Origin of the sequence: Sphingomonas hengshuiensis (assembly GCF_000935025.1) — a bacterium.
Lineage (GTDB): Bacteria > Pseudomonadota > Alphaproteobacteria > Sphingomonadales > Sphingomonadaceae > Sphingomonas > Sphingomonas hengshuiensis.
The window spans coordinates 3,631,564-3,687,868 of the sequence record NZ_CP010836.1; the positions used below are offsets into that span (position 1 = coordinate 3,631,564).

At 68.0% G+C, this 56,305-nt stretch carries 52 protein-coding genes and 1 tRNA gene (2 of these 53 running past the window's edge); 24 read left to right on the forward strand and 29 right to left on the reverse strand.

All coding sequences use genetic code 11. The annotated features are described in order from the left end of the window. Positions 1–770, reverse strand: the 5' portion of a protein-coding gene (locus TS85_RS16295; RefSeq protein WP_173426239.1) for a methyltransferase family protein. The gene continues 520 nt to the left of window position 1, outside the view; only the first 770 of its 1,290 coding nucleotides appear in the window; it begins with the start codon at positions 768–770; its stop codon lies beyond the left edge, outside the window. A 122-nt stretch (positions 771–892) separates the two neighbouring features. Here TS85_RS16295 and TS85_RS16300 point away from each other — a divergent pair, with 122 nt between their 5' ends. From TS85_RS16300 to TS85_RS16315, 4 genes are read left to right on the forward strand one after another with little or no spacing between them, the layout of a single operon-like run. Next, complete coding sequence (locus TS85_RS16300) at positions 893–2,782, forward strand: M61 family metallopeptidase (protein WP_044333677.1); 1,890 nt, start codon at positions 893–895, stop codon at positions 2,780–2,782. A 33-nt stretch (positions 2,783–2,815) separates the two neighbouring features. Continuing rightward, a complete protein-coding gene (gene ppa, locus TS85_RS16305) occupies positions 2,816–3,355 on the forward strand; it encodes an inorganic diphosphatase (RefSeq protein ID WP_044333679.1) in 540 nt (179 codons plus the stop codon). Further along, a complete protein-coding gene (locus TS85_RS25520) occupies positions 3,280–4,038 on the forward strand; it encodes a hypothetical protein (protein ID WP_155006454.1) in 759 nt (252 codons plus the stop codon). Before ppa ends, TS85_RS25520 begins: the two co-directional genes overlap by 76 nt. Beyond that, entirely contained in the window at positions 4,035–4,691 is a 657-nt protein-coding gene (locus TS85_RS16315; protein ID WP_173426240.1) for a DUF1345 domain-containing protein, read from the forward strand. The genes TS85_RS25520 and TS85_RS16315 overlap by 4 nt, the downstream gene beginning before the upstream one ends. 1 nt (position 4,692) lies before the next feature. Here the strand turns inward: TS85_RS16315 and TS85_RS16320 are convergent, their stop codons facing one another. From TS85_RS16320 to ispG, 4 genes are read right to left on the reverse strand one after another with little or no spacing between them, the layout of a single operon-like run. After that, positions 4,693–5,013, reverse strand: coding sequence for a DMT family transporter (locus tag TS85_RS16320; RefSeq protein WP_044333682.1), 321 nt, complete (start codon positions 5,011–5,013; stop codon positions 4,693–4,695). A 1-nt stretch (position 5,014) separates the two neighbouring features. Further along, complete coding sequence (locus tag TS85_RS16325; RefSeq protein ID WP_044333684.1) at positions 5,015–5,494, reverse strand: GNAT family N-acetyltransferase; 480 nt, start codon at positions 5,492–5,494, stop codon at positions 5,015–5,017. Beyond that, positions 5,491–6,411: a DMT family transporter gene (locus TS85_RS16330; RefSeq protein WP_044333686.1), complete on the reverse strand. Its 921-nt coding sequence runs from the start codon at positions 6,409–6,411 to the stop codon at positions 5,491–5,493. The genes TS85_RS16325 and TS85_RS16330 overlap by 4 nt, the downstream gene beginning before the upstream one ends. After that, a complete protein-coding gene (gene ispG / locus TS85_RS16335) occupies positions 6,408–7,556 on the reverse strand; it encodes a flavodoxin-dependent (E)-4-hydroxy-3-methylbut-2-enyl-diphosphate synthase (protein ID WP_044333688.1) in 1,149 nt (382 codons plus the stop codon). Before ispG ends, TS85_RS16330 begins: the two co-directional genes overlap by 4 nt. Before the next feature lie 373 nt (positions 7,557–7,929). On the opposite strand from ispG, the gene TS85_RS16340 reads away from it, so the two are divergent. Both TS85_RS16340 and TS85_RS16345 read left to right on the forward strand, forming a co-directional pair. Continuing rightward, a complete protein-coding gene (locus TS85_RS16340; RefSeq protein ID WP_052507969.1) occupies positions 7,930–9,177 on the forward strand; it encodes an acyltransferase family protein in 1,248 nt (415 codons plus the stop codon). Then, positions 9,174–10,010 carry a S1/P1 nuclease gene (locus tag TS85_RS16345; RefSeq protein ID WP_227698804.1) on the forward strand — a complete coding sequence of 279 codons (837 nt, stop codon included), beginning with the start codon at positions 9,174–9,176 and terminating at the stop codon, positions 10,008–10,010. Before TS85_RS16340 ends, TS85_RS16345 begins: the two co-directional genes overlap by 4 nt. A 3-nt stretch (positions 10,011–10,013) precedes the next feature. Here the strand turns inward: TS85_RS16345 and TS85_RS16350 are convergent, their stop codons facing one another. From TS85_RS16350 to TS85_RS16400, 11 genes are all read right to left on the reverse strand, one after another. After that, a complete protein-coding gene (locus TS85_RS16350; RefSeq protein WP_044333691.1) occupies positions 10,014–10,283 on the reverse strand; it encodes a hypothetical protein in 270 nt (89 codons plus the stop codon). A 131-nt stretch (positions 10,284–10,414) separates the two neighbouring features. Next, positions 10,415–10,687, reverse strand: coding sequence for a hypothetical protein (locus tag TS85_RS16355; protein WP_044333692.1), 273 nt, complete (start codon positions 10,685–10,687; stop codon positions 10,415–10,417). Next, a complete protein-coding gene (locus TS85_RS16360; protein ID WP_044333693.1) occupies positions 10,684–10,896 on the reverse strand; it encodes a hypothetical protein in 213 nt (70 codons plus the stop codon). The genes TS85_RS16355 and TS85_RS16360 overlap by 4 nt, the downstream gene beginning before the upstream one ends. Before the next feature lie 9 nt (positions 10,897–10,905). Then, a complete protein-coding gene (locus TS85_RS16365; RefSeq protein WP_044333694.1) occupies positions 10,906–11,811 on the reverse strand; it encodes an SPFH domain-containing protein in 906 nt (301 codons plus the stop codon). A gap of 139 nt (positions 11,812–11,950) precedes the next feature. Beyond that, positions 11,951–12,466, reverse strand: a complete 516-nt coding sequence (gene pal / locus TS85_RS16370; protein ID WP_044336446.1) for a peptidoglycan-associated lipoprotein Pal — start codon at positions 12,464–12,466, stop codon at positions 11,951–11,953. Between the two features lie 81 nt (positions 12,467–12,547). Continuing rightward, a complete protein-coding gene (tolB, locus tag TS85_RS16375) occupies positions 12,548–13,948 on the reverse strand; it encodes a Tol-Pal system beta propeller repeat protein TolB (RefSeq protein WP_044333695.1) in 1,401 nt (466 codons plus the stop codon). A gap of 14 nt (positions 13,949–13,962) precedes the next feature. Then, complete coding sequence (locus TS85_RS16380) at positions 13,963–14,856, reverse strand: hypothetical protein (protein ID WP_044333696.1); 894 nt, start codon at positions 14,854–14,856, stop codon at positions 13,963–13,965. A gap of 4 nt (positions 14,857–14,860) precedes the next feature. Then, positions 14,861–15,298: a protein TolR gene (tolR, locus tag TS85_RS16385; RefSeq protein WP_044333697.1), complete on the reverse strand. Its 438-nt coding sequence runs from the start codon at positions 15,296–15,298 to the stop codon at positions 14,861–14,863. Between the two features lie 47 nt (positions 15,299–15,345). After that, the gene (gene tolQ, locus TS85_RS16390; RefSeq protein WP_044333698.1) at positions 15,346–16,035 is read right to left on the reverse strand and encodes a protein TolQ; all 690 of its coding nucleotides are present in this window, start codon (positions 16,033–16,035) and stop codon (positions 15,346–15,348) included. A gap of 7 nt (positions 16,036–16,042) precedes the next feature. After that, positions 16,043–16,492: a YbgC/FadM family acyl-CoA thioesterase gene (locus tag TS85_RS16395; RefSeq protein WP_044333699.1), complete on the reverse strand. Its 450-nt coding sequence runs from the start codon at positions 16,490–16,492 to the stop codon at positions 16,043–16,045. Positions 16,493–16,658: 166 nt separating this feature from the next. After that, positions 16,659–16,745: transfer RNA gene (locus TS85_RS16400), tRNA-Tyr, on the reverse strand. A gap of 122 nt (positions 16,746–16,867) precedes the next feature. On the opposite strand from TS85_RS16400, the gene TS85_RS16405 reads away from it, so the two are divergent. Genes TS85_RS16405 through TS85_RS16415 form a run of 3 tightly spaced genes read left to right on the forward strand, consistent with a single transcriptional unit; the run spans position 16,868 to position 19,940 of the window. Next, the gene (locus TS85_RS16405) at positions 16,868–18,487 is read left to right on the forward strand and encodes a M20/M25/M40 family metallo-hydrolase (protein ID WP_044333700.1); all 1,620 of its coding nucleotides are present in this window, start codon (positions 16,868–16,870) and stop codon (positions 18,485–18,487) included. Continuing rightward, positions 18,487–19,233: a 23S rRNA (guanosine(2251)-2'-O)-methyltransferase RlmB gene (rlmB, locus tag TS85_RS16410; RefSeq protein ID WP_044333701.1), complete on the forward strand. Its 747-nt coding sequence runs from the start codon at positions 18,487–18,489 to the stop codon at positions 19,231–19,233. Before TS85_RS16405 ends, rlmB begins: the two co-directional genes overlap by 1 nt. Further along, a complete protein-coding gene (locus tag TS85_RS16415) occupies positions 19,230–19,940 on the forward strand; it encodes a hypothetical protein (RefSeq protein WP_227698518.1) in 711 nt (236 codons plus the stop codon). The genes rlmB and TS85_RS16415 overlap by 4 nt, the downstream gene beginning before the upstream one ends. Before the next feature lie 16 nt (positions 19,941–19,956). Here TS85_RS16415 and TS85_RS16420 read toward each other — a convergent pair whose 3' ends face one another. Next, complete coding sequence (locus TS85_RS16420) at positions 19,957–20,274, reverse strand: 2Fe-2S iron-sulfur cluster-binding protein (protein WP_044333703.1); 318 nt, start codon at positions 20,272–20,274, stop codon at positions 19,957–19,959. A gap of 64 nt (positions 20,275–20,338) precedes the next feature. Here TS85_RS16420 and TS85_RS16425 point away from each other — a divergent pair, with 64 nt between their 5' ends. The 8 genes from TS85_RS16425 (at position 20,339) to TS85_RS16460 (ending at position 27,651) form a co-directional block, all read left to right on the forward strand. After that, the gene (locus tag TS85_RS16425) at positions 20,339–20,962 is read left to right on the forward strand and encodes a DNA-3-methyladenine glycosylase family protein (protein WP_044333705.1); all 624 of its coding nucleotides are present in this window, start codon (positions 20,339–20,341) and stop codon (positions 20,960–20,962) included. A gap of 233 nt (positions 20,963–21,195) precedes the next feature. After that, positions 21,196–22,542 carry an oxygen-independent coproporphyrinogen III oxidase gene (gene hemN / locus TS85_RS16430; protein WP_044336448.1) on the forward strand — a complete coding sequence of 449 codons (1,347 nt, stop codon included), beginning with the start codon at positions 21,196–21,198 and terminating at the stop codon, positions 22,540–22,542. 83 nt (positions 22,543–22,625) lie between these two features. Then, positions 22,626–23,429, forward strand: coding sequence for a universal stress protein (locus TS85_RS16435; protein WP_044333706.1), 804 nt, complete (start codon positions 22,626–22,628; stop codon positions 23,427–23,429). Between the two features lies 1 nt (position 23,430). Continuing rightward, positions 23,431–24,126: an NAD(P)H-dependent oxidoreductase gene (locus TS85_RS16440; RefSeq protein ID WP_044333708.1), complete on the forward strand. Its 696-nt coding sequence runs from the start codon at positions 23,431–23,433 to the stop codon at positions 24,124–24,126. A gap of 57 nt (positions 24,127–24,183) precedes the next feature. Then, positions 24,184–25,707, forward strand: a complete 1,524-nt coding sequence (locus tag TS85_RS16445; protein WP_044333709.1) for a PAS domain S-box protein — start codon at positions 24,184–24,186, stop codon at positions 25,705–25,707. Further along, the gene (gene fixJ / locus TS85_RS16450; RefSeq protein WP_044333710.1) at positions 25,676–26,314 is read left to right on the forward strand and encodes a response regulator FixJ; all 639 of its coding nucleotides are present in this window, start codon (positions 25,676–25,678) and stop codon (positions 26,312–26,314) included. The genes TS85_RS16445 and fixJ overlap by 32 nt, the downstream gene beginning before the upstream one ends. A gap of 221 nt (positions 26,315–26,535) precedes the next feature. Continuing rightward, complete coding sequence (locus TS85_RS16455; protein ID WP_044333712.1) at positions 26,536–26,919, forward strand: response regulator; 384 nt, start codon at positions 26,536–26,538, stop codon at positions 26,917–26,919. A 3-nt stretch (positions 26,920–26,922) separates the two neighbouring features. Beyond that, a complete protein-coding gene (locus tag TS85_RS16460) occupies positions 26,923–27,651 on the forward strand; it encodes a Crp/Fnr family transcriptional regulator (protein ID WP_077228662.1) in 729 nt (242 codons plus the stop codon). Between the two features lie 6 nt (positions 27,652–27,657). Here the strand turns inward: TS85_RS16460 and TS85_RS16465 are convergent, their stop codons facing one another. From TS85_RS16465 to TS85_RS16485, 5 genes are all read right to left on the reverse strand, one after another. Then, positions 27,658–28,902 carry a cytochrome P450 gene (locus tag TS85_RS16465; protein WP_052507970.1) on the reverse strand — a complete coding sequence of 415 codons (1,245 nt, stop codon included), beginning with the start codon at positions 28,900–28,902 and terminating at the stop codon, positions 27,658–27,660. After that, positions 28,899–30,506, reverse strand: a complete 1,608-nt coding sequence (locus TS85_RS16470; RefSeq protein ID WP_155006455.1) for a Dyp-type peroxidase — start codon at positions 30,504–30,506, stop codon at positions 28,899–28,901. Before TS85_RS16470 ends, TS85_RS16465 begins: the two co-directional genes overlap by 4 nt. Continuing rightward, positions 30,488–32,035, reverse strand: a complete 1,548-nt coding sequence (locus TS85_RS16475; protein WP_044333716.1) for a hypothetical protein — start codon at positions 32,033–32,035, stop codon at positions 30,488–30,490. The genes TS85_RS16470 and TS85_RS16475 overlap by 19 nt, the downstream gene beginning before the upstream one ends. A 306-nt stretch (positions 32,036–32,341) precedes the next feature. Beyond that, on the reverse strand, positions 32,342–35,353 hold the full coding sequence (locus TS85_RS16480; RefSeq protein WP_044333718.1) for a TonB-dependent receptor domain-containing protein: 3,012 nt from the start codon (positions 35,351–35,353) through the stop codon (positions 32,342–32,344). 610 nt (positions 35,354–35,963) lie between these two features. Then, entirely contained in the window at positions 35,964–38,969 is a 3,006-nt protein-coding gene (locus tag TS85_RS16485; protein ID WP_077228663.1) for a TonB-dependent receptor domain-containing protein, read from the reverse strand. 257 nt (positions 38,970–39,226) lie between these two features. On the opposite strand from TS85_RS16485, the gene TS85_RS16490 reads away from it, so the two are divergent. Then, complete coding sequence (locus TS85_RS16490; protein WP_227698519.1) at positions 39,227–40,777, forward strand: MFS transporter; 1,551 nt, start codon at positions 39,227–39,229, stop codon at positions 40,775–40,777. Further along, the gene (locus tag TS85_RS16495; RefSeq protein ID WP_044333720.1) at positions 40,774–41,778 is read left to right on the forward strand and encodes a serine hydrolase domain-containing protein; all 1,005 of its coding nucleotides are present in this window, start codon (positions 40,774–40,776) and stop codon (positions 41,776–41,778) included. The genes TS85_RS16490 and TS85_RS16495 overlap by 4 nt, the downstream gene beginning before the upstream one ends. A 143-nt stretch (positions 41,779–41,921) precedes the next feature. On the opposite strand, the gene dacB is transcribed toward TS85_RS16495, so the two are convergent. Further along, on the reverse strand, positions 41,922–43,352 hold the full coding sequence (gene dacB / locus TS85_RS16500) for a D-alanyl-D-alanine carboxypeptidase/D-alanyl-D-alanine endopeptidase (protein WP_044333721.1): 1,431 nt from the start codon (positions 43,350–43,352) through the stop codon (positions 41,922–41,924). A gap of 139 nt (positions 43,353–43,491) precedes the next feature. Here dacB and TS85_RS16505 point away from each other — a divergent pair, with 139 nt between their 5' ends. Together TS85_RS16505 and TS85_RS16510 are read left to right on the forward strand one after the other, a co-directional pair. Continuing rightward, positions 43,492–45,510, forward strand: coding sequence for a S9 family peptidase (locus TS85_RS16505; protein WP_044333722.1), 2,019 nt, complete (start codon positions 43,492–43,494; stop codon positions 45,508–45,510). Next, on the forward strand, positions 45,507–46,781 hold the full coding sequence (locus tag TS85_RS16510) for an amidohydrolase family protein (RefSeq protein WP_052507972.1): 1,275 nt from the start codon (positions 45,507–45,509) through the stop codon (positions 46,779–46,781). Before TS85_RS16505 ends, TS85_RS16510 begins: the two co-directional genes overlap by 4 nt. Positions 46,782–46,856: 75 nt before the next feature. Here TS85_RS16510 and TS85_RS16515 read toward each other — a convergent pair whose 3' ends face one another. The 5 genes from TS85_RS16515 to TS85_RS16535 form a co-directional block, all read right to left on the reverse strand. Continuing rightward, entirely contained in the window at positions 46,857–48,101 is a 1,245-nt protein-coding gene (locus TS85_RS16515; RefSeq protein ID WP_044333723.1) for a dicarboxylate/amino acid:cation symporter, read from the reverse strand. Positions 48,102–48,237: 136 nt separating this feature from the next. Continuing rightward, positions 48,238–49,797 (reverse strand): N-acyl-D-amino-acid deacylase family protein, encoded by a 1,560-nt coding sequence (locus TS85_RS16520; RefSeq protein ID WP_044333725.1) that lies wholly within the window; start codon positions 49,795–49,797, stop codon positions 48,238–48,240. Then, entirely contained in the window at positions 49,794–50,783 is a 990-nt protein-coding gene (gene dgcA, locus TS85_RS16525; RefSeq protein ID WP_044333727.1) for an N-acetyl-D-Glu racemase DgcA, read from the reverse strand. Before dgcA ends, TS85_RS16520 begins: the two co-directional genes overlap by 4 nt. Then, the gene (gene dgcN, locus TS85_RS16530; RefSeq protein WP_044333729.1) at positions 50,741–51,775 is read right to left on the reverse strand and encodes an N-acetyltransferase DgcN; all 1,035 of its coding nucleotides are present in this window, start codon (positions 51,773–51,775) and stop codon (positions 50,741–50,743) included. Before dgcN ends, dgcA begins: the two co-directional genes overlap by 43 nt. Before the next feature lie 81 nt (positions 51,776–51,856). Beyond that, a complete protein-coding gene (locus TS85_RS16535; RefSeq protein ID WP_044333730.1) occupies positions 51,857–52,741 on the reverse strand; it encodes a LysR family transcriptional regulator in 885 nt (294 codons plus the stop codon). A 54-nt stretch (positions 52,742–52,795) separates the two neighbouring features. On the opposite strand from TS85_RS16535, the gene TS85_RS16540 reads away from it, so the two are divergent. From TS85_RS16540 to TS85_RS16550, 3 genes are all read left to right on the forward strand, one after another. Then, positions 52,796–53,965 (forward strand): serine hydrolase domain-containing protein, encoded by a 1,170-nt coding sequence (locus TS85_RS16540; RefSeq protein ID WP_044333731.1) that lies wholly within the window; start codon positions 52,796–52,798, stop codon positions 53,963–53,965. A gap of 71 nt (positions 53,966–54,036) precedes the next feature. Then, positions 54,037–54,771, forward strand: coding sequence for a S8 family peptidase (locus tag TS85_RS16545; protein WP_044333732.1), 735 nt, complete (start codon positions 54,037–54,039; stop codon positions 54,769–54,771). Between the two features lie 66 nt (positions 54,772–54,837). Next, positions 54,838–55,722: a ThuA domain-containing protein gene (locus tag TS85_RS16550; RefSeq protein ID WP_077228664.1), complete on the forward strand. Its 885-nt coding sequence runs from the start codon at positions 54,838–54,840 to the stop codon at positions 55,720–55,722. Between the two features lie 153 nt (positions 55,723–55,875). On the opposite strand, the gene TS85_RS16555 is transcribed toward TS85_RS16550, so the two are convergent. Continuing rightward, positions 55,876–56,305, reverse strand: partial view of an Lrp/AsnC family transcriptional regulator gene (locus TS85_RS16555; RefSeq protein ID WP_044333733.1) — the 3' portion only. It continues 38 nt past the right edge of the window; 430 of the gene's 468 nt are visible here — the last part of the coding sequence; its start codon lies beyond the right edge, outside the window; the stop codon is at positions 55,876–55,878.

A 56,305-nucleotide genomic window follows, 5' to 3' on the forward strand; every position in this document is an offset into this window, starting at 1 on the left:
GTGCGGATATGCGAATCGAGCGGGCGGAAGGTGAGGATATAGCCCGCGGTCGCGAAGGCGACGTCGATGACGAACATGAAGGTGATGCAATAGCCCGCCAGCGCCACCGGATCGCGCAGCGCGCTCCGCGGATCGGTGCGGACGAAATCGCCAAAGCCCGGCGGCACGATCGACAGCATGAAGGCGAGGAAGAATGCCTTCACCGCCCAGCTGCGCAGATGGTTGTAGATCGCCTCGCGGTCGATGCCGTCGATGCCCATCAGCCACGCGCCCAGCGACCAGGCGCCGTCGCGCGGCTCGACCAGTCGGCGGTCCAGCCACAGGACATAGGGGATCGACAACAGGAACAGCGCCGGCGCGACGATTTCGAAACACCACATCGCGAACGGATAATTGGCGTAGCGCGTATCCCACCAGAAGCGCCCCAGCGCATAGATTGCGGCGATCCCGCCCCAGGTGAGCCACAGCCCGGTCAGCTTGGTCACCGACACGTCGAGCGTCTCGCGCCATGGGCGCGCGCTGCTCCAGTCGATCCCGGTCGAGGGGTTGCGATGCACCTTGTCGACCAGCAGCGACCACAGCACCATCGGCAGCGCACAGGCGGCGACGTTGACCAGCGCGGCATAGGGCCCGTCGAGCCCCAGCCGATGCGCGACGACCAGCCACGCGACCATCCCGGCCAGCCCCGCAAGCCCGACGCCGGTGCTCACCGCCGAGCGCGGGCGCGGATCGGCTGCCGACGCCGTGGCGAGTGCGGAATCGTGATACATCCGCCACAGCCTTAGCCGGCAATGGTTAGCGCGCAGTGAAGGATCGCCGAACCCCTTTACCAACGCTCTTTCCGAAGCTTATGAACGCACATCCCCCTGTTTTGAACGAGGCCCTCCCCGCCATGGTTCGTGCGCTTTCGCTTGCCGCCCTGTTGCTAGCATCCACCACCCCCGCGCTTGCGCAAAATTCGGCGCCGCATCCGGTGCCGTTCGTCAACACGATCCCCGATGCGCGCGACATGGCCTATCCGGGCACGATTCAGCTCGATATCGACGCCACCGACACCCAGCGCGGCATTTTCCGCGTCAAGGAGACGATCCCCGTCGCGAAGAGCGGGCATATGGTGCTGCTCTATCCGAAATGGCTGCCCGGCAAGCACGGGCCGCGCGGCGAGATCGAGAAGCTGACCGGCCTCCAGATCAGTGCCAATGGCAAGCGCGTGGCCTGGACGCGCGATCCGGTGGACGTGTTCGCCTTTCACATCGAAGTGCCGGCGGGCGCGAAGAAGCTCGACCTCGAGTTCGAATTCGCCTCCGCGACCCAGCCCGACCAGGGGCGGATCGTGATGACGCCCAACCTGATGAGCCTCCAGTTCAATTCGATGAGCCTCTATCCGGCGGGCTATTACACGCGGCGCATCCCGGTGCAGGCGCGGGTGCAATATCCGGCGGGCTGGTCGGCGGCGTCGGCGGTTCCGGCCAAGGTTGCGGGTGCCACCTACAGCTATGACAAGACCGATTACGAAGTGCTGGTCGATTCGCCGGTGCTCGCCGGGCGCTATCACCGCGCGTTCGAGTTGAGCCCGCGCGTCACGCTCGACGTGTTCGCAGACTCGCCCGACGAACTGGAGGCCAAGCCCGAACAGATCGAGGCGCACAAGCGCCTGGTCGATCAGGCCGTGAAGGTGATGGGGTCGCAGCCCTATGACCATTACCGTTTCCTGCTGTCGATCAGCGAGGATCTGGGCGGGATCGGGCTCGAGCATCATCGCAGCACCGAGATCGGCGCGCGGCCCGGCTATTTCCTGAAATATGACGACGCGCCCAACAGCCGCAACGTCGTGCCGCACGAATATGCGCATAGCTGGGACGGCAAATATCGCCGCGGCGCCGATCTCTGGACGCCCGATTTCCGGATGCCGATGCGCAACAGCCTGCTCTGGGTCTATGAGGGCCAGACCCAATTCTGGGGCTATGTGTTCGGCGCGCGTTCGGGGCTCGTGCCCAAGGACGTCACGCTGGAGGCCTATGCCAACATCATGGCGAGCCTCGACAACCGCCCTGGCCGCGAATGGCGCCCGATGGGCGACACCACCAACGATCCGGTCATCACCGCGCGCGCACCCAAGGGATGGGTGAGCCAGCAGCGCGCCGAGGATTATTACAACGAAGGCCTGCTCGTCTGGATGGAAGTCGATTCGATCCTGCGCGAGAAGTCGGGCGGGGCCAAGTCGATCGACGATTTCGCGCGGGCCTTTTTCGGCGGGCGCGATGGCGATTACGGGCAGGTGACCTACACGTTCGACGATGTCGTCCGCACGCTGAACGGCGTCCTGCCCTATGACTGGCGGACTTTGCTCGACCAGCGCGTCAACGGCGTGTCGCAGCGCGCGCCGCTGGGCGGGTTCGAGCGCAACGGCTACAAGCTGGTCTATAGCGACGTGCCGAACAAGGCGACGCCGAAGACCGCGATCGACCTCAACTATTCGCTCGGCCTGGGGCTGGGCGCCAAGGGGATTACGGCAGTGACCTGGGGCAGCCCGGCGTTCGAGGCGGGGATGACGCTGGCCGACGATATCGTCGCCGTGAACGGTCGCGGCTATACCGGCGACCGGCTGAAAGACGCGGTCAAGGCCGCCAAGGGCACCAAGGAACCGATTCGGCTTCTACTCAAGAATGGTGATCGATATCGCGAAGTGGTCATCGACTATCATGATGGCCTTCGCTATCCGCACCTCGTGAAGACCACCGAGGGAGAGGCGGGCCTCGACACGCTGCTCAAGCCCCGCTGAGACGGGGCCGAGCGCCAACAACAGGGTAATAGAATGCGCATCGACATGATTCCCGTCGGCGACGACGCACCGAACAGCCTGAACGTGATTATCGAAGTGCCGACCGGGGGCGAGCCGGTAAAGTATGAATTCGACAAGGCGTCGGGCGCGCTGTTCGTCGATCGCATCCTGCACACGCCGATGCGCTACCCGGCCAATTACGGCTTCGTGCCGCACACGCTGTCGCCCGACGGCGATCCGCTCGATGCGCTGGTTATCGCACGCTCGCCGTTCATCCCGGGCTGCGTCGTGCGTGCCCGTCCGATCGCGGTGCTCAAGCTCGAAGACGAAGCCGGCGGCGACGAGAAGCTGGTCTGCGTCCCGGTCGACACGACCTTCCCTTATTATTCCGATGTCGGCGAGGGTTCGGACCTGCCCTCGATCGTGCTCCAGCAGATCGAGCATTTCTTCACCCACTATAAGGACCTGGAGTCCGAAAAGTGGGTGCGGATCGGCGAGTGGGGCGACGCCCAGGAAGCCAAGCGCATCGTAGTCGAGGCGATCGAGGCCGCCAAGAAGGCGAAGGCCGCCTGAACCGCTTCCCGGCCTGGCGTGCGGTTGCGCTCGCCGGGCTGGCGACCGTAGCCGGGTCGTTCGCATTCGGGCGGATACCCGGACTCGTCGCCTGCGGGCCGAGCGGCGGCGCGGAGGCGATCCTTGCGCTCGAACTGGCCCGCAGCGCCGCTGACGTCGCCGCGCTGTTCGGCAGCGAACCCTGTACCAGCCGGCTGGCCACGGCGCAGCGCGAGGCGCTGTGGCTGGACCTGTTCGGGTTCATTCCCGCCTATGCCGCGTTCCTGACGCTGGGCGCCTTCGCACTGCGGCGCGCGGGGCGGCGGCTGGCGCTGGCGGCGGGGACTGCGTTCGCGCTGGCGGCGCTGTTCGATATCGCCGAGGGCGTCGTGATGCTCGACATCCTCGCCGATTTGCCCGGTACGCCGGGGCAGTTCGACGCGCTGTTCTGGACCGTGCGCCCGAAATTCGCGCTGCTGAGCCTGGGCGCGATCCTGCTCGCCGCGCTGGCGTGGCGCGGGGCGCCGCTGGGCAAGATCGCGGCGGGGCCGATGCTGGCGGGGGGCCTGGTGTCGCTGGCGATGCTCGTCACCGCGCCGCACGATCCGATGATGATGAAGGGGCACAGCGCCGCGTGGATCGCGCTGCTCGCGCTGGCGGCGATCGGCGCGGTGCGGCCTGTGCTGGCGACGCGGACGGGATGAGCACGCGCCCGCCCTCCGGCTGGCATGTCGGCCAGCATGTCGCCCCGCTGCGGTTCGTCAGCTTCCTGTCGGTGACGCTGGTGGCGGGGCTGTTGCTGATCCCCGCCCTTGGCTGGCGGCACGGGGTGATGAGCGCGTTCGACCTGGGCGCGGGCGTGTTCCTGCTCGCCTGCCTGCCGCTGCTGTCCCACGAATCGGACCGGATGCGGCAATCCGCCGCGATCAACGACGCGAATCGCTTCGTGCTGCTGCTGGTGACGGTCGCGGTGTCGTTCGTGATCCTCGTGGCCGTCGCCAGCGAATTGATGGAGGGGAAGACGCCGGCGCTGCCGACGCTGCTGCTGGTGATCGGCACGCTGGCGCTGACATGGGTGTTCAGCAACGGCATCTATGCGCTGCACTATGCCCACCTCTTCTACACTGAGGATTCGGAGACCGGCGGCGATTCGGGTGGGCTGGACTTTCCGGACACGCCCGAGCCCGATTACTGGGACTTCATCTACTTCGCCTTCTGCCTGGGGATGACGTTCCAGACGAGCGACGTGACCATCAAGAATCGCCGATTCCGCAAGGTGGTGACGCTGCACTGCCTGGCGGCGTTCGTGTTCAACCTGGGGGTGATCGCCTTCACGATCAACGTGCTGGGCGGCTGAGTTACGATCCCCCGAACAGCTTGAGCCCGGCGATGCACCCGACCAGCCCGAGGATCAGCAGGAGGCGCACCGGAGTCGCCGGCTCGCCGAACCAGAACATCCCGACGATCACCGTGCCCAGCGCGCCGATCCCGCCCCATACCGCATAGGCCGTACCCATCGGGATGCTGCGCGACGCGATTTCGAGCAGCGCCATCGACAGCCCGACCGACACGAGAAACCCCAAGGTCCAGCCGAGATTGCGGAAGCCGTCGACGAAGCGCAGGCAGGTGGTGAACCCGACTTCGAAGCATCCGCCGAGGATCAGCAGCGCCCAGGCCATATCAGGCCCTCCCCGCCAGCCGGGCGAGGGCGTCGCCGCTCACGCGCTGGACGGTCCATTCGTCGAGCGGCGCGGCACCCATTGCGCGGTAGAAATCGATCGCAGGGGTGTTCCAGTCGAGCACCGCCCATTCGAACCGGCCATAGCCGCGATCGACTGCGATCCCGGCGAGGTGGCGGAGCAGCGCAGTCCCCACCCCGGCCCCGCGCGCTGCCGGGGTGACGTAGAGGTCTTCCAGATACAGGCCGGGCAACCCGGTCCAGGTCGAGAAATTGCGGAAGAACAGCGCGAAACCGACGGGCGCGCCGTCCAGCTCGGCGATCACCGCCTCGGCCACCGCATCAGGTCCGAACAAGGCGGCGTCGAGCATCGGCTCGGTCGCCTTCACGGCATCGGGCTCGCGCTCGAATTCGGCGAGGTCGCGGACGAAGCGCAGGATCTGGGGCACGTCGGCGGGGGTGGCGGGGCGGATATGGGTCATGTCAGTACGGCCTCGGCTTCGGGCGCGGCGCCGCTGCCCGGTTGCTTGCGGATCGCGAGCAGGCAGCCCGCGACGATCAGCAGCGCGCCGGCGACTGCAGGAAGCGTCAGCGGCTCGGCGAACACCCACCAGCCCATCAGCGACGCCCAGATGAACGCGGTATATTCCACCGTCAGCAGCACCTGCGCCTCGGCCCGGGCATAGGCCCAGGAGAGCAGCCACAGCGAGGCGAACGCCAGCAGCGCCGCGCCGACCAGCGCTGGCCAATGGCCCGGCGGCGGCAGGGTCAGCAGGAAGGGCGCGGGCAGGCAGAAGATCAGCAGGATGAACAGATATTGGAAGGCGGCGATCTCCATCGGCCCGGCGATCTGCGCCTGATGCCGCGCCATCACGAGGTTGACGGCATAGAACACCGCCGACAGCAGCACCGCGCCCATGCCGAGCACCGCCTGCCCGTCATGGCTGCCCCCCAGCCGCCCCGCGACGATCACCCCCACCCCCGCCAGCCCGAGCAGCGAGCCGAGGATCGAGCGCGTCGCGACTCGCTCGCCCAGGAACAGCGCGGCGAGGGCCAGCGCGATCAGCGGGGCGATGAAAGACACGGCGATCGCCTCGCCCAGTGGCACCCGCGCAATGCCCCAGAAGAACGCCATCGCCATCACCGCGACCACCGCACTGCGCGCGAAATGGACGCGCAGCGTGGCGCGCGACGGCAATGCCGGGCGGCTGAGCAGATAGAGCGGGAAGACGATCACGACCCCCGCCAGCAGCCGCCAGAACAGCGCGAGATAGGCGCCCATCGCGAGCACCAGCCCCTTCATCACCGCATCCATCACGGCGTAAAGCGCGATGCCGAGGCAGGCGACCGCGAAGGCGGCGGCGACCGAATGGGGCGGGTGGCCCGACGGTGCGCTCACTCCGCCGCGTTTGCGGTGGCGGCCTCCGCCGCTTGCGCGGTGGCAGCTTCCCCCGCCTCGATCTGCGCGGCCTTGGCCTCGACCAGGCGGACGATGTGATCGACCATCCCCTCGTCCTGGATATGGTGATCGGTCACGCCCGACAGATAGACCATGTGCTTGCCCGCGCCGCCGCCAGTGATCCCGATATCGGTCTCGCGCGCCTCGCCGGGGCCGTTGACGACGCAGCCGAGCACCGACAGCGACATCGGCGTGCGGATATGCTGGAGCCGTTCCTCGAGCGCCTGGACGGTGCGGATCACGTCGAAGCCCTGGCGCGCGCAACTGGGGCACGACACCACCCGCACGCCGCGGTTGCGGATGCCGAGCGCCTTCAGGATTTCGAACCCGACGCGGACCTCGTCCTCGGGCTCTGCCGAGAGCGAGACGCGGATCGTGTCGCCGATCCCGTACCAGAGCAGCGATCCGATCCCGATCGCGCTCTTCACTGTGCCGCCGACGAACCCACCCGCCTCGGTAATGCCCAGATGCAGCGGGCAATCGACGAGATCGGCAAGCTGCTGATAGGCGGCGACCGCGAGGAAGAAGTCCGACGCCTTCACTGCGACCTTGAACGCGTGGAAGTCATGGTCCTGGAGCAGCTTGATATGGTCCATCGCCGATTCGACGAGCGCGTCGGGACAGGGCTCGCCATATTTTTCGAGCAGGTCGCGCTCGAGGCTGCCGCCATTGACGCCGATGCGGATCGCGCAGCCGTTCGAGCGCGCGGCGTCGACCACTTCCTTCACCCGCGCAGCCGAGCCGATATTGCCCGGATTGATCCGCAGGCACGCGGCGCCCGCGTCCGCCGCCTCCAGCGCGCGCTTATAGTGGAAATGGATGTCGGCGACGATCGGCACGCGCGATGCGCGGACGATCTGCTTGAGCGCCGCGGTCGATTCGACATCGGGGCACGATACCCGGATGATGTCGACGCCGGCATCCTCGCAGCGGCGAATCTGGTCGATCGTCGCCTTGGCGTCGGAGGTCGGCGTGTTGGTCATCGTCTGCACCGTGACCGGCGCATCGCCGCCGACGGGGACGTTGCCCACCATGATCTGACGGCTCTGCCGCCGGACGATATCGCGCCAGGGTCGAATGGACATGGCCGTTCCTATAGGGATTTCGCAGCCCCGCCGCTACCCGCGGCGCGACCGAAGTTTACGAAGTTTAGGGTTCTCACGCCCATGCGCTCTCGGGCCTGCGGGTGGGGACGGACGGGGAAAGGGTGAGCGCGCCGCATCAATCCGGTGGAGCAGATGAAATCCAACATTACCAGCCTTTACGTGATGCTAAGGGTGTGCCGTCTATAGCGCGGTCTCCATCGCTTCACGGGACCGCCGATCTTGCAGCACGACCCAGGACTGGCTGCATCCCTGGCCCTGCGAACCGGACTGCGTCTGCTTGTTTTCCCGTCATGCTGAACTTGGTTCAGTGTCCAACCCTCAACGCACTACGCCGTCGCCTGGGGAGCGATGGATGCTGAACCAAGTTCAGCATGACGGATTGAAAAAGGGGGACGCGACTCTTGCCCCTCCGGCACGGCGCGCGCGGCATTATGGGCTCGACTGGCTGCGCATCGCCGCGTTCGCGCTGCTGATCCTCTATCACATCGCGATGGTGTTCGCGCCGTGGGACTGGGTGATCAAGACCAACCACAGCTATGCCGCGCTGATCCCGCCTATGGCGGTGCTGACGCCGTGGCGGCTGCCGTTGCTGTTCGCGGTTTCCGGCTATGCGTCGCGCGCGCTGCTCGACCGATCTGGGAGCGCGGGCGCCTTTGCCCGGTCGCGGGCGGCGCGGCTGCTGGTGCCGCTGGCGTTCGGGATGGCGGTGCTGGTGCCGCTGGAGATGTGGGTGCGGGTGATGGAGGGCGGATACCGCCTGCCCTATCTCCATTTCTGGGCATACGATTACTGGCGGCGGGGCGTGTTTTACGGCGTGATCTTCCCGAGCTGGGAGCATCTGTGGTTCGTTGCCTATCTCGCCGCCTACAGCTTCGTACTGAGCGCGGCGCTGGCGTGGCGGGGCGCGGGCGTGCTGCGCGGGCTGGACCGGGGCGCCGACTGGCTGGCGGTCGGTTACCGCATCCTGTGGGCGCCGGCGCTGGTGCTGGCGGTGCTGCGGCTGGCGCTGTTGTTCGTCGTGCCCGAGCGGCAGGGGCTGGTCAGCGACTGGGGCGGGCATTCGCAATATGTGCCGCAATTCCTGTTCGGCTTCGCGCTGGCGGGGGCGCCGCAGCTGTGGCCGGCACTGGCGCGGGCATGGAAGCCGGCGCTCGCAGTGGCGGCGATCGCAGCGGTGCCGGTGCTCGCCGTCGAGATCGCCTATCCCGGCGCGGCGGTGCCGTCGCACGCGGTGATGGCGCTGGACCGTGCCGCACGTTCGGCAATGGCATGGAGCATGATCGTCGCGCTGTTCCAGCTCGCCGATCGCTGGTGGAACCGCGACCATCGCTGGCGCAGGCCGCTGGCCGAGGCGGTCTTCCCCTTCTACCTCGTCCACCATCCCGCGATCGTGCTGATCGCCTGGTACACGCTGCCGCTCGGCCTGCCGCCGCTGGGCGAGTTCGCGCTGCTGCTGACGGGCACGGCGCTGGCCTGTGTCGCGGCCTATGCCGTCGGGGGACGGATCGGGTGGGTGCGCCCGCTGATCGGGTTGCGTCCGCGTCTGGCGGCGGGCGTGCGATCTGCTAGGGAGACACAGGCAACCCCCGGAGTGCCCTGATGCGTATCCTGCTGATTCTCGCCGCGTTGTTCGGCCTTGCCTCCCCTGCCCAGGCCTATTGGGAATATGGGCATGAGACGATCGCGCAGATCGCCTATCGCAACGTCACTCCCGATGTGCGCCGCGCGATCGACGGGCTGCTCGCCAAATCGGCGCTGCTGGAGACGCCGACCTGCCCCGCGCGCACCATCGAGCAGGCCAGCGTCTGGGCCGATTGCGTCAAGACGCTGGGGCCGCGCTTCAGCTATGCGTATAACTGGCACTATCAGAATGTGAACGTGTGCAAGCCGTTCGACCTGAAGCCCGCCTGCCCCGACGGCAATTGCGTGTCGGCACAGATCGAGCGCGACGTGAAGCTGCTCAAGGACAAGAGCGTGCCGATCCGCGAGCGCGTCATGGCGCTGTCGTTCCTGATCCACTTCGTCGGCGACCTGCACCAGCCGCTCCATGCCGGGGATCGCGGCGACCTGGGCGGCAATCGGGTGAAGGCGGCATACGGCATCTATGCGCCCGAGCGGCTGAACCTGCACAGCATCTGGGACGGGCTGATCGCCGAGCGCGCCATTTCCACCCCGCCCTCGCTGGTCCGGGTCTACACCGCCGCCGAGCGTGAGGCGGTGGTCGGCGGCAGCGTCGAGGACTGGAGCCGCGACAGCTGGCAGGTCGCGCATGACGTGGTCTATGCCAGCGCGCTGGGCGACCCATGCGGCCCGGTGCCCGCGCGCGCGGTGCTGAGCGAGGCGACGATCGAGACGCTGGTCGCGCCCGCGCGGCAGGAGCTGGTCAAGGGCGGGCTGCGGCTGGCGCGGCTGCTCAACGAATCGCTGGGATGACGATCACTCCCCGCCCCAGCGCCAGCGCCACTCGCCATCGGTGCGCGTGAAGATCAGCCAGAGCAGCGCGGCGACCAGCGGCACAAGCAGGACCAGATAGACTTCGCCGCGATGCGAGGCGAGGTTGGCGACCAGCGCTGCCGCCACGACGAAGACCAACGTGACGACCCAGCCCTGCCATGTCGCGGGGCGAGCGCCGAAGCCGAAGCGCCGGGGGCGAAACCAGTAGCCGGGGCGGATACCGCGTGGCGCGTTGGGGGCCGCGCGGGTCATGCCAGCACCATCGCGGCGATGCCGGCGGCAAGCGCCGCGAACGATGCCGCGATCAGGAACGGCAGATGCTTGCGGGGTGCGAAGAGGGCGATCAACATGGGTCTTCTCCTTGGTTGAAAGACGGGCCGTCCCTACCGCCGGGCAGGGACCGACATACGGAAAGCGGTAACGATAAAGGCGATGCTGGGCAGCACGATCGTCGCGCCGAATGCCACCCATCGCGTCCCACTGGGCGAGTCGCCGCCCGCGAGCAAGATGGCGGTGGGCGCCACCGACACGAACAGGCAATAGCCGATCAGCGACCACCACCCCGCTGGCGAGCAGGGATTGAGGCGGTAGCTTGTCGCGGTCCGCGTGCTGACGAACCAGGCGCGGCCGCCGCCGGGCAGGCGATAGTCGGTCATTCTTCTCCCTCCGGCGATTTTGGCGGGCGCCCCCTGCGCGCCCGTACCGGGTCCTCCAGCTTCACCCCGCGCCGCCCGAGCGCCTCGCGCAGCAGGCATTCCACCTGCGCGTTGACGCTGCGCAGGTCGGTGGCCGCGCTGCGTTCGATCGCGGCATAGAGCGCGGGATCGAGGCGCAGCGGGAACGCCTTTTTGGGGGGTACGCTCACTCGACGGGCCTATTGGTACAGCGACCCGGCGTTGACGATCGGCTGGGTATCGCGTTCGCCGCACAGCACGACCATCAGGTTGGAGACCATCGCCGCGCGGCGTTCGTCGTCGAGCTCGACGACGTTCTTCGCCGAAAGCTGGGCCAGCGCCATTTCGACCATGCCCACGGCGCCCTCGACCAGCGTGGTGCGTGCCGCGACCACTGCCTGTGCCTGTTGCCGCCGCAGCATCGCGCCGGCGATCTCCTGCGCATAGGCGAGGTGCGTGAAGCCGCATTCGTCGACGGTGATCCCCGCAACCGTCAGCCGCGCGATCAGTTCGGCGCGCAGCTCGCTGCCGACCTGTTCGTGGTTGCCGCGCAGCGTGACTTCCTGATGCTCGAAATCGTCATAGGGATAGCGCGAGCCGATGGTGCGCACCGCCGCCTCGATCTGGACGTTCACGAACGCTTTGTAGTCATCGACGTCGAACAGCGCCTGCGCGGTGTCGGTGACGCGCCACACGACCTGCGCCGCCATCTCGATCGGGTTGCCGCGCAGATCATTGACCTTGATCCGCTCCGAAATCATGTTGTTGGCGCGGACCGAGAGCTTTTTCTTGCTCATCCACGGCCAGGTCCAGCGCAGCCCGGTGGTGCGATCGGTGCCGCGATAATCGCCGAACAGCGTGATGACGACGGCCTGGTTGGGCTGGAGCAGGTAGAAGCCGATCCCGACGAACAGCGCGAGCAGCGTCGCACCCAGCAGCGTCGAGACGACGAGGGCGTCGGGCATGCGATCGATCTGGGTTATTGCCGCCACGGCCAGCACGAGCGCCGCGAACAGCACCGCCAGCATCGCATAGCCGCTCCTGCCGTGCGACACGCGCTCGCTGCTCTGCCGCAGCGCGTGCGCTGCCCCCCGAACATCGGTCATCTGAAAAGCCCTCCGGTTAATTGTGATATTATCTTTATATCGCAATCGAGCGAGTCGCAAGCCGAAACGAAAACGCCGCCGGGGTCTCCCCCGGCGGCGTTTGCTATGGTCGTTCCGGCCTGGCGACCGGGCGAGGCGATCAGTTGAGGACGATCGTCACTGCACGGCGGTTCTGCGCCCAGGCGCCTTCGTCCGAGCCCATCGCGATCGGGCGTTCCTTCCCATAGCTGATCGTCGTGATCCGCGCCGGCGAGACGCCGCGCGCGGCGAGATAGTTCTTCGCGGCGTTGGCGCGGCGATCGCCCAGGCCGAGATTATATTCGCGGGTGCCGCGCTCGTCGCAATGCCCCTCGATCGTGATGCGGGTTTCGGGGTGCGAGGCCAGCCAGGTCGCCTGGGTGTCGAGGATGCGGCGCGCCTCGGGATCGATATCATATTCGTCGAGCGCGAAATGGACGGTGTCGCTCGCGACTTCGCGCTTGAACTGCTCGTTGAGCGCGTTCGAGCCATATTGGTCGTTGTCGCCGCCATAATTGGGCTGGGTCGTGGTCGTCTCGCCCGGCGTCGGCGGCAATTCGGGCGGACGCTTCTTGGCACAGCCCGCGGTCGCCACGAGGGCTACCGCGAGAACCAGGCTGGTCGTGATCTTGGCCATCATGTTTCTCCTCTTGAAGGGGTCGCCCGCTCCGTTGCAGGCATTACGCTTACGTACCGACTTTGGTTCAACCATGGCCGATCAGGGGCGGATCGGGCCCCAATGCGGGTCCGATCCGTCGAGCGGCGTAGGAATCTTGCGCGAGGTCGAGCCGGTGAGGTCGACTGCCCAGAGATCGGGGCGCCCCGAACCCTGTGCCGAGCGGAAGAACATCAGCACGCGGCCATTGGGCGACCAGGTCGGGCCTTCGTCGCCCCAGCTATCGGTCAACAGCCGCTCGCCGCCGCCCGAGGGGTTCATCACCCCGATGCGGAAGCCGCCGCCGATGCGGGTGAAGGCGATCAGGTCGCCACGCGGGCTCCACACCGGCGTGGCATAGCGCCCGCCGCCGAAGCTGATCCGGCGCTGATTGCTGCCGTCAGCGTTCATCACATAAAGCTGCTGGGTGCCGCCGCGATCGCTTTCGAAGACGATCCGGCTGCCATCGGGCGAATAGCTGCCGCCGGTGTCGATGCCGGGCGCGTTGGTCAGCCGCTGCGGCTCGCCGCCGCTGGTGGCGACGCGGTACAGGTCGGTATTGCCGCTGACCGCCATCGAGAACAGCACCGAACGGCCATCGGGCGAGAAGCGCGGCGCGAAGTTCAGATTGACGTTCGACACCAGCAGCTTGTTGCTGCGCGCCGCCATGTCATAGACATAGATTGACGGGCGGCGATCCTGATAGCTCATATACACGATCGCGTTCTGCCGTGGCGACATGCGCGGGGTCAGCACAATGTTCTGGCCGTTGGTCAGGAAACGGTGGTTGGCGCCGTCCTGGTCCATGATCGCGAGCTGCTTGCGGCGCTTGCCCTTGGGGCCCTGCTCGGCGACGTAGACGACCAGGCTGTCGAAATAGGGGCCCTCGCCGGTGAGCCGGGTATAGATCGCATCGGCGCATTTATGCGCGGCGCGGCGCCAGTCGGCGGGGGTGACGACGAAGCCCTGGCGCACCAGCTCGCTGCGCGCCGCCATGTCGTAGAGATAGCAGCCGATCGTCAGCGAGCCATTGCCATTGGCGCGGACATAGCCCTGGACCAAAGCCTGGCCGACCACCCCGCCCCATGCGGCATAATCGGGGCTGGTGACCTCGGAATAGGCGATGGCACGCGTCGCGCCCGGCCCCATCGTCTTGAACAGCCCGGTGTTGCGCAGATCGTCGTCGATGATCTGCGACAGCTTCTGCCCGAGCTGGTCGGTGGGGCCCGCCGCGGTCTGCACCACCGATGCCGTGGGCATGGCCGGGATGATGATCGGCAACGGCGCGGACATGCCGCCCTCGACATCGACGACCAGCTCCGAATCCTGGGGCGGGCCCGCGGGCGTCTGCTGCCCCTGCGCCGGTGGCGGCAGGCGGAGCGTCGCGGCGGGGACGTCCTGCGCCTGTGCGGCACTTGCCGTAGCGAGCGCGAGCATCGCCGCGCCGATCATCCAATTGCGCATCGTCTGATACTCCCTCAACCCTTGATCCGGTATCGTAGCGTAAAGCTCTGCCACCCGCCCGGCACGGCATAAAGTTCGGGCGGCAACCCCTCGAGCGGCGCGCAGCCCGCGAAGATCGCGCGGACGGCATCGTCGACGCGAGTCACATAGCGTTCGTTGCTGCCATCGACGCCGTCATGCCCGGTAATCCGGGGCGGGCCGGCCAGCGAGCCGTCGCGATTGATGCGCAGATTGACCACTGCGCGAATCCGCTCGGCACCCGGCCCCGGCAGCACCTGGCGATCGGCGCAGGGCTGGACCTGGCGCTGGATCGCCGAGCCGATATTGGCGCGCGCCTGAGTCGACATCGTCGCGGCGGGGGGCGTGGTCGCAGTGCCCTGGCGATTGTTCGAGCGGCCGAGGTCGAGCCCGTCGAGATTGCCCGTCGGGCGGACGTCGCGGCGCGGCTGTTGCCGCGGATTGGACGCGGCGGCTGCGGCGGCGGGCTTCCGGGTCGGCGCGGGGGCGGCCTTGGACGGCGCGGCAGGTTTTGGCGGCGTCGGCTGCGGCTTCGCGGCGGGCGCCGGCTTGGCCGCAGGCTTGGGTGGTGCGGGCTGTGGCTTTGCGGGAGCGGCGGGCTGGGGCGGCGCGGGTTGCGGGCGTGCGGCCTCGGGCTGCGGCGCTGGTTCCGGCGGCGCGCTGTCGGGCTCGACCGGCGCCTCGACCGGCGATTTCTTCGCCGCCTCGGCCTCGCTGCTGATCACCGGCGCGGTGCTTTCGAGGCCGACGTCCTCGGCCAGCGAAATCTCGATCGGCTGGGGTGCGAGCTTGGCCGGATCGGGCGCGCGGAAGCCGAGCGACAACAGCCCGAACAGCGCCACATGGGCGACTGCGGCAATCGCAAAGGCTCCGGCTTCGGTCCGCGTCATGGCGTTACTGGGCTGTCGCTTCGGTGAGCAGCGACACGCGGTTGAGCCCGACGCGGTTCAGCTCGCCCATCACGCGCATCACCTTGCCATAGCCGAGCCCCTGGTCGGCGCGCAGGAAGATCTGCGGCGGCTTGCCATCGGCGCCCGGGCGCGCGGCGACTGCCGCCAGCGCCGCGGGGAGCGCGGCGTCGGTCACGGGGGCATCGTCGACAAAGACCTGTCCGGCATCGTCGATCGCAATCTGAACGGGCTTCTGGTCCTGATCGAGCGGCTTGGCGCGGCTCTCGGGCAGGTTCACGGGCACGCCTGCGGTGAGCAGTGGCGCGGTGACCATGAAGATGATGAGCAGGACGAGCATCACGTCGACCAGCGGCGTGACGTTGATCTCCGCCATCGGCGCCCGGCGCCCGCGCGATTTGCCGGAAGGGAGGTGCATGGCCATGGGTTAGATCCTCCCCGGCACGGGGAGGATTGAGACGGCACCCCCGCTCACGCTTCCAGCTCCAGACGGCGGCTGAGCGTGGCGTGAAATCCGTCGGCGAAGCGGTTCAGCCGCGCCTCGACGCGGTTCACCGAGTGCGAATAGCGGTTATACGCGATCACCGCCGGGATGGCGGCGAACAGCCCGATCGCAGTGGCGAACAGCGCCTCGGCAATCCCCGGCGCGACGACCGCAAGCGACGTGCTCTGCTGCTGCGCGATGCCGGTGAAGGCGCGCATGATGCCCCAGACGGTGCCGAACAGCCCGACGAACGGCGCGACCGAACCCACGGTGGCGAGGAAATTGAGCCGATCGGCGAGGCGATCGACTTCCTGCGCGACCGTCGCGCCCATCGCGGTGGCCAGCCGTTCGCGCGTGCCTTCGCGATCGATCGTCTTGCCTGCGGTCGAGCGGCGCCATTCGGTGACGCCCGCGGCAAAGATCCGCACGATCGGCAAGTCGCGGCTGGCGACGCGGCGGTAGAACTCGTCGATATCGTCGGCCTCGCGATATTCGGCCTCGAACCGGTCGCTCGCCTTGCGCACGCCGCCGATCCGCATCCCGAAGCTCAAGATGATCGCCCAGGTCCACAGGCTGGCGAGCAGCAGCCCCAGCATCACCGCGCGGACCACCCAGTCGGCCTGGAGAAACAGCCCAATCGGCGACATCGTCGCGGCGTCGGTGCTCAGGAATTCCATTGCGTTCTCAGTTCCCTGTCCAGAGCAAAGGCTCGAAAGCGGTGACCCATTCCGCCGGCTGGCGGCGCGCCCTGCCGCCTGGCGTGACGAACGCCACCTCGACATCGGCGTCGGCCACTAATTTCGCGCCGCACATGACTCGTTGATGAATATCGACTGCCGCGGCCCGCAAACGCACCAGCCGGCTGATCACCGTCAGCGTATCGCCGAGCCGCGCCGGGGCCCGATAGCGGACGCCAAGATCGCGCACCGCATAGGCCCCCTCGCCCGCTTCGAACGCCGCGCGCTGATCGATCCCGACAGCCAGGAGCATATCCGAACGGGCACGCTCCAGATATCGCAGATAATTGGCGTGATAGACCACGGACGTAAGGTCGGTGTCCTCGAAATAGACACGCAGGACGAAATGATGCTCGGCCCCGATGAATCGGCCTAGGGGTTCAAGCGGGTCCGCCATATCCCGCCCCTAACGCACGGCGGGCCGAGACGGAACCCGTGGCGGCTTCGGAAACGCCCGCGGGACGTATTCGAGCGGCGTACCGGACATGTTGCGCCCCTGCGCACGCAGGGAAATGGCGGGCGGAATAAACCGAGCGATCCGGGGAAGATCGCTCGACGCGGCGTGGTGGACAGGGCTGGATTCGAACCAGCGTACGGGAAACCCGGGCAGATTTACAGTCTGCTGCCTTTAACCACTCGGCCACCTGTCCAGGCGCCGCCGCGTCGAGCGAGGGCGGTCCATTGCCGAAGCGAATAGGGCCTGTCAACGCCTTGCGCGGCGTAACTGTGCCGCATAGCGTCGCTGCAACCCATCTTTCCCCTCAGGAGGCCTATGCGCGCCTTTACCGCCACTGCCATCGCCGCCGTCGCCCTGATCGCCAGCCCGCTGGCCGCGCAGAGCGTCGATCGCGCCGAAATCGCCCGCATCATCGACGAAGGGTTCAACCATTCGCAGATCATGCAGACCGCCCAGACGCTGATGGACGGCATCGGCCCGCGCCTGACCAATTCGCCCGGAATGCGCCGCGCCGAGGACTGGACGATGGCGCGCTATCGCGACTGGGGGCTGAAGAACGTCCACAAGGAAGGCTTCGAATTCGGGCGCGGATGGTGGGCCGAACGGTTCAGCGCGCGGATGGTGAGCCCGCGCCCAATCGAGCTGACCGCGATGGCGATCACCTGGACCCCCGGCACGCCGGGCCGGGTGAGCGCCCCCGTGATCGTCGCCCCGATCACCAGCGTCGATCATTTCGCCCGCTACAAGGGCAAGCTGGCAGGCAAGATCGTGATGGTCACGCTGCCCGATGACGGATCGGAGCCCGGCGCGGCGCCGTTCAAGCGCTGGAGCGGCGAGGAACTGGCGAAGTTCGACACCTATGAGCAGCCCAAATATGATCCCGAAGCCGCCGATCGCCGGATCAAGCGGCTCGATTTCGCGACCAGGCTCGACGCCTTTCTGAAGGCCGAGGGCGCCGTCGCCTATGCGACCATGTCGAGCCGCGACGGCAAGCTGCTCCATGGCAACGGCTATCTGTTCGGCACGGGCGAGACGCAGCAGGTGCCCGGATTCGAAATCGCCGCCGAGGATTATCGCCGCCTTGCCCGCCTCGCCAAGGTCGGCCCCGCCCCCGTCGTCGAGCTGGAAAGCGTCGTCCATTTCGAGGACGCCGATACCAAGGCGTATAATGTCTTCGCCGACATCCCCGGCACCGACCCCAGCGGCGCCTATGTCATGGCCGGCGCGCATCTCGATAGCTGGACCGCGGGCGACGGCGCCGCCGACAATGGCGCGGGCACCGCGATGGTGATGGAGGCGGCGCGCATCCTCCAGGCGATGGGGGTGAAGCCCAAGCGCACGATCCGCTTCGCGCTATGGGCGGGCGAGGAACAGGGGCTGCTCGGGTCGATGGCCTATGTCGAACAGCATATCGCCACCCGCAAACCCGCGGCAGGCGCGCCGAGCACGGGCCTCGCGCGCTTCTATGGCTGGGCGAACCGCTGGCCGGTGACGCGCCAGCCGGGCTATGGCCAGCTCGCCGCCTATTTCAATCTCGACAACGGATCGGGCAAGATTCGCGGCATCAATGCCGAGAATAACCTTGCCGCAGTGCCGATGCTGCGCGAATGGCTGTCGCCGTTCGGATCGATGGGCGCGAACACGGTGGCGATCCGCAAGGTCGGCGGCACCGATCACGTCTTTTTCTCCGCGGTCGGCATCCCCGCCTTCCAGTTCATCCAGGACCCGCTCGATTATGGCAGCCGCCTCCACCACACCAGCATCGACACGTTCGATCATCTCAAGCCCGCCGACATGCGGCAGGCCGCTGTGATCCTCGCCGCATTCCTGCTCCAGGCCGCGAACGCCGAAAAGCCGCTGCCGCGCGGCGCTTTCCCGACCGAGCCGAGCGTGACCGATCCGTTCGGCTATCCCGATCCGAGCGACCTCGACTGATGGCGAAACGAGGACATCGCCCGAGCCAGGCGCCCGCATCGCGCCCGCGCTTCTATGGCCGCCACGCCGTGCTCGCCGCACTGGCCAACCCCGAACGCAATGTGCGCAAGCTGTGGGGCACGCGCGAGGCATTGGGCGCGCTCGACATCCCGCCGGTGATCCCGATCACCTATGCCGATGTCGCCGATCTCGCGCGACTGGTTCCCGGCGACGCGCCGCACCAGGGCATCGTCGCCGAAGTCGATCCGCTCGAGGAAATCTGGCTGGGCGACCTGCTGGATCAGGGTGCGGGCGACCGCCGCCCGCTGGTGGTGCTCGACCAGGTCACCGATCCGCACAATGTCGGCGCGATCCTGCGATCGGCGGCGGCGTTCGACGCGCTGGGCATCATCACCCAGGATCGCCACGCACCGCCCGAATCGGGCACCGTCGCCCGCGCCGCATCGGGCGCGCTGGAGAATGTGCCCTGGGTCCGCGTCGTCAATCTGGCGCGCGCGCTGGACGAGATTGCCGAGGCGGGCTTCTGGCGGATCGGGATGACCGGCCATGCCAAGGGCACGCTGGCGCAGGTGATGGGCGAAGGCCGCATCGCGCTGGTGATGGGCGCCGAGGGCGAAGGGATGCGCCAGAATACAGAATCGCATTGCGACGAGCTCGCGCGGCTGCCGATCTCGCCCAAGGTCGAGAGCCTGAATGTGTCCAACGCCGCCGCGGTGGCGCTCTATGCCATCACAGCGCGCGGATGATGCCGCCGCTCCGCCGCGCGATCGCCGCCGCGATCCTGGTGCCGCTGGCGCTTGCGCTGGCCGCGTGCCTGTTCCTGCCGGGCAAGTTCCAGTCGACGCTGACGATCCATGCCGATCGCAGCTTCGCCTATAGCTACACCGGCGAAGTGGTCGCGATCGACCTGACCGGCGCGATGACCAAGGCCGTATCGGGCATGGCCGATGCGGCGGAGGATGGGAGCGCCACGCCCTCCGACGAGGCGACCGACGCCGCCGAGGACCCGGCGAAGAAGGACGCGGAATATCGCGAACTGGCCGAGCAGGTGCGCAAGGAAGCCGGCTACAAGACCGTCGAATATCGCGGCAACGGCGTGTTCTACGTCGACTATGCGCTCAGCGGGCGGCTCACGCACAATTTTCTGTTCCCGTACAATCAGGACGCGGGAATGGTCTTCCCGTTCCTCGCGGTCGAGCTGCGCGGCAAGGACGGTGTGCGGATCAAGGCCCCCGGCTTCGCCAAGTCGGAGGGCAAGGGCGCGATGGGGACCGGCGACGATGCCATTGCGAAGCTCGACGGCAGCTTCACGCTGATCACCGACGCCGAGATCGTAAGCCAGAACAATGAAGACGGGGCAACGACCGTGCCGGGCGGCAAGTCGATCACCTGGAAGGTCAACAGCCAGACCGACGACGCTCCGATGGCGGTGCTGAGGGTGGCGGGGCTTTAGCGCCCGCCGGCCCGGCTCAATCCTCGGCGGCGATCGTCACCTTCAGCCCGTCCAGCGCGTCGGTGAACGGGATCTGGCACGACAGTCGCGACTGGTCGTTGCGATCGGACGCGCTATCCAGCAGGTCATTCTCGTCTTCGCTCATCGGCGGGAGTTTGGCCGCAAATTCCGGGTCGACATGGACGTGGCACGTGGCGCAGCTGCAGCAGCCGCCGCACAGTGCGAGCAGTTCGTCGAAGCCATTGTCGCGGATCACCTCCATCACGCTCAACCCAGTGTCCCCGTCGACGGTGCGTTCTTCCCCTTCGCGGGTGACGACAATCAGCTTCGGCATCGCTATCTCCTGTATTCCGGCGGGTCCATGCCGCCGATCCCCCAGCAGTGCAAGGATCGCCTAGATGGGATTGAGCGCCGAACAGCTTCGAACCGCGCTCGACGCGCTTGCCGCGATCGAGCCCGCCTTCGCCGCGGGCCTCGCGCGCGCGGGCTATCCCGAGCCGCGGTTGCGCGACCGCGGCTACGAGACCCTGCTGCGCACGATCATCGGCCAGCAGGTCAGCGTCGCCGCCGCGCAGTCGATCTGGAACAAGCTCGCCGCCGCGCTGGGCGACCTGACCGATCCCGCCACCGTCGCCGCGGCATCGGACGAGACGCTGCGCGCCGCCGGGCTGTCGCGGCAAAAGGCGAGCTATGCCCGCAGCCTGGCGGAGGAAGTCAGCAGCGGCCGGCTCGACCTGCACAACCTCCCCGCAGACGACGAAGCCGCCATCGCCGCGCTGACGCACATCAAGGGCATCGGGCGCTGGTCCGCCGAAATCTACCTGTTGTTTGCCGAGGGGCGCCCCGACATCTGGCCCGCGGGCGACCTGGCGGTGCAGATCGAGATCGGGCGGCTGCTCGGCCATGCCGAGCGCCCGTCGGAAAAGCTGCTGCGCACCCTCTCAGAACCCTGGCGGCCCCATCGCGGCGCCGCGGCGATCTTTGCCTGGCACCATTACAAGGTCGACATGGACGTGATCTGAGCGGCCCCCGCCTCAGCCCTGGTCGGCGCGCACCGCGTCGAGGATGCTGAGCGCGGCAAGCACCGCGGCGAATGCGATCATCGATCCCGCGACGAGATACAGATAATTGCTTCCGATGATGTCGAGCATGGGACGGTCTCCATAAAACGATACCGTCCAGCATCGCCGCCGCGCGCCGCGCTTCCTTGATCCAGGTCAAAGAATGCCGCGCCCTCGCGCGCCAGGCCTGCGCGATGCCGCATCTTTTCCTGCCCGACCTCGCCGAGCGCGCCGTGCCGCGCTACACCAGCTATCCGACCGCCGCCGAATTCCACCCCGGCATCGGCGCGCGCGAACAGGCGGACGCGCTGGCGGCGGTTGCGCCGGAAACGCCGGTCTCGCTGTACGTCCACATCCCCTTCTGCCACGAAATCTGCTGGTATTGCGGGTGCAACACCGGCGCGATCGGCCGCGGCGACCGAGTCGCGGCCTATCGCGACGCGCTGCTGCGCGAGATCGAGAGCGTCGGCGGCCGGATGCTGGGACGCGTGGTCAGCGTGCATTTCGGCGGCGGCAGTCCCAACGCCCTGCCCGCCGCCGACCTGCTCGCGATCGCCGCCGCGCTGCGCACGCGCTTCGACATCGCGCCCGATGCCGAATGGGCCGCCGAGCTCGACCCGCGCACGCTCAACGCCGACTATGCCGTCGCGCTCGCCGCCGCCGGGATCGGGCGTGCCAGCCTTGGCGCGCAGACCTTTGCGCCGCAGGTCCAGCGCCGGATCAACCGCATCCAGCCGTTCCGCGACGTTGCGCGGGCGGCCCACGACCTGCGCGCGGCAGGGATCGGGCGGATCAACCTCGACCTGATGTACGGCCTGCCCGGCCAGTCGCTCGACGACATCGCCGCGACGCTCGCCCAGGCACAGGTGATCGCCCCCGATCGCGTCGCGATGTTCGGCTATGCGCATATGCCGCGGATGCTGCCGCGCCAGCGGATGATCGACGAGAGCCTGTTGCCCGACGCGCGCGCACGATTCTGGCAGAGCGCGCTCGCGCATGACCTGCTGGTCGAGGCCGGATATCGGGCGATCGGCTTCGATCATTTCGCGCGGCCCGGCGACAGCCTCGCCGTCGCCGCGCATAGCGGGCGGCTGCGGCGCAATTTCCAGGGCTTTACCGATGATCCCGCGGCGATCGTCATCGGGCTGGGCGCCTCGTCGATCAGCCAGTTCGACGGGCTGCTCGTCCAGAACGAGAAACATGCCGGGCGCTATCGCATGCTCGCGGGCAATGGCCTGCTGGCCGGGGTTCGCGGCGTGGCGCGCACCGCCGACGACCGGATGCGCACCGACATCATCGAGCGGCTGTTGTGCGACGGCAGCGTCGATGCCGCCGAAATCGCGCTGCGCCATGGCCAGCCGGTGCAGGCGCTTTCCGCCGCGCTGCCGCCGCTGAAGGCGCTGCGCGACCAGGGCGTGATCGCGCTCGACGGGTGGCGAGTCGCGATCCTGCCCGCGGGGCGCCCCTATGCCCGCCTCGCCGCGTGCGCGTTCGACGCCTATCGCGCCGCCCCGCCCCAACGCTTCAGCCGCGCGGTATAGGGGAGCGCCTTGGGATATTTCCCGATACCCGGCGCCCGATCCCGCCCCTAGCCTCGCTCCATCCTCGAAAGATGGAGACCCCAATGAAGAACGTGCTGCTGCTGATCCATGACGATCCCGGCCAGGAGGCGCGGTTGCAGGCCGCGCTGGACCTCACCCGTGCGTTGAACGGGCATCTGGTCTGTGTCGACGTGACGATCGTGCCCGTCGCCATCGACGATTACGTGCCCAATGGCGGCTCGGCGCTGTTGCTTGCCGACGAACGGGCGCGCGAACGCGTCAATCGCGCGACGCTGGCGAAACGGCTCGCGCATGAGGACGTGTCCTATGACTGGCAGGACGTTACCGGCGACCTGAGCGGCGCATTGCGCGCGGCGGCGGGGCTGGCGGACGTGATCGTCATCAACCGCCAGCTCGAGGGGCTGCATTTTCCCGACATGCGCGGCCTCGCCGGCGACCTGCTCGTCCGCGCCGAAACCCCGGTGCTGGCAGTCCCCGAGACGGCGCGCCGCTTCGATGCGTTCGGCCATGCGCTGGTGGCGTGGGACGGCTCCAAGGCCGCCGAGGAAGCGCTCCAGGCGGCAGTGCCGCTGCTCGCGCTGGCCCGCGCCGTGACGCTGGTCGAGATCGACGACGGCTCGCTCAAATCCTCCGCGACCGAGGCGGCGAAATATCTGTCGCGCCACGGGATCGAGCCGGTGATCCGCCACGTGCCGACCAGCTTCGAACGGACCAGCGACGCGCTGCTCACCGAAATCGCGACTCTCCACCCCGCCTATCTGGTGATGGGGGGCTATGGCCATAGCCGCGCGCTGCAGGCGGTGTTCGGCGGAGTCACGCGCCGGATGCTGTGCGAAAGCCCCGTGCCGCTATTGCTGGCGCACTGACATGGACGCGATCACCACGGGCGCACGCTCCTCCGAACCGCTCCGGCAGCTCGTGGTGCTCGGCCACCCCTCGCCCAACAGCTTCAACCGCGCGATCGCCGAGACCTATTGCGCGGCGGTGCGCGAATGCGGGCAGATCCCGATGCTGCGCGATCTCTATGCGCAGAAGTTCGATCCGGTGCTCCACGCCGACGAGACGCCCGGCGCCGGGATCGAACGCTGGCCCGATGTCGCGGCCGAGCTGGACTATGTGCGCTCCGCCGATGCGATCGTGCTGATCTACCCGATCTGGTTCGGGACGCCGCCCGCGATCATCAAGGGCTATATCGATCGCGTGCTCGGCGCGCGGGTCCGCGCCGAATCGCTCAAGGCGGGGCTGCCCAGCCCGTTGCTCGTGGGGAAACGGTTGCTGACGCTCTCGTCCTCGGCGACGACATTGCCCTGGCTCGAGGAGAAGGGCCAATGGGTTGCGCTGCGCCAGGCGTTCGACGCCTATCTGGTCGCGGCGTTCCAGATGCATTCGAGCGAGCATGTCCATTTCGACTCGATCGTCGACGGCTTGCCCGAGGCCGTGGTGTACGAGCATCTGGAAAGCGCGCGGACGGCGGCGTTCAAGCTGTCGAGCGACCTGCTCCATGCGCGCCATTCAATACACGCACAGGCGGCGCTGGCCCGTCGCGTCGCCGAACGCGCATGATCCGAACGCGCCGATGGAGTGCTCGATAAAATTGCCGTTTCTCTGTAGCGTCGCGTGATGAACCGTTCCGAGACCCTGGCCCTGTTCGTCGACACCGCGACCGACCGCGCCTTGTTCCTGCTCGACGCGAACGGAATGGTGCTGACATGGAATCGCGGCGCCGAGCTGCTTTCCGGCTGGACCGCGGACGAGATGATCGGGCGGCCCGGCAGCGACTTGTATCCGCCGCCCGACACTGCGACGGGCAAGCCCGCGGCCGATTTGCACCGAGCGATCGCATCGCGTGTTCGCGAGGAAAGCTGGCGGGTGCGCAAGGACGGGTCGGAATTCCTCGCTGACGTCACCATCGCCGCGCTGCATCACGACGACGGCTCGCTGCGCGGGTTCGGGCAGGTGATGTACGACATCACCGATCGCAAGGCGTCCGAATCGGCGCTGGAGCGCAGCGCGCTGCATCTTCGCTCGATCCTCGCCACCGTCCCCGACGCGATGGTGGTGATCGACGAGCGCGGCACGATCCTGTCGTTCAGCGCCGCTGCGGAACGGCTGTTCGGCTATACCGAGGCCGATGTCGTCGGGCGCAATCTGAAGATGCTGATGCCCGGGCCCGATCGCGACCGGCACGACGAGTATGTCGCGCGCTACCTCGCGACCGGCGAGCGGCGGATCATCGGCATCGGTCGCATCGTCGTCGGCCAGCGGCGCGACGGCACGCCGTTCCCGATGGAATTGTCGGTCGGCGAGGCGAGTAGCGAAGGGCACCGGATCTTCACCGGCTTCATCCGCGACCTGACCGAACAGCAGCGCGCCGAACTGCGGCTCAAAGAGCTTCAGTCCGAGCTGATCCACGTCTCGCGGCTGTCGGCGATGGGAACGATGGCGTCGACGCTGGCGCACGAGCTCAACCAGCCGCTGACCGCCATCGCCAACTACCTGGAGGCGGGGCGCGACCTGCTCGACCAGCGGACCGATCCCGAAACGCTGGCAATGGTTCGCGAGGCGATGGACGAATCGGCGCAGGAGACGCTGCGTGCGGGCAATATCGTCCGGCGGCTGCGCGATTTCGTGTCGCGCGGCGATGTGGACAAACGCGTCGAGGATTTGCCGCATCTGATCGACGAGGCCAGCCGGCTGGCGCTGATCGGCGCGAAGGAGCGCGGCGTGCGCGCCTTTTACGACCTGGACCCCGACGCCGCTTCGGTGCTGGTCGATCGCGTCCAGATTCAGCAGGTCCTCGTCAATCTCGTGCGCAACGCAGTCGAGGCGATGGGGCCCAGCCCGGTGCGCGACGTGACGGTCGCCACCGCCTCCGACGCGCGCGGCATGGTGCGGGTGTCGGTCGCGGATACCGGACCGGGGATCGATCCGGCGCTCGCGTCGCGGCTGTTCGAGGCATTCTCCAGTACCAAGGACCGCGGCATGGGCCTAGGGCTGTCGATCTGCCGGACGATCGTGGAGGCGCACGGCGGACGTATCTGGGTCGATGCCCGTCCCGGCGGGGGCACGATCTTTCACTTTACGATTATGGGCGCGGGGACGGAGGACTCCAATGACGGAAAAACGGACCATTCACCTCGTTGACGACGAGGAATCGATCCGGCGCTCGGCAGGGTTCATGCTCCGCACGTCGGGCTATGACGTCAAGGCCTATGCATCGGGCGTCGAGTTCCTGAAGGAAGTGAAGGGTGTCGAGCCCGGCTGCATCCTGCTCGACGTGCGCATGCCCGAGATGGACGGGCTCGAGGTCCAGGCCGAGCTGAACGCCCGCGGCGTGGCGATGCCGGTCATCGTCCTGACCGGGCATGGCGACATCAACACCGCCGTCGCTGCGATGAAGCAGGGCGCCGTCGACTTCATCGAGAAGCCGTTCGAAAAGGCGCTGCTGCTCCGCGCGATCGAGGCGGCGTTCGAGCGGCTCAACCACAGCGCCGAAGTGGTTTCGTCCGAGCATGAGGCGCAGGTGCGGATCGCCGCGCTTACGGCGCGCGAGCGCGACGTGCTGCGCGGGCTGGTCCGCGGCCATCCGAACAAGACGATCGCCTATGATCTCGGCATCTCGCCGCGCACCGTGGAAGTGCACCGCGCCAATGTGATGAGCAAGCTGGGGGTGCGCAGCCTGTCCGAGGCGCTGCGCATCGCGTTTTCGGCGGGGCTGGAAGGCGAAGAGGCCTCGCCGGCCAAGGCGTGAGAGAGCGTTTGGAGATTCGCGAAAGAGCGAATTTCAAGGCGGCACCGGCCCGCTCCCCCGCCCGGCCACCCATAGAATACTGCCGTCGGGTGGCCGGGCGGGGGAGCGGGCCGGTGCCGCGAAATGCGCCCCAGCGCATTTCCAAACCGCCCCTAGGGAACATCACGTAGCGACCCGCCGCCCGGCCTGCGGCACGGTGCCTTGTCAGCACACAGGTTGCCATGCCCGATACCAAGCCCATTCCCCGCCCGCGCGTTCTCCTGGTCGAAGACGATGACGGAGTCCGGCGATCGATCCACCTGATGCTGAACGGCAAGGGCTTCGAGGTCCGGTCCTATTCGGCTGCGGCGCCGCTGCTCGCCGACCCGACGATCGATGAGGCGGCGTATCTGATCGCCGATTATCGCCTGCCCGACAGCGACGGGCTGGGCGTGCTCCGCGCGCTCCAAAGGATCGGGTGGACGGGGCGCTCGGTGCTGATGACCGCCTATCCCTCGGGCACGCTGCGCGAGGCGGCGCTGGCCTGCGGCTATGACGCGATCCTCGAAAAGCCCGTGCCCCAGCACCAGTTGCTCGCCGCGATCACCGGCGCCGAGAAGGAATAGGCCATGTATCTGCAACCCCTGATGCGCGAAGGCGCCGGCGTCGGCGGGAGTGTGGGGCGCGGCTGTGGCGACTGCGCCGCGCGCGAGCGGGCGATCTGCGCCGCGCTGCCCGAGCCGGTGCTCGACGCGATGTACCGGATGGGGCGCACCGAGTTGCTCCGCCGCGGCGAGACGCTGATGTGGGAGAGCGACGAGGCGCTGGTGGTCGGGACAGTGCGGTCGGGGCTGCTCAAGCTCACCGCATCGCTCGACGACGGGCGCGAGCAGATATTGGGGCTCGCCTTCCCCGGCGATTTCGTCGGCCGGCCCTTTTCGGCGCGCGCGGGGCATTGCGTCACGGCGCTGGCCGACACGCGGCTCTGCGTGTTCCGCCGCCCCAGCTTCGACGGCTTTGCGCGCGAACATCCCGCGTTGGAGCATGCGCTGCTCGGGCGAGTGCTCGACGAGCTGGATCGCGCGCGGCGGTGGATGCTGCTGCTCGGGCGCAAGTCCGCGCCGGAGCGCGTCGCGACGCTGCTGCTCGAAATCGCCGAGCGCGGCGGTGGGGAGCCGGGCGAGCGGGTTACGCTCCCGCTGACGCGGCAGCAGATGGCGGACCTGCTGGGGCTGACGATCGAGACGGTGAGCCGCAACATGACGCGGCTCAAGCGCAGCGGGACGATCCACCTGCCCGACACGCGCAGCTATGTGATCCTCGACGCTGCGGCACTGGCGCTTCGCTCCGGGGGCTGACCCCCGCTAGCCGAAGCGCACCGTCAGCCGGTCGGCAAAGCCGCCGCGCTTGGTCAGGTGCCCCGCGCTGCCCGGTGCGCGGCGGAGCCCGGTCTGTTGCAGCAACGGCTTGAGCATTCGGTGCAGCGTCGCCTGGTTGATGTGCAGACCGAAGCATTGGTGCAGCCCATAGCCGAAATGGATATAGTCGCTGGGCGGGCGCCACGGATCGAAGCGGTCCGGATTGGCGACGCGGCGCGGGTCCATCATCGCCGAGGCGAAGGCGGCGAGCACCGTCGTCCCCGCCGGGATGGGGGTGGCGTGGCCAGTCCCCGCCGCCAGCGTCCAATCGACCAGCGCGGTGCGCGGCAGCCCGGGCGCGAGCGGATCGAAGCGCATCGCCTCGAACACATAGCGCGCAAGCAGTGCGTCGTCGCCGGCACGCGCCGCCGCCTGTGCCCCGGCCAGCGCATCTGGGCGCCGCAGCAATTGCTCCATCGCCTGCGGCACCACCATCGGCGGCTGTGGCGGGCCGCCGACCATGAAGCCCATCAGCGCGGTGCGGATGCGGTTGTCGGCAAAGCCCGGCTCCCCCGCCGCCTGCATCGCCACGCAGCGCGCCAGCACGCTGTCCAGCACGCCACCGCCGCGATGCGCCTGCGCGATCAGCGCATCGATATGCGCGCGCAGGGCCGGTGCGATCACATCGACTTCGGCGCGGAGTGCAGGATCGTTGCCGCCATCGGCGAACTGGAATTCGAACAGCCGCGTGGCCCAGACCTGGAGGTTGCCGTTCGGCGGCGGCGTCACGCCGAAATAGGCGCCGAGCACGTCGAAAGTGACGTCGCGCACCAACTGGACGACTTCGATCGATCCGCCCTCCACCGCAGCCCGCGCAACGGCGGTCGCCGCCTCCGCCTCGACCGCCGCCGCCAGCCGGGACAGGTCCTCGCGCCGGACCACGCGGCGCATCGTGGCCGTGTCGTCGCGATATTGCGGCGTGTCGCCCATGCCGAGGAAGAACGGCTCGCCGCCCATGATCACGTCGAGCTTGGGCGCATAGACCACCCCGAAGGCGGGGTCGGTCGCGAACACCTCGCGCACATCATCGTATCGCGACGTGAGCGTCATCCCGCCGAATTTCGCGACCGGCTTCACGCGCCGCAGCACCGAGAAGAACCACGGCATCAGTGCGAACACCAGCCGCCCGAGCAGCCCCTTTATCCCGGTCGCGCCGGGCCGCAGCACCTCGTTGCTGTCAAGCACGCTCATAGCGTCTCCAGGAAGGCGAGCGCGGGCATGCTGGGCAGGAAGAAATACTCACCCCCCGCCATCTGGACGAAGGTGTCCACCCGGATGCGGCGGCGCAGCGGCTCCTCGGGAATCGTCAGCGTCCCCGCCGGGCCGAGCAGCGGATCGGTTTCGTCGGCCAGCGTCGCGAAATTGGGATTGAGCATCCAGGTCTGCTGGACGAATTCGAACTGGCGGGTGATGTCGGTGTTGAGGCACACGAACAACAGCCCGCGATCGGCGTGGTCGTCGACCAGCGGATCGACGATCGTCGGGCCATATTTGCGCCCGCGCCGCAGGATACGGTGGTTGTTCGCGGCATCGAGCAGCGTCTGCTTGTCGGCAGGCTTGGGCGCCAGCCCGTCGCGGGGATTGCCGCGGCGGACATGGCTTCCCATCGGACAGCCAAGGCCGTGCGGATCGGTATCGTAAAAGCCGAAGTCGTTCGCCGGACCGCCATAGGGATCGGGGGGAAGCACCCCCACCGGGCAGAGCAGGTTGCCGTCGAGATCGCGCCCGATCACCCGCTCGGCGAGCCATTTCGCGTCGACATGCCCCGATCCCGCCGGATCGGCCGCCGAAATCGCCGCCGCGGACTCGCCCAGCACTTTCCAGAACGACGTGACATATTGGCGCAGTTCGCGGACGACCATGTAGCTGCCGTCGAGCCCGAGATCGAGAAACCCCTCGCCACGCGGATGCGGGACCAGCCCGGCGGCGCGGCCCGCGGGCGTATCGGGCACCACCGGCCCCGGCGCGACTTCGTGATGGCCATTGACATGCCCCATCAGGATCTCGCCGAGCGGCACGCCGTTCCACGGGTCCTTGGGCGCGTCCGCCCCCGCCAGCGTGACGGCGCCGGGTTCATAGGGCTCGGGCTGCGAGACGCCATCGGCAAAGCCGAAATGCTCGCGCGCGATGCCGCGCTCGTCGAGCCGCAGCTCGAGCGGCAAATGGTGGACGACCGCGACCTGATACGGCGCCAGCGCATCGCCGACGCGCTTGCACCAGCCATCGGCGGCGTCCTCGTCCTTTTCGTAGAGGAACAGCACGGCATGGACCGTCAGCGGGGTCACGATCCGCGTCTCCGTGACGGCCTCGTCCTCGGCAAAGGCGTGCGCGACGGGATCGGCGGCGGCATCGTCGAGCGGGGTGTTGCCGCTCCATTTCGGGCCGTCGGGGATGACCGTGGGCATCCAGTCCTTGCCACGGCGATCGCCCAGCCGGCGGAGGCGATCCTCCTGGAACATGCCTTCCTTGAACGGGCGGTCGAACGACGCGAGCGTGTTCGCATCCAGCCCCATCCGCCGCAGCCCCTCGCAGGTGAAGCCCAGCGCCGCGGCCTGCGGATCGCGGCCATCGGCGTCGGTGACCGGCGCGACCGCGCGCAGCGCCTTGAGCCACGCGCCGCCGCCGCCCTTCGCAACCCCCGGCCATTGGAATTCGAGGAACAGCGCGCGGCCCGTGGGCAGCGACGAAAAGCCGCTGACCACCATGCCCTGCGTCAGCTTGTCGTGCGGCGGCGCCAGCTTCCAGCTCGGCGGTCCCTTTGCGGCGGGGGCGGCGCTCACAGGTCGTTGATCCACAGCGCGGCCTCCTTCTGCGTGAGACTTGGTTTGCGCAGCCCACAGGCGACGCGGAAATTGCGTTCGATCTGGTCGGCGGTCAGGTCCTTGTACGCCGAGTACCAGAAGCGGCTGACGGTCATCGAATGCCGCGCCCATTCCTTGAACTGGCGGCCATGGCTGGCCCCGTCCTTGACCAGGAAGCGCGTCGGCGGGAAGCCCACCCCGCAACTCCACGCCAGCGTCAGCCCGGCGTGCGCCTTCTCGATGAAATCGTCGAGATAGCTTTCCCAGGTCTGGTCGAAGTTCGAGAAGAACATCAGCCGGCTCTTGTTGTTGACCATCGCCCAATGCGCGAAGTGGATCGTTCGCATCGACCCCAGATAGCCGTCGCGCGCGATGATCCGGAGCAGCAGGCCGAGCCCGAGATGCCCCGCGCGGATGATCACCGCGCGCAGCACGCCGGGCTTGATCAGCACGACCGATCCCATGTGGTTCTGCGGGATCCAATCCTCGCGCCGCGCCATTTCGCGCAGCATCCCCGGGTCGACCGGGGGCGCGTCCTGCGACGAATCGGCGCGCTCCAGCGTGCGCAGCCACAGGACGAGCCCGGCCAGCGTCACCGGCAGCCCGGCGAGCCCCCAGCCGAGCCATTCGAGCATCGCGTGCCAAGCCGTGGTGAAGTTCCACGCCTTTACCAGCATCGCCGTGGGCGTGCAGATCGCGGCGGCGAGCGCGAGATAGGCGGCGACGAACAGCGCGAGCGGAAGCAGCTGGCGGAAGAACAGCTTCAGGAAGCTGAACCGGGTTGGCGTCGCCGTCCCCGGAAGCGCGACGCCGATCTGTTTCAGCCGGATCGCGAAGAGGACGAACATGACGCACAGCACGCCTGTAAGCCATTGCCAGGACAGCATGAGCTTCAGGATCATGCCGGGCAGGGACAATGCAAAAATAGCGAGCAATATGAATGCGATAAGCCGAACCCAGTCGCCGATATTCTCGGCCAGCGGGATGCGCGGCGGCGCCTTTGTATCGAGCCAGCCGAAATCGCCGACGAGCACCGCGCGCAGCCGCGAATGGACCTCGCGCGGGGGCAGCCCGCGATAGGGGCTGGGGGCGAAGCTGTCGGTGCCGTCGACTTCGCGGCGCATCGCGCCGAACAGCGCCGCCTCCGCCAGGATGCGGTCGCGCGGCATGCCGCGATTGCCGTGGTGATACACTGTCGGGCGCAGCGCCCGTGCCTCCAGATAGGGGGCGATCGGCGCGCGCGCGCCGGGGGCGGTGACGGCGTCGTAGAGCGGCCCGTCATTGTCGAGCGGTCGCTTGCAGCAGCGCAGCATGCCGCGCAGATCGTCGCCGATCGCGCTTTCGAGTTGCGCCCAGAACGGACCCTGCGGCCCATCGAAATTGGCTTCGATCACGAACAGCGGATCATAGTCGTAGCCGGGAAAGACGCTGAGCGACAGGAAGTGCAGCGCAGGCACGCTATTGAGAAAATCGGCAAAGGCGCCGGTGCCGCCGGTAGGATCGGTGCTTCGCCGATCCCGCAACGCGTCGAGCGTTGCCGATAAATGGTCGTAACTTTCAGGCTTTACCTCAAGCGCAACCGATAAAGTGGTCTGCCGCATCCCCCAATTCTCCCCCCCGGAAGTCGCGAGCCCATCGCCGTCTCGATTCGAGGGACAACCTTGTCACGTTGATTGCGATAATCCTAGGGGTTTTACTTAGGGTCGATCCGAAGCGGCGAAGTATGAAGGCGGGAATGGGAGCCATCAGGCGGTCCGGGCGCAAAAAAAGGGGCCGCGGCGGTTTCCCGTCGCGGCCCCTTCCTAATCTCCTGCCAGCGACTTGGCGGGTCAGCGCAGCTCGAACCGGACACCGGCGCGGAACGAGCGTCCGAGCAGGTCCGAATAGGTGCTGTTCGCGGCCAGCCCGGTTTCCGGAACCAGCAACGGCCAGCGATTGAACACGTTCGTGACGTTGAAGAACAGCTGCGCCTGGGACTTTCCGCCCAATGACACCTTTTGCGTCAGGTTGAGATCGACATAGAACAGGCCCGAGACGCTGTTGTCGTCATAGGTCTGGATCGTCGACGACGTCGTCGTTACCGGACAGCTGCTCACGCACTCGACGCCGCTGGCCGAGTATTTTCCCGCACTGACTCCGCGCCCGACCAGCGTGACAGACGTCGTGGGCGTATCGACTGTGGTCGTCATGCGGAAGATCCACTTTGGCGTGCCGCCCTGGCCGCCGTTCACGCCGACCGTATCGTAGACCGCGCTGCCGTCGCCGGGATCGCTGATGTTTTCGATGTAGCGCGTCGCGACACCGTGCAGCGTCAGGCTGGAGCCGCCCCCGAAAATCCCGTCGGTCGGCAGGCGATAGGAACTGTCGAAGTCGATGCCGCGGACCAGCTTGCGCGCGAAGTTGAACGGCTGATTGCTGATCAGGATGCGCGACGAATTATTCGGATCCTGCGTGATGGCGTCGCAATATTTCTGCACCCCTTCCGCGCAGCGATTGATGATCGACTGCGCACTGAGCGTATCGATCGCGTCCTCCATGTCGATGCGGAAATAATCCGCCGAGAAGTTGAAGCCGGGCAGGAACCGCGGCGAGAAGACACCGCCAATGTTCCAGCTATTCGACTTTTCAGGGCGCAAATCGGGGTTGCCCTGGTTGAGCCCCGAATAGGAAATCGTAGCGCCATAGCTGCCGCCATTCGGTCCCGAATTCGCGCCGAACGGATTGGTCAACGAATCGCTGTTCGAGGACCCGGCCTGATAGAGTTCGTTGAGGTTTGGCGCGCGAATGTCGCGCGAGCGCGTGACCCGGAACCGGATGTCCGGGATCGGCTGCCAGGTCGCACCGAGTTTCCATGTCGTCACATAGCCCGAGGTCGAATAGTCGGTACCGCGCACCGCGCCATTGAATTCGAGACCGAATCCCAGCGGAACAACGGTTTCGAGATAGGCTTCTTTTACATTGTACTTGCCGTTGGTCGGGAGATAATTGCCCACCGACCAGGTGTTCGCGGTGCTGAGGCCACCGGTGGCGTTTTGCGTCACGACCGGCTGGAATTCCGCCGGAACATAGCCGCTGATCTTTTCCTCGCGCCATTCGCCGCCGAGCGCGACGCTGACGTCGCCGGCCCAGGTCCCGAAGGGGGTCATCGCCAGGTTGGCGCCGGCAACCCTCTGTTCCATGACCTCATCGCGATACGGATCGCCGAGAACATAGTCGATCGCGGCGCTGCTCGCGACCCCGGTGCCCAGCCGATTGAGCGCCACGCAGCTCTTATCGTCGTTCGTGGTGCTGGCATCGACATTGATGTAGCATTGGATCGACCCGGCGGCATAGCCGTTCGCATTGCCCGCCGGCGCGAACGCCGCCTTGGTGGCGTTGTTCATCTTCGCGGTATTCATGATGTTGCGCAGTTGCTCGCGCAGGTCGGCGCGGCCATATTGCGCATAGACATCCCAGTGCGCCGCGTTGCCGAACGCCTGGAACTGGCCCTCTGCGCCGACCACATAGCGCTGCACCTTGCGGCGATTGTCGACCATGCGATTGGGCAGATCGGCCGCCGTCGTCGCGAGGGTGACCCCGGTAACGCCGGTCAGCGCGGAGGCGCCGAGCGTGTTGTACAGATAGGCGTTGCACGAAATCGGCACCGGCACCTGGGTACAGCCGGTCGCATCCAGCGAGATGCCGGTCGACAGGTTCGGGCCGGCGTTGAACAGGATGTGCTGCTTGTTGAAAGAGCCCTCCGCGAACAGCTCGATCTCCGGCGTCACCTCGAAGCTGACACGACCGAAAACGCCTTTGCGATCGTCCTGCGGATCGAGCCCGATGCGGCGCCCCGAATCGTTGACCTGCCAGTCGCCGCCCTGCGTCAGCGAGGGCGTGCCTGTCGCCGGATAGGTCAGCGAGCCGTACTGATATTGGTTAACCGACCCGCCATAGCCGAAATATTTCCCCTTGAGGGCGTTCGCGGTGGTGCCGGTCGATGCGGTGATCAGCCCGCCCGGGGTGGAGTTCGCGGCGCCGACCTGGCGCTTGGTCGTGATGTAGCGCGGCGTGGTGCTGACCCCCGACACCCAGTTCGGGTCCTGGATACGGACATAGCCGGTCGCGTTCCAATCGCGATCGACTTCGAAAATGCCATCGCGATGGGCGATTTCGCCGCTCAGCAGGATATGGCCGCGCCCGCCCGCGAACGACTTGCCCAGCGCCGCGTTGAACGAATAATTGCCGCCATCGCCATAGGTGGTGATGCCGCTGTCCGCGCTGACCTTGAACCCTTCATATTTCTTGTCGAGGATGAAGTTCACGACGCCCGCAACCGCGTCCGAGCCATAAGCGGAGGACGCGCCGCCGGTGGACGCCTCCACCCGCTGAACCAGCGATTGGGGAATGGTGTTGATGTCGACGAGACCAGTGATCGTCGAGCCGACCGAGCGGCGGCCATCGATCAGGATCAGCGTGCGGATTTCGCCGAGGTTGCGCAGGTTGAGCGCGTTGATGCCCGCCTGGCCGCTGCTGAGGTTCAGGCGCGAATTGGACGGGCGGGTCGAGCCCGCGAGCTGGGGAAGCTGGTTGACGAAATCGGCGATGTTGTTGCTAGGCGCGCTGTTTTGAAGGTCCTCGGCGGTAATCACGGTGAGCGGCGTCGTCGACTTGAACCCGTCGCGAACGATGCGCGATCCGGTGACGAGAATATCCTCGGACCCTTCGGCCTGCTGCGTCTGGTCCGTCGGAGCCGCGGCGGTCGTATCCTGCGCCAGGGCGACGCCAGGAAGTGCCCCCGCCAGGAGGGCGAGCGCCGTCCCCGAAACAAGAAGAGTCTTAAGCGACTTTGTACCGGCCATGTTTCATTCCCCTTTGCCCGTGTTCGTCCACGGCTGTCGGGGCACATTAAGAGACAATAATATTGCGTCGCGTCATAGTTTCTGTTGCGGCGCCCATAGCTCGCGGGAATGTTCACCGCCCAACCGGCGTCGCGCGCGCAACATAGTTGCGCACGGCGGGAATTCGGAGGCGGTCGCGAGCGGCAGACGATGGCCGCAACCGCGAAACGCGCCGATCGACGGCAAGTGCAGGGCCCGGCCACCCCGTGAAAAACCAGCAAATCTGCCGGGTCCTCTGGGATAGTGCGTGTCACGGCGAGAGACGCCGCACGTCGAGCAGCCACAAAATGCCTTTAATTCTATATCTTTACGTCAACTCCCCCTTCGATGAACTTGCTTGCGATCATTCGCGACGTTTCGTGAGGCCAGAATTTCGGAAATGTCGAACCTTCGCAGGATATTTACCAGGCCAAAGCCTGCAATCACCGGGCCTGCACTTGCGGCACCTCCGGGGCGGACGATCGGCGGCGAAATGAACTGCAACCCGGGGGAGCAGCGCACCGGCCTTCGACTCGACACCTCCGGCGGAGGCATGGGGGCCGCGGCCGCTTTCCGCGGCCCCCGATACCGCTTAGAACTTCGCTTCGGCGGAAACCGTGAAGCTGCGACCGCGCGGATCGGCGACGCGCGGTTCCCATGAACCGCCGGCGCCCGAATTGCCGTCATAGGTGATCGCGAAGGGCGGATCGGTGTTGAAAACGTTCCGCACGCCGAGCGACAGCTTGTACCCCGGAATGCCGGTGAAGCCGATCGAGGCGTTGTAGATCACATAGTCCTTCACATAGCGGTTATACCCGTCCCGCGTCACCGTGCCCGCCGCGATGCCGGGCAGCGCGCCGTTGCGATAGCCCTTGCGGTAGATCTGGCTGAACGAGAGGTTCACCGCGTCGGTCGAATAGCCGATGAACGCGCTGTGCTTCCACTTGACGCCCAGGTCGCCGGCATAGCTGAAGACGCCGATCAGGCTGGGGCCATATTCGGCGGTCGCGGTCAGCTTCTCGCGCTTCTTGAGCAGCAGCGTGCCGTCCATCCCGGCGGAGAACTTGCCGCCCAGCGCATCGATGCCGCCGCGCAGCGTGACGTCGAGGCCCTGGGTGCGCCGGGCGCCGGCGTTGACCCAGCGATCGTCGATGCCGACGATGGTGCCGGTGGAGTCACGCAGGAAATTATCCGGGAACAGCGAGGCGTTTTCGATCAACTGACGCAGCGTCAGCAGCTGGATCGTGTTGTCGACGCTGATCGACCACCAGTCGACCGAGGCACTGAAGTTGCGCATCGGCTGGAATACCACGCCCATGTTGACATTCGTCGACGTCTCCGGCCCCAGGTCGGCGCGGCCGCCGGTGTAGATTTCCGGGCGGATATAGCCGCAGTTGGGATCGGTCGCATTGGGCACGCCGCCGGGGCACTTCACCGGATCGGCAATATCGCTGCCGGCATAGGAGGATTCGGTGACGCCGTTGAAGATCTGGTTGAAAGTCGGCACGCGGAACCCGGTGCTGTACGATGCGCGGAACATGATCGGGTCGAACGGCCGGAACTTGACCGCGACCTTCGGATTGGTGGTGGCGCCGAAGCCGGTATATTCGTCGACACGCGCCGCCGCCGTCAGCTCCAGGCCCGGCAGCAGCGGCACCAGCAGTTCGGCATAGGCCGCCTTCACGTTGCGGCTCTTCGGGGTGAGCGCATTGACGTTGTCAAACGCCGCCAGGAAGATCACCGGCGCAGTCGCCGCCGCCGAGGGCGAACCGTTGAACGCATAGGTTTCGCGCCGGTAATCGACGCCCGCCGCCACCTTCACGTCACCGCCCCAGATGTGGAACAGCGAGCCCGCGACCGAACCGTCGAACTGCTTCACTTCATATTTGCCGCCGTACAGCGTCGCGCCCTCGGCCGAGATCGATGCGAGCGCGGCCAGCGCTGCGTCCGACTGCGCGACCGAGAAGGGGTTGATCAGGCCGCTGTTCATCAGGCCGACCAGGCCATAGCCGTTGGTGCCGGCCGCCTTTGGCGCGTTGGGATCGTTCGATCCGTCGCTGAACGTGCCGCGATAATAATAGCCGCTGCCCAGCGTCGAGCGCGGCGTGCTGCGCGCGTAAGAGGCGCCCGCGTGATAATCCCAATCGCCTCCGATCGGCCCTTCGAAATTCAGCGCCGCGCGCATCGTCTCGGTATCGGTGATATATTCGCGCGGGCCGCACACTTCGCAGCGCCAGCGATAGGCGATCGGCTGGCCATAGCGCGCATTGAGCGCCGCAAGCTGCGTCGGGTTGCCCGAGAAGGTCGAGCGGATCGCATTGAACACGCTGTCATAGGTCGTCTTGGTACTCGCATTCAGCGGATAGGCGATCGACAGGTTGGTGGTGTTCGCCGTGAGCTGTGCGTTGGAGAAGCTCTTGGCCGAATGCGCGTCCGATCCGGTGACTTCGAACGACGCCTTGTGATCGCCCGCGTAGCGCCACACGGCGCGCGCATAATAGGTCAGCGTCGAGATCGGCTGCTGGACCACCGCGACGCGGCCCGTGTCCCAGGCGCAGGCATAATAAGCGCTGGCGGCGTTCCACAGCGCATAGTCATAGTTGAGCCCGCCATCCATCGATTCGCAGCCGGCGCCGCCGGGCAGGTCGAGCGGATTGATTCCGCCTGCCGCTGCGTTCGCGCCATTGGGCGCGGTCAGCGTCAGCCCGGTGAGCAAAGTCCCGGTGGGGTTCTGGAACCGGTTGGCGCCGATGTTGAACACGGTCGCGACCGGCGTACCGCGCGTATCGATCGACAGGCCGCGATCGGGCTGGTTCCCGTTGACGAAATCACGGTCGCGACCGCGCAGCATCTTGTTCCAGCTATAGGCGACCGCGCCCATGACGTTGAAACCGTCCTCGTCGATGTCGCCATAGCCCGCGACGCCGGAGAGGCGATAGATGTTGCCGCCACCCTGTTCGGTCGTGTCGCTAAAGCCCTGGACGCTGACGCCCTTGAAATCCTGGCGCGTGATGAAGTTGATCACCCCGCCGATCGCGTCGGTGCCATAGATTGCCGAGGCACCGTCCTTGAGGATTTCGACGCGCTCGATCGCGGCGAACGGGATCTGGTTCACGTCGACTGCCGCACCCGTCAGGCCGTGCGCAGCGACGCGGCGCCCGTTGAGCAGGACCAGCGTCGCGGCGCTGCCCTGGCCGCGCAGATTGGCGGCGGATAGCCCGTTGGTGCCGCGCTGGGCGCCCGTCGTGACGTCGGCGTTGGACGCGAGATTGTCCGCGCCCGAGCCATTGCTGCTCAGGAACATGATGAGCTGTTCGGGGCTGGAGATGCCCTCGCGCTCGATATCCTTGTTGGTGATGATCTGGAGCGGCAGCGCGCTGTTGTTCGGGTCCTGGCGGATGCGCGATCCGGTGACGAGGATCTCGTTCCGGCGATCCCCTTCATCCTCTTCGGTCTGCGGCACTTCGGCGCCGGTCGGCGTTGCTGCCGGGGCGGTGGTGTCGCTGGTCTGTGCGAAGGCTGTGGCGGGCAGCAGGCCGCCGACGGCGAGCGCGGTTCCGCAAACGAGCACGGTCTTTAACGACGCAAAGCCTGACATATTTCAAAATCCCCCGTAGCCCGCGTTGCCCCCGCGGTAACATTTGACATTAAGAGGCAAGAATGTTGCGCCGCGCCATAGTTTCTGTTGCAGCGGCCATAGCCTGGGGGAATGTTTGCTCTCAAAGCGTGGCGAAGGTGCAACACTATCGCCATTGACTGCGAAAATGCGGCGGGCGAGCGTAGGGGACATCGCCGTCCCTGGGGGAATTTCCAAATGCAGCATCGACCGGTTCCCGCAAGCACGGCGCGGCGCCCTTGACCGCACACCCGCAAGGCGCAGCAGCGCCGATCGCGCCCGGCCTGCCCCGGATGCTGTTGTACGTGCTGCTCGGCTTTTCCGCCGGGCTGCCCTTCTACATGTTTTCCACGGTGCTCTCGGCGCGGCTGAGCGACCATGGCGTCGCGCTGACGATCATCGGGTTCTTCGCCTGGGTGCAGTTGCTGCCGACGTTCAAATTCCTGTGGGCACCGTTGCTCGATCGCTATGACGTGCCGGGGTTCGCGCGCTTCTGGGGGAAGCGGCGCGGGTGGATCATGTTGTCGCAGCTCGGCATCTTCACTTCGATGCTGGCGATGACGGTGACGGCGTCGGACAGCAATCTGGCGATCACGGCGCTGTTCGCGGTGCTGCTCGCGTTCTGGACGACGACGCTGGAGGTTGCCGCCGACGCCTGGCGGATCGAGCTGGCGCCCACCCCCGAGGAACAGGGGCCGATCGCGGCGTCGAACCTGTGGGGATACCGCACCGCGATGGTCGCGGCGGGGAGCGGCGCGTTGCTGATCGCGGACATGCCCGCGCTGAGCTGGCCGGGCGCCTATCTGGCGATCGCGGTGGCGGCGTTCCTGCCCTTCCCCATATTGTGCGCGATGCGGCCCGATCCGGCGCTTAGCAGTGTGCGCCATCCGGCGCGGGGCGGCGGGCGTTGGGTCGCGCTGGGCACCGGGCTGGTCGCCAGCGTGCTGATCCTGGGCGTCGCGACGTTAGTGACGGCGGCGGTCGGATGGGCGATCTTGTCGGGGGCGTCGGGGATCGGCTTCGACCAGAATACCGATGTGAAGCCGCTCGTGTTCACCGTCGCGATGGCGCCGTTCCTGCTGATGGCGGCGGCGCTGCCCAAGATCATCAAGGCGCGACCGGACTCGCCGCTGCGCAGTTCGGCGGCGATCGGGCCGTATGTCGATTTCTTCTGGCGCTATGGCTTCATGGCGATTGCGGTGCTGGGCTTCGTGTCGGTCTATCGCATGGGCGACGTGCTGGCGCTCAACCTGTCCAAGCCGATGATCCTGGGCCTTGGCTATACCAAGAGCGAGATCGGGCGCGCCGACGGCGTGGTGGCGCTGGCCGCGAGCATCATCGGCGTGGGGCTGGGCGGATGGATGGTGACGCGGTGGCGATGGGGCGTGACGCTGACCATCGGCGCGTTCTTCGCGGCGCTGGGCAATTTCGGGTTCGTGTGGCTGGCGCATATGCCGCGCGGCGAAGTCACGCTGTACATCGCAACCGCGCTCGACCAGTTCGGCAACGGCATGGCGGGGGCGGTGTTCGTCGTCTACCTCTCGATGCTGGTCAATCCGCGCTATCCGGGGGCGCAATATGCGTTCCTGTCGGGGTTCGCCTTCCTGCTCTCGCGGCTGTTGTCGGGGGCGGCGGGGAAGGTCGTGACCGATCTCGATGCGGCGGGGTATAACGGGTTCGACATGTTCTTCCTGGCGTCGGGGGTGATCAGTATTGCGGCGCTGGCGTTCCTGCCGTTCCTGGCGCGGACCAGGCCGCGACCCGATGACCGGCCGGAGGCGGCGGCGTGAGCGCGATTGCGGCGGCGTTCGCGCCCGCAGCGGCGGCAGTGGCGGCGGGGCGCATTCCCGGCGCGACCCTGGGGGTGGTGACGGCGGACGGCCTCCGCGCGGTGACGCATGCGGGCATGGCGGCGCTGGTGCCCGAGCCCGAGCCGCTGACGCTGGAGCATTGGTTCGACCTTGCCTCGGTATCGAAAGTGGTCGCGACGACGACGATGATCCTGACTCTGGCGGACGAGGGGCGGATCGACCTCGATCGCCCGCTGACCGATGCGATCCCCGATTTGCGCCAATATGATGTGGCGAATGCGGCGGAGCGGCGGCTGACCTTCCGCGACTGCCTGGCGCATCGCAGCTTCTTCCCCGCGGTCGAGCCGATCTATACCTATGGCGACGATCCGGCGCGGCTGCGCGCGTTCGTGCTCCAGCGCGAATGGCGGCACGGGCCGCCGGTCTATTCGGACATCAACTTCCTGCTGCTCGGCATCGCGATCGAGCGGATCACCGGCAAGCCGCTGGGCGAATGGCCGCTGGGGCCGGGGCTAAGCTATGGCCCGCCCCCCGGCCCCGCCGTCGCGACCGAGCAGTGCATGTGGCGCGGGCGCGTGTTGCAGGGCGAAGTGCATGACGAGAATTGCGCCGCGATGGGCGGGGAGACCGGGCATGCCGGGCTGTTCGGGACGGTCGACGGGGTGCTCGATTTCGCCGCCGGGCTGCTCGACGGCAGCGGCGCGAGCCCGGCGATGCTGGCGGCGATCCGCACGCCGTTCTACGAGCACCGCACCTGTGGCTGGGAGCGCAAGTTCGCCGGCTGGTCGGGCGGGCAGGCGTGTTCGGGCGAGACGATCGGGCATACCGGCTTCACCGGCACCGGGCTGTGGGTCGATTTCGCGCGGGGGGTGGCGTGGACGCTGCTGACCAACCGGGTGCATCCGACGCGGCATTTCGACAGCGGGATTTTCGTGCTGCGGCCTGAGACGGGGGATGCGGTGGTGGCGGCGTTTGGGTGAGCGATTCCCCTCCCGCTTGCGGGAGGGGTCAGGGGAGGGGATGACAATGCGATGCGCCGCGCCGTATCGGCAGGAGCCGCTACTTCGGGCCCTCCCCTAGCCCCTCCCGCAAGCGGGAGGGGAACGGCGCATCCCCAGGGCGGTCAGTTCGCCTCGGCCACCAGCACCAGCGCGGCGTCCATGATCCTGGTCGCGCCGCCCTCGGGGGGCACGTCGTTCGCCAGCATCGAGAAGGTCAGCGTCCGGCCGCTTTTGGCGATCAGATAGCCCGACAGCGCGTTGGTGGCGTTGAGCGTGCCGGTCTTGGCGAAGAGCTTGCCCTCCAGCGAGGTGCCCTTGAAGCGGCGGGCGAGCGTGCCGTCGATGCCTGCGATCGGCAGCGTCTCGCGCCATGCCGTGCCCCAGGGCTGGGCAGCGATCCAGCGCAGCATCGCGACGGTGCCGCGCGGCGCGATGCGGTTGTAGCTCGACATGCCCGAGCCGTCGGAAAAATCATAGGCGGCGCGCGGCACCCCGGCCTTTTCGAGCATCGCGCGGACCTCGACCTGACCATCGGCGATCGATCCGCTGCCCTGGCGCAGCCCCAGCCGACGCAGCAGCAGCTCGGCATGGAGGTTCTGGCTGACCTTGTTGATGTGGCGGATGTCGTCGGCGAGCGGCGGCGCGACCAGTTGGGCGAGCGCGGGCTGTTCGGGCGGGCGCGCGGGCGGGGCGCCGTCGCGGACTTCGGGATCATCCTCGGGCAGCGTCGGGCGGTGGCGCGCCGTGACCTGCCCCGTCACCCGCACGCCGCGCGCGCGCAGCATTTCGGCCAGCCGCCATGCGGCGAGGTGCGCGGGATCGTCGACCCCGACCGACAGCATACGCGGCTTCGCGTCGGCGGCAATCGCGCCGGTGAGGCGCAGCGTGCGGCTGTTAGGGTCGCGATCGAAGCCGATGCTCCCCTCGCCCCCGGCGGCGACGGTGATCGCGCGATTGTCGATCGTGTAATAGGTCGCCGCGACGGTCGGCGGCGATCCCGGCGCGGCGGGCGTGACGGTGATCGCGACTTCATTGTCGTCGATCGACAGCGCCGAAATGCCCGTGCCGGAGGAGGTCGGGATGTTGTTCCAGCTCATCCCCGGGCTCCAGCGCTGGTCGGGGAACAGCGTGTCGTCGCCGACCACGTCGCGCACCCGCCGGGTCTTCGCCGCGACGGCGTCCGCGAGCGTCGCGAGGCAATCGACGGTGCAGTCGGCGGCGGCGGACAGCCGGGGATCGCCATGGCCGACCAGGATCACGTCGCCCTGTTCGATCCGCACCGCGGCGCCGCCCGCCGCATCGGGCCGGTCGAGCCCGTCGAGCGCGGCATAGGCCGCGGCGGTGGTGAACATCTTGGTATTCGACGCGGGGATGAAGCGCCCCTCCGGGTTGACCGCGACGATTTCCTTCCCGTCGGGATCGGCGACGACCAGCCCGAAGCGGGTTCCCGTCGGCGCGGTGGCGAGCACCGCCTCGACCTGCGGCTGTAGGCTTTGCTGGGCGAAAGCGGGCGGGGCTGCGAGCAGCGCGAGCGCGAGGAGCGAGGTTCTCATGGTCGGCAAGGCTACAGCGATTGGCGCCGCGAGCAACCGGGGCGTGAATATACAGAGCCTTGGCGTGGGCATAACCGGGGGGCATGCACCCGGCCATAGGCGGTTGTCGCGCCCGGCCCCCGCCTGCAAGGTCGCGGCCATGGCGAATTGGAAGCGGCTGCTGCTGGCAGCGGGACTGGTGCTCGCGGCACCGATGGCATGGGCACAGGATCGGCTGGCGCAGGCGCTGGCGATCCCGTTGGCGAGCGAATTGACCGGCGCGCGCGACGTGGCGCGCTTTGCGTGGATCGACAATATCGGCGGCGCGCGCAGCCTGTGGGTCGCCGACGCCAAGGGCGCCCCCCGCCGCATCGCCGCCGAGCCCGGCGACGATGGCGAGATGCTGTACGACCCGGTGCTCAGCCGCGACGGCAGCCGCGTGGCGTGGGTGCGCGGCGGCGACGAGGAGTTTCCCGACGGGTCGATCCCCAATACCGGCGTCGCGCCCGTAGCGCCGAAGCAACAGGTGATGCTCGCCCCCGCCGATGGGAGCGGCGCGCCGGTGGTGCTGGGCGAAGGCCATTCGCCGGTGTTCGCGCCGGACGGCACGCAGGTCGCGTTCAGCCGGCGCGGCGAGATCTGGCTGTGGGACGGCGGTGCGGCGCGCAAAGTCGCGACGGTGGCGGGCACCGTGGGGCGGCTGCAATGGGCGCCGGACGGCACCCGGCTGTTGTTCATCGATGATCGCGGCGACCATAGCTTCGTCGCGCTGCTCGACATTGCCGGGGGCACGCTGCGCCATGTCGATCCGGGGCTGGGTACTGCCGTCGAGCCGGTCTTTTCGCCGGATGGCAGCCGGATCGCGTTCATCCGATATCTCGATCCGCCGCCGGGCGCGGGCGCGGATGCCGGCCCCTATTGGTCGCTGCGGGTCGCCGATGCCGCGACCGGCGCCACCCGCGTACTGTGGTCGGCGCCGCAAGGGCCGGGCGGGCGCTATGCGGGGACGCGCAGCCGCAATTTGTTCTGGAGCGCGGACAACCGGATCGTCTTCCCATGGGAAGGCAGCGGCTGGATTCATCCCTATGCGATCGATGCCGATCGGGGCGGCACCCCCCGCGACCTGACGCCCGGCGCGTTCGAAGTCGAGACCTTCCTGCTCGCGCCCGATGGCCGGTCGCTGGTCTATGCCGCCAATGCGGGCGACCTCGACCGGCGCCATCTGTGGCGGGTGGCGCTGAGCGGTGGCGCCCCGCAGCGGGTGACAGGGGGCACGGGGATCGAATCCTTCCCGACCTTTGCCGGCGCCACGCTGGCGACGATCGCCACCGATGCGACGCATCCCGCGCACCCCGCGCTGGCCGAGGGGCTGGCGCCGATGCGCGCTGCCCCGGCGCTGGCCGACATCGTCCAGCCGCAAGCCGTGGTGCTGCGCGCCGAGGATGGCGTGGCGTTCCATGCCCAGCTCTTCGCCGGGCGCGGGCCGGGCAAGCACCCCGCGCTGATCTTCGTCCATGGCGGGCCGCGGCGGCAGATGCTGCTCGGCTTCCACGCCATGGGCTATTATTCGAACGCCTATGCGATGAACCAGGCGCTGGCGGCGAAGGGCTATACCGTGCTGTCGGTCAATTACCGCAGCGGCACCGGCTATGGCCGCGCATTCCGCGATGCCGCCGAGACCGGGCGCGACGGCGCGTCCGAATATCGCGACGTGCTCGCCGCCGGGCGCTGGCTGGCGGCGCGCGGCGATGTCGATGCCAAGCGGATCGGCATCTGGGGCGGGAGCTGGGGCGGGTATCTGACTGCGCTGGCGCTGGCGCGGAACAGCGATCTGTTCGCGGCGGGCGCCGATTTCCACGGCGTGCATACGCTGGTGCGCCCCGGCGTGCGCGGCGTATCGCCCGAGGCCGAGGCGGCAGCGCGCGCGATGCAATGGCAGGCGTCGCCGATGGCGTCGCTCGGGCAATGGCGCTCGCCGGTGCTGCTGGTGCATGGCGACGACGACAAGAATGTCGAGTTCGGCCAGTCGGTGCTGCTCGCGCGCGAGCTGGCGGCGCGGCGCATCCCCTATCGCGAGCTGGTGTTCCCCAATGAGCGCCATGAATTCTTCCGCACTGCGCATTGGCTGGCGGCGTATCGCGCGACGATCGCGTTCTTCGACGAGGTGCTGGCGAAGTGATCCGGACATTGTGGGCCGCGCTCGCCGCGTGCCTCCTCACCGCAGCGGCCCCCGCGCCCGAGACGCTGATCCGCGGCGCGCGGGTGTTCGACGGCAGCGGACGCCCGGCGCAGGTGCGCGACGTGCTGGTGCGCGGCGACCGGATTGCGAAGGTGGCGCGGCGGATCAAGGCGCCGGTGGGCGCGACGCAGGTCGATGGCGCGGGGATGACGTTGCTCCCCGGGCTGCACGACCTGCACATCCACACGCCCTCGCGGGCGTTCGAGTCCGCCGAGGCGCTGGGCGCGACCTATCGCCCCTATCTGGCGCATGGCGTGACGTCGGTGAATGAATTTTCGGTCAGCGGGCCGATGCTGGCGGGCATCCGCGCGCTGGATGCGGGGGCACAGACGCCGCATCTGATGCTCGCGATCCGGCTGGGGGTGCCGCATGGGCATGGCACCGAAAGCGACTTCACCAACGGCATCACGCTCCAGGTGACGACGCCCGCAGAGGCGCATGCGGCGATGGCGCAGGCGCTGGGCTATCGCCCCGACCTGATCAAGGTGTTCGCCGATGGCTGGCGCTATGGCCGCGACGCCGACCGCCCGTCGATGGATGAGCCCACCCTTGCCGCCATCGTCGCCGACGCGCATCGCGCGGGGATTCCGGTGGTGACGCACACGGTGACGCTGGCGGGCGCGAAGATCGCGGCGAAGGCGGGAGTCGACGCGCTGGCGCACGGGATCGGCGATGCGCCGGTCGATGCCGAGCTGATCCGGCTGATGCGCCGCCACCGCACTGCCTATGTCCCGACGCTGGCGGTGTATGAACCGCAGGGCGACCGGGCATTCCTGCCCGCGGAATGGGCGATGCTCGATCCCGCCGCCGTGGCGCGCGAACAGGCGCGGCTGGCGAAGCCGATCGTGCCGCCGTCCGCGCTGGAGGCGAAGCGCTGGGCGATCATGCAGGGCAATGCCCAGCGGCTGAAGGCGGCGGGAATCCGCGTCGGCGTGGGCACCGATACCGGGATCGGCGGCGTCTATCGCGGATCGGCGGCGGTGCGCGAAGTCCGGCTGCTGGTGCAACTCGGCTGGACGCCGGCAGAGGCGTTGAAAGCGGCGACCCGCGACAGCGCCCGCATCCTGCGCCGCAAGCCCGACCATGGCCGCATCGCACGCGGCCAGCGCGCCGACCTGGTGCTGATCGACGGGCGCCCGGATGAGCGGATCGAGGATTTGTACCGCGTGGCGCGGGTGTGGGTGTCGGGGCGGGATGTGGCGCTGCGCTGACGCAGCCTGCGTCCGATACCGGGATCTTCACCGCCCCAGTTTCACGCGAATACAGGCAACGCCGAGGGAGGGGTATCACGCCCGGTCGGGCGCCCGGTACACACCCTCGTCCAGCTCGCCCTCCCAGCGCGCCACCGTTGTCGCTACCGCCAGGTTCGCGCTGGCGCTGGGTACGGTGCGGGTCATGTCGAGCAGCCGATCGAACGGCAGGACGAAGCCGACGACCAGCGCCGTCTGTTCGGGCGCGACGCCGACTGCCGACAGCACCGCCGCGAGCATGAACAGCGAGGCCGAAGGCACCGGCGCGGTCCCGAACGCGGCCAGCGCGCCGGTGAGCAGCACCACGCCGTAGACCTGCGGGGTCAGCGGCACCCCGAACGCCTGGAGCGCGAACATGCTGAGCAGCCCGACATACATTGCGGTGCCGTCCTTGCCGATGCTCGCGCCCAAAGGCAGCACGGTGGAGAAAACTGCGCGGCCCACGCCGAGGTTCTTCTCCGCCACGCGCATCGCCACGGGCAGCGTCGCCGAACTGGACGCCGTCGAGAAGGCGACGACCAGCGCATCGATGATCCCGCGATAGAAAGGCAGCACCGGCAGTCTCGCGAGCAGCCGCAGGATCAGGCTGTGGACCAGAACGATCTGGATCAGCGACCCCAGCACCACCGCGAGTGCGAGCCAGCCGACATGGACGAACACCGCCGCGCCGTTTGCCGCCACCGCATTGGCGATCAGCGCGAACACGCCGAACGGAGTCGCCTCCATCACGATGCCGACGATCCGGAGCAGCACCGCCGAAGTCGACTGGAGCAGCGCCGCAAAGGGCTTGCCCGCCTCGCCCGCGATCACCGTGCCGACCCCGAGCAGGATCGCGACGAAGATCAGCGCGAGCATGTCGCCCTTGGCCAGCGCCTCGACGATGTTGAGCGGGATGATGCCGATAAGCTGCTGATACGGCGTCACCGCTTCGCCGAGCGCGTGCGGCGCGGCGGTGCCCAGCGGCGCGCCGATGCCGGGGCGGACCAGCGCCGCGACGAGCATCCCCACCGACACCGCGATCGCCGTCGTCGCCGCGAACAGCCCGACGGTGCGCCCGCCCAGGCCCCCCAGCCGCTTCGGATCGGCGAGCGACGTGATCCCCGCCGCGATCGTCACCAGCACGATCGGCGCGACGAGCATCCGGATCGCGCGGACGAACAGATCGCCCATGAACTGCACCGCAGGCGTGGCCGAGGGCCAGACCAGCGCGAAGACGAGGCCGAGCGCGAGCGCGCCGAGCACGCGTTTCCACAGGGGGGTGGCGAACCAGCGTTTTAGCATAGGGTGACGCCCTCACCCTTCCGCGCCTTTGGCGCTCCCTCCCTCTCCCAACGGGAGAGGGACTTCTGCTCCCTCTCCCATTGGGAGAGGGAGGGAGGCGCGGAGCGCCGGAAGGGTGAGGGTGATATGCTAAGCGTCACCGGCACGTGCCCGCAGTCGGCACATGCGCCAGCGCGCGCCCGCCGGCCTTGCCGGTCATCGCGCCGCCATCCACCGCGACCACGCCGTTGACGACCACCGTCCGCACCCCCGCCGCCAGCTCGGTCGGCGCGGTATAGGTTGCGCGCGAGGCATAGCTTTTGGGGTCGAACACCACGACATCGGCGAAGGCACCTTTGCGCAGATGCCCGCGCCCGGCGAGCTGGAAGGTATCGGCGGTCAGCGCCGAGCTGCGTTCGATGAACTGGCGCAGCGTGATGGCATGGTCTGCCACTACATATTTGTCGTATTTGCGCGCGAAGCTGCCGTAAACGCGCGGGTGACCGCCCGATGCGTCGGAGCTGGTCATTACCCAGGGCTGCTGCATGAACGCCTTGATGTCGTTCTCGCTCTGGTTGAACGACACGACGCCCGCATCGCCCAGCCGGATCGCGGCGATCGCGGCGGTCACGGGGTCTTCGCCGCGCGCCTTGGCGACCGCGGCGAGCGTCTGGTTGCGATAGGTGCCGCCGACGATCAGCAGCGAGTCCGGGCCGCCGCGCTTGCGCATATTCTCGGTCATGCCCGCGCGCAGCTTTTCGGTCAGCGCGGGATCGTCGAAACGCTTGAGCAGCGCGGGGCGCCCGCCATCCTGCGCCCAGAGCGGGATCAGCGACGCGACCAGGCTGGTGCCGCTGGCGGACCAGGGATATTGGTCGGCGGTGACGTTCTGCCCGGCTTTGCGCGCAGCCTCGACCTTGGCGATGATCTGTGGCGCCTGGCCCTGCACGTCGACGCCCAGCGCCTTGATATGCGCGATATGCGCCGGGATGTGCGCCTCGCGCCCGATGCGCAGTTCCTCGTCGATCGCGGCCTCCAGCCCGACGGTATAGCTCGATTCGTCGCGGATATGGCTGTCATAGGTGCCGCCGCGCTTGCCCGCTTCCTTGGCGAGTTCGATCACTTCCTCGGTCGTGGAAAAGCTCTGGGGCGCGTAGAACAGCCCGGTCGAGAAGCCGATTGCGCCCTGACACATCGCAGTGGCGACCAGCCCCTTCATCGTCTCCAGCTCGGCGGGGGTCGGCGCGCGATCGTCCTCGCCCACCACTTTTTCGCGCACCGCGCCGAAGCCGACATAGGTGGCGTAGTTGATCCCCACCGGCTTCTTCGCCGCACTGCCCAACGTCGCGGCGACATCGGGATCGCCGCCGCCGTCATTGCCGATGAACGCCGTGGTCACGCCCTGCATCAGGAACGCCGGCACCAGCCGCTTTGCGGGATCGTCCGACATCAAATCGCCGCCCATATGCGTGTGCGCGTCGATGAAGCCGGGGGCGACGATCATGCCCCTGGCGTCGATCACCCGCGTTGCCGTCGCCGCGATGTGCGGCGCAACCGCGACGATCTTGTCGCCGCGGATCGCGACATCGCCGATAAAGGGCGCCGCCGTGCCGGTATAGATCGTGCCGCCGCGGATCAGCAGGTCGACCTTTTCCGGCGGCGCAGACGTTGCGCCCAGCGTGAGCGCGGCGATTCCGGCGAGCAACAGAGTCTTCATGGCGTTCCCCAAAATCCCGGCGCTGGCGGCGTCATCATACCGGCATCGTCGCGGACGCCGCCCGGATAGTCCTTCGCGAGCCAGATCGGCCCGTCAAGGTCGACGAAATCGCTCCGCCGCGCAACGTGGAGCGCGGGGGCGATCGACAGCGACGAGCTGATCATGCAGCCGGTCATCAGCCCCATGCCCCGCGCCCGCGCCGCATCGGCGAGTTCGAGCGCGGCGGTGAGCCCGCCCGCCTTGTCCAGCTTGACGTTCACATGGCTGTAGCGCGCGGCGATGACGTCGAGATCGGCGGCGACATGCACCGCTTCGTCGGCGCAGATCGCGATCGGATAGTCGAACCCTTCGAGCCAGGCATCGTCGCCCGCCGGCACCGGCTGTTCGAGCAAGTCGATGCGCAGCGCGACGAGCAGCGGCGCCATCGCCTCGAGCAGCGCGCGGTTCCAGCTCTCATTGGGGTCGACGATCATCCGCGCGTCGGGCGCGGCGGTGCGAACCGCTCGGAGCTGCGCATCGGGATCGGTCGCGTCGACCTTGACCTTGAGCAACGGTGCACTCGACACCGCGCGCGCCGCGTCCGCCATCGCCATCGGGGTGTCGATGCCGATGGTCAGCGCGCTCGCCAGCGTATCGGGCTCCGGCGCACCGATCAGTGCGGCGACGCTGCGCCCGGCCAGCCGCGCCTCGAGGTCCCACAGCGCGCAGTCGACCGCATTGCGCGCGGCGCCGGGGGGCAGCAGCGACTGGAGCGCGGCGCGATCCGCCCCGTCCTCGATCGCCCCGCGCACGCCCTCGATCGCGGCCAGCGCGCTCTCGACGCTCTCGCCATAGCGCGGATAGGGCACGCCCTCGCCGCGCCCGACCAGCCCGTCCTGCGCGATCGCCACCGTCACCACCTCCGCCTGCGTCTTGACGCCGCGCGAGATGCGGAAGGGGCGGCTTAGTGCGAAGCTATCGTGCTGCGCGCGGAGGATTCTAGGCATAGCAGCTCGTCGAGGATGGGATCGACGCCAAAGGCGATCGGATCGGTACAGGGCAGCCCCAGCCGGTCCTCGGTCCGGGCGCACAGCGCGCGCGCCTCGGCGGCATCGAAGGTCGAGGTGTTGAGGCACACGCCCACCGCGCGGACATGCGGGCTGGTCAGCCGCGCCATGTGCAAATTGAGGTCGAGGCACTCGGCAAGGTCGGGCAGCGCGCGCCCGGGAATGCCGCGCATCGCGGTGCGCGCCGGATCGTGGCACAGCACGATCGCCTCGGGCTGGGCACCGTGGAGCAGCCCGGTGGAGACCCCCGCGAAGGACGGGTGGAACAGCGACCCCTGCCCCTCAATCAGGTCCCAGCCATCGTCATTGCGCGCCGGGGCCAGTGCCTCGATCGCGCCCGAGATGAAATCGGCGACCACCGCGTCGACGGGCACGCCGCCGCCCGCGATCAGGATGCCGGTCTGTCCCGTCGCGCGGAAATCGGCGGTGACGCCGCGCGCCTGCAGCCCGCGAGTCAGCGCCAGCGTCGCGTACATCTTGCCCACCGAGCAATCGGTGCCGACGGTCAGCAGCCGGTGGCCGGCACGGGCATAGCCATTGCCGACCTTCAGATCGGCGGGCGGATCGCGCACGTCGAACAATTGCAGCCCCAGCTCCGCGGCGCGCGCCGCCAGCCGCGGCTCGTCGCGCAGCCGCTGGTGCAGCCCCGCGGCAACGTTCATCCCCGCATCGAGCGCGGCCAGCGCGTCCTCGACCAGGTCGGCGCCCATCGTGCCCCCCGAATTGGCGATGCCGAGCACGAGCGTCCTGGCGCCGGCAGCGGCCCCTTCGGCGATCGTGAGGCGCGGCAGCCCCAGCGTGAGCGGGCAATCGTCGTGGCGAAATTCGCCCACGCAGATCTCAGGACGGAAAATGGCGAGCCCGCGCGAGGTCTTGATGCCGATCGCGTCGGAGCTGTGGCCGAGATAAAGCAGATAGGGTGTGGGTATCATGGTGCGGCAACCCTATCCCCGGGATCGAAAACTCTGCGCATAGCGTGTGCGCGTCGCGCCATAGCCCAATGTTATGGGGATTCACGGCACATCGATCACCGTCCGCAGCGTCTTGAGGAAATCGGTGGCGAGTGCGGTCAGCGGGCGGTTGTGGAGGAACAGCGCGTGGACGCCGAAGGTCAGCGACGGCTTGAGCGGGCGCATCGACAGGCCGGGGACGAGCGATGCCTGCGCGGTGAAATTGTCGACCACGGTCATCCCCACCCCCTGCTGCACCAAGGCGGCGGCGATGTAGAAGGTGCGGGCGAGGACGACGTCGTCCAGCTCGACATTCTGGCGCTGGACCTCCTGGAGGAAGAGCTGCCCCATCGGGCCGCTGGTCGCCAGGCTGATGAAGCGTTGCCCGCGCAGGCACTCCAGCTCGACGCGCGGCGGGGCGCCCGGCATGTCCTGTTCGCGGTAGAGCACCACCAGTTCGCCTTCGCCCAGCGCGAGGTCGTCGATCGGCGCGGTCGGGGGGACTTCATAGGCGATGGCGATATCGGTCTCGCGCTCGAACAGTTTCCGCAGCATGTCGTCGTGATGGACCGTCTGGAGGTCGAACTGGACATTCTGGTGGGTGCGCAGGAAGCGCGCCACTGCGATCGGCAGCATCTGGAGCGCGAGCGAGGGCAGCGCGGACACGCGCAGCATGCCCCCCGCGCCACGCCGCAGGTTCTTCCCCGCCTCGCGCAGCGCATAGACGCGGTCCTGGATCTCGGCGACTTCGGTGAAGAGGACATGCGCGTCCTCGGTCGGCACCAGCCGGCCATTGGTGCGCTGAAACAACTGGAAGCCCAGCAGCGATTCGGCGTGGCGCAGCATCTTCGACACCGAAGGCTGTGACACATTGAGCGCACGCGCCGCGCCGCTTACCGATCCGTTGACATAGACCGCGTGGAATATCTCGATGTGACGCAGGTTCATGCCCCCAACCTATCGCGGTTTGCGAAAAGGGGAAGCGCCGGGCAGGATTGCGCGATGCTGCTCCCCGCCCTGCTGCTCGCCGCGCTCCCGCAAACCGCACCCCAGCCGGTCGCCCCACCGGTCGCCACGGTGCGCGTCGCGTTCGATCGGCGCGGCGAGACATCGGTGATTGCCGAGGGCCTTGCCGATGCCGCCGCGAACCGCGCAGTGACGGCGGACGATCCAGTGCGAGTCGCATCGATCTCGAAACTCGTCACGGGAATCGCGGTGCTGCGGCTGGTCGAGGCGGGGAAGCTCGATCTCGACGCCGATGTCTCGGCGCTGCTCGGCTGGCGGTTGCGCAACCCGGCCTTTCCCGAAATGCCGATCACGCTGCGGCTGCTGCTCTCGCACCGGTCGAGCCTGACCGACACGCTCGATTATGTCCTGCCACTCGACGCCGACATGCGCGGCGTGCTGGCCGACCCGCGTGCGTGGGATGCGGCGCACGCGCCGGGTGCGTATTTCCGCTACACCAACTTCAACTTCCCGGTGGTCGCGGCGGTGATGGAGCGCGCCACGGGCGAGCGGTTCGACCGGCTGATGGACCGGCTGGTGCTCGCGCCTTTGGGGATTGCGGGCTGCTACAATTGGGCGGCGTGCCCCGCGCCGGTCGCGGCGCGCGCAGTGGTGATCTATCGCGCGGGCACGCCGACCAAGGACGATCATCACGGCGCCCCGCCGCCCTGCCCCGTCACCCCGGCCAGCGACGGGAGTTGCGACCTGTCGACCTGGCGCGCGGGCGCGAATGGCGCGATCTTTTCGCCGCAGGGCGGGCTGCGCATTTCCGCGCGGGCGCTGGCGCGAATCGGGCGGATGCTGCTCGGCGACGGGAAGGTCGATGGCGTGCGGCTGTTGCGCCCGGCATCGGTGCGGCTGCTGGAGACGCCGCTCTGGACCTTCAACGGCAGCAATGGCGACACGATCGACGGATTCTATTGTAGCTATGGCCTCGCAGTGACGTTCCTGCCGACGCAGCGGGCAGGATGCCGCGACGATCCGTTCGGCGACGGGCGTGCGCGGATCGGACATGCCGGCGAGGCCTATGGGCTGAAATCGGGGCTGTGGATCGATCGCGCGGCGGGCAGCGGCGTCGCCTATTTCGCGACCGACGTGCCCGATGCGCCGGGCGCGCATTCGGCGTTCAGCACCGTGGAGGAGACGCTTTCGGCCCGTCGCAAATAGCGGCTGACGCCCTTGTAACCCTCTGGGTTTCGGTCAGTATGGCGGTATCGTCGCTTTGACCGGGGGGTCGCGTGAAGTCGTTGCTGGTGCCCTTTGCCGCGTTGCTGTGCGCGGCCTCGCCCGCCGAGCCGGTCGCCCCGCTGCCGCGCGTCGCGATCATCGACAGCGGCGTCGCGCGCACCGCCGAACTCGCGCCTTTGGTCAGCGCCGAATATGACATGGCCTCGAACCGCTCCGCCTTCCAGCCGCGCTACGACCATGGCACGATGGTCGCCACGATCCTGGCCCGCGCCGCGAACCGGCAGGTGGACATCGTGTCGTTCCGAATCGACGACCCCGCGGGCTGCCCCGCCGCCGCCAGCCCGCCCTGCCAGCCCGACGCCGCGCCGATCGTCGCCGCGATCCGCCGGGCGACCGCGCTGAAGGTGGATGCGATCAACATCTCGCTCGCGCTCGACCGCGATCCGGCGATCACCGCGGCGATCCGCGACGCGGGGGCGGCGGGAATCCCGGTGATCCTCGCGGCGGGCAATCAAGGCCTCGACCACCCCTCGAACCTAGGCCCCGCGCGCGCCGCCTATCCCAGCGCAGTGCTGGTCGGCGCGATCGACGGCGAGGGCAAGGTGTGGCGCGGCACCAACCGCCCCGATGCGGCGCCGGTCGGCTATAACTACGCCTGGCAGCGCGGGGTGCATGTCGCCACGATGACCGCCGACGGGCGTGCCGTGACCGTAACCGGCACCTCGTTCGCGACGCCGTTCGAGACCGCGCAATTGCTGGCCCGGCGCGCCACTGCCGCGAACTGAGGCTGGCGGCGGTCGCGGCTTTCGCGCTAGGGGTGCCTCAATAGTAATACCAGACGGGAGAGAGCGATGCGCAGCGATCGGGCGAGCAGGATGGCGATTGCGGGTGCGATGCTGATGGCGATGGCCATGCCCGTCGCCGCGCAGGCCCAGGCGGCACCGCAGGTCCCCGCGCCCTATGTCAAGGACCCGCGCAACTGGCCGACCCCCGTGGTCGATACGGTCCCGCCGACGCTCCCGGCGTTCAAGGCGCGCCACGCGGTGCTCGTCCTGTCCAAGACCAACGGCTTTCGCGACGATCCGCAGATCCGCACCGCCAACGCCGCGCTCGCCGCCCTTGTCCGCGCGCGCGGGTGGGACGTGTTCGTGACCGAGAACGCCGCCGTGTCCAACCCCGCCCAGCTCGCCAAGTTCGACGTGATCGTCCTCAACAGCACCAGCGGCGACATCTTCACCGAGGCCCAGCGCGCCGCCTTTCGCGGCTGGCTGGAGCGCGGCGGCGGGCTGGTGGCGCTGCACGGCGCGGGTGGCGACCATGATTATGCGTGGAAATGGTATCAGGAGTCGCTGATCGGCGCGGTGTTCATGGGCCACACCGCGCGGCCCAAGCAGTTCCAGCAGGGCACGATCCATCTTGCCGAGCCGGGCCACCCGATCCTGAAGGGGCTGCCCGCCGCCTGGACGCGCGAAGAGGAATGGTATGCGTTCGACCGCGTGCCGAGCGGGGCGCAGACGCGCATCCTCGCCTGGCTGGACGAAGACAGCTACGAACCCGTCCCCAACCAGCGGATGGGCGCGCAGCACCCGATAATGTGGACGCGCTGCATCGGGCGCGGCCGGATGGTCTTCTCGGCGCTGGGGCACAAGGCGGAGACCTATGGCGAGCCGCTGCACCTGCGGATGATCGGCAACGCGCTCGACTGGGCCGCCGTGGCGAAGCGCCAGCGCTGCTGAAGTTTGTTTGAAATGCGCCGTGGCGCATTTGGCGGCACCAGCCCGCTCCCCCGCCCGGCCACCCATAGAATATTGTCGTCGGGTGGCCGGGCGGGGGAGCGGGCCGGTGCCGCCTGAAATTCGCTCTTTCGCGAATTTCCAAACAATCGCCCCCTATCCCTTGCGCCCGTCGAGCACGGTTTCCATCGCGACGAAGGTCGAGGTGCTGGCGACATGCGGCAGGCCCGAGATCTTCTCGCCCAGCACATAGCGATAGCGGCGGATGTCCGAGGTGCGGACCTTGAGCAGATAGTCGAAGCTGCTCGCGATCATGTGGCATTCCTCGACTTCGGGGATTTTCCGCACCGCCGCGTTGAACGCGCGCAGCGCCGCCTCACGCGTGTCGGACAGCTTGACCTCGGTAAAGGCGACATGGTCGAGTCCGAGCTTGACGGGGTCGATCACCGCGCGAAACCCCAGGATGAAGCCGTCGTCGATCAACCGCCGCAGCCGGACCTGCGCGGGGGTCTTGGACAGCCCCACCCGCGCGGCGAGATCGGTGACGGTCATTCGGCCATCCTCCGCCAGCGCATCGAGGATCGCC

What these genes read in the sequence shown, in the direction of transcription:
- TS85_RS16300 (WP_044333677.1), top strand. Translation starts at nt 893, where the DNA reads ATGGTTCGTGCGCTTTCGCTTGCCGCCCTGTTGCTAGCATCCACCACC.
- ppa (WP_044333679.1), top strand. Translation starts at nt 2,816, where the DNA reads ATGCGCATCGACATGATTCCCGTCGGCGACGACGCACCGAACAGCCTG.
- TS85_RS16315 (WP_173426240.1), top strand. Translation starts at nt 4,035, where the DNA reads ATGAGCACGCGCCCGCCCTCCGGCTGGCATGTCGGCCAGCATGTCGCC.
- TS85_RS16320 (WP_044333682.1), bottom strand. Translation starts at nt 5,013, where the DNA reads ATGGCCTGGGCGCTGCTGATCCTCGGCGGATGCTTCGAAGTCGGGTTC.
- TS85_RS16325 (WP_044333684.1), bottom strand. Translation starts at nt 5,494, where the DNA reads ATGACCCATATCCGCCCCGCCACCCCCGCCGACGTGCCCCAGATCCTG.
- ispG (WP_044333688.1), bottom strand. Translation starts at nt 7,556, where the DNA reads ATGTCCATTCGACCCTGGCGCGATATCGTCCGGCGGCAGAGCCGTCAG.
- TS85_RS16340 (WP_052507969.1), top strand. Translation starts at nt 7,930, where the DNA reads ATGCTGAACCAAGTTCAGCATGACGGATTGAAAAAGGGGGACGCGACT.
- TS85_RS16350 (WP_044333691.1), bottom strand. Translation starts at nt 10,283, where the DNA reads ATGACCCGCGCGGCCCCCAACGCGCCACGCGGTATCCGCCCCGGCTAC.
- TS85_RS16355 (WP_044333692.1), bottom strand. Translation starts at nt 10,687, where the DNA reads ATGACCGACTATCGCCTGCCCGGCGGCGGCCGCGCCTGGTTCGTCAGC.
- TS85_RS16365 (WP_044333694.1), bottom strand. Translation starts at nt 11,811, where the DNA reads ATGACCGATGTTCGGGGGGCAGCGCACGCGCTGCGGCAGAGCAGCGAG.
- pal (WP_044336446.1), bottom strand. Translation starts at nt 12,466, where the DNA reads ATGGCCAAGATCACGACCAGCCTGGTTCTCGCGGTAGCCCTCGTGGCG.
- tolB (WP_044333695.1), bottom strand. Translation starts at nt 13,948, where the DNA reads ATGCGCAATTGGATGATCGGCGCGGCGATGCTCGCGCTCGCTACGGCA.
- TS85_RS16380 (WP_044333696.1), bottom strand. Translation starts at nt 14,856, where the DNA reads ATGACGCGGACCGAAGCCGGAGCCTTTGCGATTGCCGCAGTCGCCCAT.
- tolR (WP_044333697.1), bottom strand. Translation starts at nt 15,298, where the DNA reads ATGGCCATGCACCTCCCTTCCGGCAAATCGCGCGGGCGCCGGGCGCCG.
- tolQ (WP_044333698.1), bottom strand. Translation starts at nt 16,035, where the DNA reads ATGGAATTCCTGAGCACCGACGCCGCGACGATGTCGCCGATTGGGCTG.
- TS85_RS16395 (WP_044333699.1), bottom strand. Translation starts at nt 16,492, where the DNA reads ATGGCGGACCCGCTTGAACCCCTAGGCCGATTCATCGGGGCCGAGCAT.
- TS85_RS16405 (WP_044333700.1), top strand. Translation starts at nt 16,868, where the DNA reads ATGCGCGCCTTTACCGCCACTGCCATCGCCGCCGTCGCCCTGATCGCC.
- rlmB (WP_044333701.1), top strand. Translation starts at nt 18,487, where the DNA reads ATGGCGAAACGAGGACATCGCCCGAGCCAGGCGCCCGCATCGCGCCCG.
- TS85_RS16415 (WP_227698518.1), top strand. Translation starts at nt 19,230, where the DNA reads ATGATGCCGCCGCTCCGCCGCGCGATCGCCGCCGCGATCCTGGTGCCG.
- TS85_RS16420 (WP_044333703.1), bottom strand. Translation starts at nt 20,274, where the DNA reads ATGCCGAAGCTGATTGTCGTCACCCGCGAAGGGGAAGAACGCACCGTC.
- TS85_RS16425 (WP_044333705.1), top strand. Translation starts at nt 20,339, where the DNA reads ATGGGATTGAGCGCCGAACAGCTTCGAACCGCGCTCGACGCGCTTGCC.
- hemN (WP_044336448.1), top strand. Translation starts at nt 21,196, where the DNA reads ATGCCGCATCTTTTCCTGCCCGACCTCGCCGAGCGCGCCGTGCCGCGC.
- TS85_RS16435 (WP_044333706.1), top strand. Translation starts at nt 22,626, where the DNA reads ATGAAGAACGTGCTGCTGCTGATCCATGACGATCCCGGCCAGGAGGCG.
- TS85_RS16440 (WP_044333708.1), top strand. Translation starts at nt 23,431, where the DNA reads ATGGACGCGATCACCACGGGCGCACGCTCCTCCGAACCGCTCCGGCAG.
- TS85_RS16445 (WP_044333709.1), top strand. Translation starts at nt 24,184, where the DNA reads ATGAACCGTTCCGAGACCCTGGCCCTGTTCGTCGACACCGCGACCGAC.
- fixJ (WP_044333710.1), top strand. Translation starts at nt 25,676, where the DNA reads ATGACGGAAAAACGGACCATTCACCTCGTTGACGACGAGGAATCGATC.
- TS85_RS16455 (WP_044333712.1), top strand. Translation starts at nt 26,536, where the DNA reads ATGCCCGATACCAAGCCCATTCCCCGCCCGCGCGTTCTCCTGGTCGAA.
- TS85_RS16460 (WP_077228662.1), top strand. Translation starts at nt 26,923, where the DNA reads ATGTATCTGCAACCCCTGATGCGCGAAGGCGCCGGCGTCGGCGGGAGT.
- TS85_RS16465 (WP_052507970.1), bottom strand. Translation starts at nt 28,902, where the DNA reads ATGAGCGTGCTTGACAGCAACGAGGTGCTGCGGCCCGGCGCGACCGGG.
- TS85_RS16480 (WP_044333718.1), bottom strand. Translation starts at nt 35,353, where the DNA reads ATGGCCGGTACAAAGTCGCTTAAGACTCTTCTTGTTTCGGGGACGGCG.
- TS85_RS16485 (WP_077228663.1), bottom strand. Translation starts at nt 38,969, where the DNA reads ATGTCAGGCTTTGCGTCGTTAAAGACCGTGCTCGTTTGCGGAACCGCG.
- dacB (WP_044333721.1), bottom strand. Translation starts at nt 43,352, where the DNA reads ATGAGAACCTCGCTCCTCGCGCTCGCGCTGCTCGCAGCCCCGCCCGCT.
- TS85_RS16505 (WP_044333722.1), top strand. Translation starts at nt 43,492, where the DNA reads ATGGCGAATTGGAAGCGGCTGCTGCTGGCAGCGGGACTGGTGCTCGCG.
- TS85_RS16515 (WP_044333723.1), bottom strand. Translation starts at nt 48,101, where the DNA reads ATGCTAAAACGCTGGTTCGCCACCCCCCTGTGGAAACGCGTGCTCGGC.
- TS85_RS16520 (WP_044333725.1), bottom strand. Translation starts at nt 49,797, where the DNA reads ATGAAGACTCTGTTGCTCGCCGGAATCGCCGCGCTCACGCTGGGCGCA.
- dgcA (WP_044333727.1), bottom strand. Translation starts at nt 50,783, where the DNA reads ATGCCTAGAATCCTCCGCGCGCAGCACGATAGCTTCGCACTAAGCCGC.
- dgcN (WP_044333729.1), bottom strand. Translation starts at nt 51,775, where the DNA reads ATGATACCCACACCCTATCTGCTTTATCTCGGCCACAGCTCCGACGCG.
- TS85_RS16535 (WP_044333730.1), bottom strand. Translation starts at nt 52,741, where the DNA reads ATGAACCTGCGTCACATCGAGATATTCCACGCGGTCTATGTCAACGGA.
- TS85_RS16540 (WP_044333731.1), top strand. Translation starts at nt 52,796, where the DNA reads ATGCTGCTCCCCGCCCTGCTGCTCGCCGCGCTCCCGCAAACCGCACCC.
- TS85_RS16550 (WP_077228664.1), top strand. Translation starts at nt 54,838, where the DNA reads ATGCGCAGCGATCGGGCGAGCAGGATGGCGATTGCGGGTGCGATGCTG.